This is a genomic window from Ferruginibacter sp., from assembly GCF_028288465.1.
Lineage (GTDB): Bacteria > Bacteroidota > Bacteroidia > Chitinophagales > Chitinophagaceae > Ferruginibacter.
The window spans coordinates 1-57,671 of sequence record NZ_JAQBNR010000030.1 but is presented as its reverse complement, the minus strand read 5'-3'; the positions used below and the strand labels follow the sequence as shown (position 1 = coordinate 57,671).

The 57,671-nt window shown below is 39.3% G+C and carries 52 protein-coding genes and 1 tRNA gene (1 of these 53 running past the window's edge); 24 read left to right on the top strand and 29 right to left on the bottom strand.

Annotated elements, in window-relative coordinates; translation table 11 throughout:
- The 14 genes from JWR61_RS14015 to JWR61_RS13950 form a co-directional block, all read right to left on the bottom strand.
- On the bottom strand, positions 1-3 hold part of the coding region annotated (locus tag JWR61_RS14015) for an SBBP repeat-containing protein (protein ID WP_301928392.1) (this coding region is incomplete at its 3' end). The annotated region extends 1,340 nt beyond the left edge of the window; 3 of 1,343 annotated nt are visible.
- A 499-nt stretch (positions 4-502) separates the two neighbouring features.
- Positions 503-1,099 carry a DUF1684 domain-containing protein gene (locus JWR61_RS14010; protein WP_301928391.1) on the bottom strand — a complete coding sequence of 199 codons (597 nt, stop codon included), beginning with the start codon at positions 1,097-1,099 and terminating at the stop codon, positions 503-505.
- Between the two features lie 72 nt (positions 1,100-1,171).
- Positions 1,172-2,386: a hypothetical protein gene (locus JWR61_RS14005; protein ID WP_301928390.1), complete on the bottom strand. Its 1,215-nt coding sequence runs from the start codon at positions 2,384-2,386 to the stop codon at positions 1,172-1,174.
- A 670-nt stretch (positions 2,387-3,056) separates the two neighbouring features.
- A complete protein-coding gene (locus tag JWR61_RS14000; RefSeq protein ID WP_301928389.1) occupies positions 3,057-3,764 on the bottom strand; it encodes a DUF3800 domain-containing protein in 708 nt (235 codons plus the stop codon).
- A gap of 70 nt (positions 3,765-3,834) precedes the next feature.
- Positions 3,835-4,536, bottom strand: a complete 702-nt coding sequence (locus JWR61_RS13995; protein ID WP_301928388.1) for a M48 family metallopeptidase — start codon at positions 4,534-4,536, stop codon at positions 3,835-3,837.
- Entirely contained in the window at positions 4,536-7,760 is a 3,225-nt protein-coding gene (locus JWR61_RS13990) for a type I restriction endonuclease subunit R (RefSeq protein ID WP_301928387.1), read from the bottom strand. The genes JWR61_RS13995 and JWR61_RS13990 overlap by 1 nt, the downstream gene beginning before the upstream one ends.
- 3 nt (positions 7,761-7,763) lie before the next feature.
- Positions 7,764-8,534, bottom strand: a complete 771-nt coding sequence (locus JWR61_RS13985) for a GGDEF domain-containing protein (protein WP_301928386.1) — start codon at positions 8,532-8,534, stop codon at positions 7,764-7,766.
- 65 nt (positions 8,535-8,599) lie between these two features.
- Positions 8,600-9,688, bottom strand: a complete 1,089-nt coding sequence (locus JWR61_RS13980) for a CBASS cGAMP-activated phospholipase (RefSeq protein ID WP_301928385.1) — start codon at positions 9,686-9,688, stop codon at positions 8,600-8,602.
- Positions 9,678-10,904 carry a restriction endonuclease subunit S gene (locus tag JWR61_RS13975; RefSeq protein WP_301928384.1) on the bottom strand — a complete coding sequence of 409 codons (1,227 nt, stop codon included), beginning with the start codon at positions 10,902-10,904 and terminating at the stop codon, positions 9,678-9,680. Before JWR61_RS13975 ends, JWR61_RS13980 begins: the two co-directional genes overlap by 11 nt.
- Positions 10,897-11,298 carry a hypothetical protein gene (locus JWR61_RS13970; RefSeq protein WP_301928383.1) on the bottom strand — a complete coding sequence of 134 codons (402 nt, stop codon included), beginning with the start codon at positions 11,296-11,298 and terminating at the stop codon, positions 10,897-10,899. The genes JWR61_RS13975 and JWR61_RS13970 overlap by 8 nt, the downstream gene beginning before the upstream one ends.
- Positions 11,299-11,323: 25 nt before the next feature.
- On the bottom strand, positions 11,324-12,553 hold the full coding sequence (locus JWR61_RS13965) for a nucleotidyltransferase (RefSeq protein WP_301928382.1): 1,230 nt from the start codon (positions 12,551-12,553) through the stop codon (positions 11,324-11,326).
- 1 nt (position 12,554) lies between these two features.
- Positions 12,555-14,087, bottom strand: a complete 1,533-nt coding sequence (locus JWR61_RS13960) for a type I restriction-modification system subunit M (protein ID WP_301928381.1) — start codon at positions 14,085-14,087, stop codon at positions 12,555-12,557.
- Between the two features lie 5 nt (positions 14,088-14,092).
- A complete protein-coding gene (locus JWR61_RS13955; protein WP_301928380.1) occupies positions 14,093-14,650 on the bottom strand; it encodes a restriction endonuclease subunit S in 558 nt (185 codons plus the stop codon).
- A gap of 192 nt (positions 14,651-14,842) precedes the next feature.
- Positions 14,843-15,316 (bottom strand): JAB domain-containing protein, encoded by a 474-nt coding sequence (locus tag JWR61_RS13950; protein WP_301928379.1) that lies wholly within the window; start codon positions 15,314-15,316, stop codon positions 14,843-14,845.
- 994 nt (positions 15,317-16,310) lie between these two features.
- On the opposite strand from JWR61_RS13950, the gene JWR61_RS13945 reads away from it, so the two are divergent.
- Positions 16,311-19,748 carry a PAS domain S-box protein gene (locus JWR61_RS13945; protein ID WP_301928378.1) on the top strand — a complete coding sequence of 1,146 codons (3,438 nt, stop codon included), beginning with the start codon at positions 16,311-16,313 and terminating at the stop codon, positions 19,746-19,748.
- A 282-nt stretch (positions 19,749-20,030) separates the two neighbouring features.
- On the opposite strand, the gene JWR61_RS13940 is transcribed toward JWR61_RS13945, so the two are convergent.
- The 3 genes from JWR61_RS13940 to JWR61_RS13930 form a co-directional block, all read right to left on the bottom strand.
- Entirely contained in the window at positions 20,031-20,252 is a 222-nt protein-coding gene (locus tag JWR61_RS13940) for a hypothetical protein (RefSeq protein WP_301928377.1), read from the bottom strand.
- A 353-nt stretch (positions 20,253-20,605) separates the two neighbouring features.
- A complete protein-coding gene (locus JWR61_RS13935) occupies positions 20,606-21,670 on the bottom strand; it encodes a DUF932 domain-containing protein (RefSeq protein WP_301928376.1) in 1,065 nt (354 codons plus the stop codon).
- Between the two features lie 131 nt (positions 21,671-21,801).
- The gene (locus JWR61_RS13930; protein ID WP_301928375.1) at positions 21,802-22,194 is read right to left on the bottom strand and encodes a single-stranded DNA-binding protein; all 393 of its coding nucleotides are present in this window, start codon (positions 22,192-22,194) and stop codon (positions 21,802-21,804) included.
- An 853-nt stretch (positions 22,195-23,047) separates the two neighbouring features.
- On the opposite strand from JWR61_RS13930, the gene JWR61_RS13925 reads away from it, so the two are divergent.
- From JWR61_RS13925 to JWR61_RS13835, 19 genes are all read left to right on the top strand, one after another.
- Positions 23,048-23,623, top strand: coding sequence for a Crp/Fnr family transcriptional regulator (locus JWR61_RS13925; RefSeq protein ID WP_301928374.1), 576 nt, complete (start codon positions 23,048-23,050; stop codon positions 23,621-23,623).
- A gap of 77 nt (positions 23,624-23,700) precedes the next feature.
- Positions 23,701-25,044, top strand: a complete 1,344-nt coding sequence (locus JWR61_RS13920) for a hypothetical protein (RefSeq protein ID WP_301928373.1) — start codon at positions 23,701-23,703, stop codon at positions 25,042-25,044.
- 11 nt (positions 25,045-25,055) lie between these two features.
- Positions 25,056-25,466, top strand: a complete 411-nt coding sequence (locus JWR61_RS13915; RefSeq protein ID WP_301928372.1) for a hypothetical protein — start codon at positions 25,056-25,058, stop codon at positions 25,464-25,466.
- A 77-nt stretch (positions 25,467-25,543) separates the two neighbouring features.
- Entirely contained in the window at positions 25,544-26,005 is a 462-nt protein-coding gene (locus JWR61_RS13910; protein ID WP_301928371.1) for a hypothetical protein, read from the top strand.
- Positions 26,006-26,065: 60 nt separating this feature from the next.
- Complete coding sequence (locus JWR61_RS13905; RefSeq protein ID WP_301928394.1) at positions 26,066-26,374, top strand: DUF4134 domain-containing protein; 309 nt, start codon at positions 26,066-26,068, stop codon at positions 26,372-26,374.
- Positions 26,375-26,386: 12 nt separating this feature from the next.
- A complete protein-coding gene (locus tag JWR61_RS13900) occupies positions 26,387-26,719 on the top strand; it encodes a DUF4133 domain-containing protein (protein WP_301928370.1) in 333 nt (110 codons plus the stop codon).
- Entirely contained in the window at positions 26,712-29,129 is a 2,418-nt protein-coding gene (locus JWR61_RS13895; protein WP_301928393.1) for a TraG family conjugative transposon ATPase, read from the top strand. Before JWR61_RS13900 ends, JWR61_RS13895 begins: the two co-directional genes overlap by 8 nt.
- A gap of 11 nt (positions 29,130-29,140) precedes the next feature.
- Entirely contained in the window at positions 29,141-29,509 is a 369-nt protein-coding gene (locus tag JWR61_RS13890) for a hypothetical protein (RefSeq protein ID WP_301928369.1), read from the top strand.
- A gap of 22 nt (positions 29,510-29,531) precedes the next feature.
- Entirely contained in the window at positions 29,532-30,206 is a 675-nt protein-coding gene (locus JWR61_RS13885; protein ID WP_301928368.1) for a conjugal transfer protein TraI, read from the top strand.
- Positions 30,207-30,234: 28 nt separating this feature from the next.
- Positions 30,235-30,876 (top strand): hypothetical protein, encoded by a 642-nt coding sequence (locus JWR61_RS13880; protein ID WP_301928367.1) that lies wholly within the window; start codon positions 30,235-30,237, stop codon positions 30,874-30,876.
- A complete protein-coding gene (locus JWR61_RS13875) occupies positions 30,873-31,499 on the top strand; it encodes a TerB family tellurite resistance protein (RefSeq protein WP_301928366.1) in 627 nt (208 codons plus the stop codon). Before JWR61_RS13880 ends, JWR61_RS13875 begins: the two co-directional genes overlap by 4 nt.
- 21 nt (positions 31,500-31,520) lie before the next feature.
- Entirely contained in the window at positions 31,521-32,702 is a 1,182-nt protein-coding gene (gene traJ / locus JWR61_RS13870) for a conjugative transposon protein TraJ (protein ID WP_301928365.1), read from the top strand.
- 6 nt (positions 32,703-32,708) lie between these two features.
- Positions 32,709-33,326 (top strand): conjugative transposon protein TraK, encoded by a 618-nt coding sequence (traK, locus tag JWR61_RS13865; protein ID WP_301928364.1) that lies wholly within the window; start codon positions 32,709-32,711, stop codon positions 33,324-33,326.
- Positions 33,323-33,745 carry a hypothetical protein gene (locus tag JWR61_RS13860; protein ID WP_301928363.1) on the top strand — a complete coding sequence of 141 codons (423 nt, stop codon included), beginning with the start codon at positions 33,323-33,325 and terminating at the stop codon, positions 33,743-33,745. The genes traK and JWR61_RS13860 overlap by 4 nt, the downstream gene beginning before the upstream one ends.
- A 1-nt stretch (position 33,746) precedes the next feature.
- Complete coding sequence (gene traM / locus JWR61_RS13855; protein WP_301928362.1) at positions 33,747-35,057, top strand: conjugative transposon protein TraM; 1,311 nt, start codon at positions 33,747-33,749, stop codon at positions 35,055-35,057.
- Between the two features lie 20 nt (positions 35,058-35,077).
- Positions 35,078-35,839 (top strand): conjugative transposon protein TraN, encoded by a 762-nt coding sequence (gene traN / locus JWR61_RS13850; protein ID WP_301928361.1) that lies wholly within the window; start codon positions 35,078-35,080, stop codon positions 35,837-35,839.
- Positions 35,840-35,844: 5 nt separating this feature from the next.
- Positions 35,845-36,945 (top strand): hypothetical protein, encoded by a 1,101-nt coding sequence (locus JWR61_RS13845; RefSeq protein ID WP_301928360.1) that lies wholly within the window; start codon positions 35,845-35,847, stop codon positions 36,943-36,945.
- A 45-nt stretch (positions 36,946-36,990) separates the two neighbouring features.
- Positions 36,991-37,290, top strand: a complete 300-nt coding sequence (locus JWR61_RS13840; protein ID WP_301928359.1) for a hypothetical protein — start codon at positions 36,991-36,993, stop codon at positions 37,288-37,290.
- Between the two features lie 164 nt (positions 37,291-37,454).
- Entirely contained in the window at positions 37,455-37,694 is a 240-nt protein-coding gene (locus tag JWR61_RS13835) for a hypothetical protein (RefSeq protein WP_301928358.1), read from the top strand.
- On the opposite strand, the gene JWR61_RS13830 is transcribed toward JWR61_RS13835, so the two are convergent.
- The 4 genes from JWR61_RS13830 to JWR61_RS13815 all read right to left on the bottom strand — a co-directional run bounded on the left by JWR61_RS13830 (position 37,689) and on the right by JWR61_RS13815 (position 41,098).
- Positions 37,689-38,741: a site-specific integrase gene (locus JWR61_RS13830; RefSeq protein WP_301928357.1), complete on the bottom strand. Its 1,053-nt coding sequence runs from the start codon at positions 38,739-38,741 to the stop codon at positions 37,689-37,691. The two genes, JWR61_RS13835 and JWR61_RS13830, sit on opposite strands and share 6 nt — an antisense overlap.
- 141 nt (positions 38,742-38,882) lie before the next feature.
- Positions 38,883-38,966, bottom strand: a tRNA-Leu gene (locus JWR61_RS13825).
- A 249-nt stretch (positions 38,967-39,215) separates the two neighbouring features.
- Positions 39,216-40,145 carry a DMT family transporter gene (locus tag JWR61_RS13820; RefSeq protein WP_301928356.1) on the bottom strand — a complete coding sequence of 310 codons (930 nt, stop codon included), beginning with the start codon at positions 40,143-40,145 and terminating at the stop codon, positions 39,216-39,218.
- Between the two features lie 140 nt (positions 40,146-40,285).
- Positions 40,286-41,098, bottom strand: coding sequence for a 2,3,4,5-tetrahydropyridine-2,6-dicarboxylate N-succinyltransferase (locus JWR61_RS13815; RefSeq protein ID WP_290336845.1), 813 nt, complete (start codon positions 41,096-41,098; stop codon positions 40,286-40,288).
- Between the two features lie 267 nt (positions 41,099-41,365).
- On the opposite strand from JWR61_RS13815, the gene JWR61_RS13810 reads away from it, so the two are divergent.
- A complete protein-coding gene (locus JWR61_RS13810) occupies positions 41,366-42,517 on the top strand; it encodes a glycosyltransferase family 1 protein (RefSeq protein ID WP_301928355.1) in 1,152 nt (383 codons plus the stop codon).
- Entirely contained in the window at positions 42,514-43,086 is a 573-nt protein-coding gene (locus JWR61_RS13805; protein WP_301928354.1) for an L-threonylcarbamoyladenylate synthase, read from the top strand. The genes JWR61_RS13810 and JWR61_RS13805 overlap by 4 nt, the downstream gene beginning before the upstream one ends.
- Position 43,087: 1 nt before the next feature.
- On the opposite strand, the gene JWR61_RS13800 is transcribed toward JWR61_RS13805, so the two are convergent.
- Positions 43,088-43,681 carry a porin family protein gene (locus JWR61_RS13800; protein WP_301928353.1) on the bottom strand — a complete coding sequence of 198 codons (594 nt, stop codon included), beginning with the start codon at positions 43,679-43,681 and terminating at the stop codon, positions 43,088-43,090.
- Positions 43,682-43,759: 78 nt separating this feature from the next.
- Entirely contained in the window at positions 43,760-44,710 is a 951-nt protein-coding gene (locus JWR61_RS13795) for a hypothetical protein (protein WP_301928352.1), read from the bottom strand.
- A 293-nt stretch (positions 44,711-45,003) separates the two neighbouring features.
- Here JWR61_RS13795 and JWR61_RS13790 point away from each other — a divergent pair, with 293 nt between their 5' ends.
- The gene (locus JWR61_RS13790; RefSeq protein ID WP_301928351.1) at positions 45,004-46,755 is read left to right on the top strand and encodes a DEAD/DEAH box helicase; all 1,752 of its coding nucleotides are present in this window, start codon (positions 45,004-45,006) and stop codon (positions 46,753-46,755) included.
- A 353-nt stretch (positions 46,756-47,108) separates the two neighbouring features.
- Positions 47,109-49,280 carry a T9SS type A sorting domain-containing protein gene (locus JWR61_RS13785; protein WP_301928350.1) on the top strand — a complete coding sequence of 724 codons (2,172 nt, stop codon included), beginning with the start codon at positions 47,109-47,111 and terminating at the stop codon, positions 49,278-49,280.
- Between the two features lie 72 nt (positions 49,281-49,352).
- Here JWR61_RS13785 and JWR61_RS13780 read toward each other — a convergent pair whose 3' ends face one another.
- The 6 genes from JWR61_RS13780 to JWR61_RS13755 form a co-directional block, all read right to left on the bottom strand.
- Entirely contained in the window at positions 49,353-50,144 is a 792-nt protein-coding gene (locus tag JWR61_RS13780) for a hypothetical protein (RefSeq protein ID WP_301928349.1), read from the bottom strand.
- 291 nt (positions 50,145-50,435) lie between these two features.
- Entirely contained in the window at positions 50,436-51,845 is a 1,410-nt protein-coding gene (locus JWR61_RS13775) for a hypothetical protein (RefSeq protein ID WP_301928348.1), read from the bottom strand.
- Between the two features lie 90 nt (positions 51,846-51,935).
- Positions 51,936-53,441, bottom strand: coding sequence for a hypothetical protein (locus JWR61_RS13770; RefSeq protein ID WP_301928347.1), 1,506 nt, complete (start codon positions 53,439-53,441; stop codon positions 51,936-51,938).
- Between the two features lie 128 nt (positions 53,442-53,569).
- On the bottom strand, positions 53,570-54,808 hold the full coding sequence (locus tag JWR61_RS13765) for a hypothetical protein (protein WP_301928346.1): 1,239 nt from the start codon (positions 54,806-54,808) through the stop codon (positions 53,570-53,572).
- A gap of 9 nt (positions 54,809-54,817) precedes the next feature.
- Positions 54,818-56,713, bottom strand: coding sequence for a hypothetical protein (locus JWR61_RS13760; protein WP_301928345.1), 1,896 nt, complete (start codon positions 56,711-56,713; stop codon positions 54,818-54,820).
- 9 nt (positions 56,714-56,722) lie between these two features.
- On the bottom strand, positions 56,723-57,671 hold a 949-nt coding region (locus tag JWR61_RS13755), incomplete at its 5' end, for a hypothetical protein (protein WP_301928344.1).

Here is a 57,671-nt window from a genome sequence, read left to right as displayed (position 1 = left end):
CATGGGTGTGAATGTAAGAAATATTCAAGATTGGTTTCACTTGTTCTCAGGAAATAACTCGCAGCTTCGCAAAGCAGGGCTTCAAAATTCTCTACAATATCTTCCGCCGGTTCACCAGCTCAGGCAAGTTGTCTAAATCAGCCGGGGATTTATCTTTTATCCGGATGATGTCTAAAAAAGTTTTATCGCTGCTATGATGTCATCATATTAAACTTTCTAAAACGTCCTTTTAAGTTTAAATGTTGTATGATATGGATTTCTTTGAACGATTTACCTGCCTGGCAACTGTGGTAGCAGAAAAGCCAGGTGCTGAGTAATGAATTGTATTCTTTTCTTTCAATATCCTTTAACTTCCCGGATGATCGATGGCACAACGTGTTTTGTAAGTATTGTAAGGTCTGTTTTCTTTTGCCCATTGAGATAGTTCACTTACTGCATTTGAAATGCTCCAAACTTCTTCAATACTACTTTATACGCTAAGTCTGCAACACTAAATTATTGTTTAATGAACCGGTTTCGTATATTTTTTTTCTCCTGCAAGTATCGAAACCTCCAATGCATTTTCTTTTGGCGGAATTGGACAGCTATAGCCGGCAACATAACAACAGTAGGGATTATAGGCTTTATTGAAATCTACTTCTAAGGTATTGTTTTTGATATCCTGGGTAGTAAGGTCGATATACTTGCCTCCTTCATAAGTTTCAACGCCATTGGTTGCATCAGTAAAAGGAATAAATAAATAATTGGCGTAGTCTTTTGTATTCATTAAGTCTTTTGACTGATAGACAAAAAGATGACAGATGCGATCATTAATTTTAAAAGTTATTCTGCCATACTTAAAATATTGCTGCATCATTTTGGTTGATGTTGGCATGCCGAAACCCTGCACATCATTTAGTTTTTCAAAGCTCGCTAATACTTTATAGGTTTCATCCGGAGCAAAGAATTGTAAATATTTCCGGTCTTCTCCTTTTACCACTTCGTGGGTATTGATGTAATTTGTTTGGAAAGCTTTTATAGTATCGATAAAAGCATGGCTATTGTTTTGGGCGATCGCAACATTGCCGAGTGTCAGTAGTGCAATTAATATTCTTTTCATTTGTCGTTTTTGTTTTAGTGCTGTTTATTGTTTTGATATGTTATAGTTGGGTTGAGTGTTGACATCAAGAATTCAGTTGGGATGACTAACCGTTCGTTCAGTAATGATGTTATCCTCCCGCCTTTCTACCAGGTACCAGGGCATTTGTAACAAGCCTGGTTTTAATCGTATCAGTACAGAATCTCCAATGAAGGTGTTGTGGTAAAACTCCCGGCTAATTTCCACTTTGCTTGATTCGGTTTGTGGTCCCCATGGACTAAGTTTAACAAAATATCCCCGGCCCCTGCCGGTTGTATACCAATGACGCAATACTTCAGCCTGGTATACTTTTGCCGCCTTTTCATCAAAGGCACAATTTATTAACCTTATACTGGCAAAACCATATATTAAACCGGCAACTAAAATAAAAATTGCCTGGCCTTGCAGGCTTCCGGCTGCAGCATTCCTCCCTCTCAAATACAAGGGTACAATAAGAACAGTAGCCGCAATCATTGCGGGAAGCCAGAGGGGAGCTAAATTCAGCAGGGTATATAATTTTGCAGATTTTAATAGCATACACACGGAGGATAAAACAATACCCGGCATAACATAGGGGTTGATGCTTCTGTGGCTTGCACCATATAACTTAATCAGGCCTTTGTTACTAAACAATACCACCACGCCAATCCAGGGAATTAGCAATAAAAAAATATTACTAAAAACCGAAGAAATTAACGCCGTGACGCCTGTTATAATCGCCATGGTATTGTACCCATATGCAAAGATTTTTGCCCGCTGATAGCTTTTTTCACGTTCTTCCGGCGAATTCCCCAAGGCAGGATCTTCTAACATTTGTTGCCGGGCTGTTGCGAGGTCTTCTGCATTCAGGTCTTTGAAATTGGTCGTTACCCACTTCTTTATATCCCCACTGTTAGCTAAATCAATATATTTCCCGATATAGATATGGGGATATTCTGTCGATGAGGATTCAATGACTATTGCGTTCGGTGAAACCCTGCGACCCCGTATCGCTTGCAACGGTAGCTCTCTAGTTGAAAATAATCCTGTGTATGCGATGCTGTCTTTTTTGATAACCAGTTTCCTTCTTATTATATTCAGCGCAATTAAACCAGCCAGTAATATTATAGCCGATACTATAGTCAATGAAAATACTACGCCAGCTGGTGAAGGGGCAGATCCGAGGTAAAGACCAAACACGAATATTGCAGCGGACAATATGCCGTAAAATATTTTAGTAAATCCAGACAGTGGATATTCCCATTCTTCTTCTTCATTCAGGTCTTCCATAGGCGACACTTCTTTGATTATTTGTTAGTTGTTTAGCCGCAAAAGAGATCAGCAAAGGTTTCAATTGGTATAAACTGCCTGATCAATTTTTCACATTCAACGCCGCGATAATCGCCCTGAAACTTTCCAATCCCGCTTCTAAATTCTCTACAATATCGAGTGCCAGCACATCCGGGTCAGGCAGGTTATCTAAATCGGCCAGGGACTTGTCTTAGCCAAGTGATGTCTAAAGACGTTTATCCCTTGCAATGATTTTATCGTAGCTAAACTTTCTTAAACGTACTTCGGGGTTAGATTTTTCGTGGTCTGGATTTTTTTTTCGCAGTTACTCGTCATGCAGATTATCATTTACTCATAATTTACATGCTTATTTTTTGCTTGCGGTGAGTTATAATTGATTTAATGCGACCATTATTATTTTAGGCATTAATTTTTCGGCACAAGGACCACACACAGTACCTCCACTTCTGTGGAACGCTTGCGCCAAAAGTTGGGTACGAATTCCGAACCATTATATTTAACGTCGCTGACTTTTATTTTTTTTGTAAGATAATTCATTTTGCTACAGGTTGTTGGCGTCACCGACCAAGGTGATCGAAGAGTTTTCATCAACCGCGGAAGAACAACTTCATGGACGAAGTGTTTACATCAACCCCAGAGGTAGAAAATTTCAGGGTGGCCATATCTTATATTTACTAGGCGATAAATTTATATGATGGCTTTTAAGAAGTTCAATAAAGGGTTCATGCTGTTTTTTATGATTGATGATATGCCGCTTTTTAAATTGTAAAAACCAGGCATGAACATCGGCTAACTGAAGAAACCTGCTTAGATGAGAGTGAGTAAAATGGACGGATTCAAAAAGGTTAGGAATAGCACCACCATATTGATAATCTGTCCCCTTTTCTCTATATTGTGAAAGCGTGGTGGAGTACCGTTCTGCGTTTTTATCATTTTCCCGATCCCCGATCAACATACCCAATGATTTTTTAGTTTTCATTAAAGCGCTTGCTCGTTCGCAAAGAAACATAAATGCATACTTTTCTGCATAGCTCTTATTATATAGCTTAGCCGTATTTATTTGAATGTCTATCAACAAAACTTCAGGCATCATTAGTACTTTTAACAACCTGGACAAGATCACAAGCCTGTCGGGAACATTAGTCATATGCTTAAAAAGTTTTTTCCCATGGAAAATATCAACCGCGTGAAATTCAGTTTTAGGACAAAGTAAGGTTAGCTTAAAAACATCATTTGAAATTTTGTTAACCTCTTCTTCAATCAATAGAAAATTTTCTTCCGCGATAGCAATGCCGCCCAAATGATAAAAGGGATAATCTGGCTGACACTTTACTTCGTCGAAAAAAATCAAATACATAATTTACGTTTATTTTTAGAAGCGGATTTGATCTTGGATAGCAACAAGGTGCATCCGATGAGATGGGCTCTTAAGCTAAAAAATACTCTAACCTATCCTTCCACTTTTTCCAATCGGGCATCACACGATTTTGTAAATCAAAGAAAGGTTTAGTGTGGTTGTGATGAACAAGGTGGGCTAACTCGTGAATTACCACATATTCAATACTACCTTTGGGCGCTTTAATTAGCTCAGTGTTAAGGATAATCTTTCCTGCAGGAGTGCAACTTCCCCAGCGATTTGACATCTTACGAATGTTCAATAGCGGCTGTTTGATTTTGTACTTTTTGAATTGAGGCAATATTTCATTTATCATCTCGGTAAAGACATTCGTTGCCTTCTGCTTATACCATTGCTGTAACTGCTTTTCCAAAGCATCTTTACTTGTGTCTGTTGCATGAATAAATAATTGCCCCCTGTATGCTTTAATAACGTTAATCTTATCCGGTACAATTTTCAATCTATATTGACGGCCTAAATACAAATGTGTCTCGCCATTAATAAACCTGCGTGGGGGAGTTCCAGGCTTATAGGTTTTAAATTGTTCTATTTGTTTTAGTATCCATGGAGCCTTTGATTTTATCTTCGCTAATACCTTTTTGCTGTCAGTACCTAATGGAGCCAGTACTTCGACGTTTAAATTGGGATGCACCTTTATAGCCAACGATTTTCTATCTAAAAAGGATAATGTAAAATCGATTTGCTTTGTGCCGAATTGGATTTGTTGCTTCATTAATCTTTGTATTTTGATTCTGCAACTTTAATGCTATCTGCTATCAATACATCCATGTGGTCAAAACCAAAATCAATATCAAATTTGCTTTTAAAATCAAATAACAAATCGTCAATTTCAATGGTGATTCTTCCTTTAATATCATCATTCTTAATCCAATCAATTACCTGCTTTCCATTTTCAAATAGATTGCTCTTAATAATAGCGTCAATCCCTAATGCAACTTCAACAGCTATATCAACTCGATTGGCTTTTGAAGACAAGCTTTCTTTAAACTCTTCACATGTCAAGTTATAGTAGGCAATAGCAGTTTCATTGTCTTTTAATGCCCCAGGAACATTGTCTCTTTTACCCGTAAAGAAAGTGCTTTCATAATCTTTAGCTTTAGCTAAATAATCCGCTTCTGAAATACGTAGATTGTGAAAATCCTTTATTGCTTGCTTTATAAGTTCTGACAACCTTTTGTAGAATACAGGATCGTCATTCATTTTAACACTGATTGCCTTAATGGTCCTGCTGGCTATATGGTCGGCTTTTGCTGCCTTTCCAGTTATTTTTTCTATCTCTGCTTCTCTTTCTTCTTTGTCAAAAATATTAACTAGTTCAGTAATCTTTAATACCTCTCCATCCGTGGTTATATGTTTATCGATCAGCTTTTGAACTTGTGCTTCATATTCCTTAAAATCTAACTCGTCAAAAAAACGGCGTTTAACAGACACCCTTAAGCCTAGAAAAAACTTTGCATCGGCTTTGTATTTGTCAACTTGTTTCGGTGTGGTATTGTTTGCAAATTCTACACTTGATAAGGCTAATTTTAATAACCTCACAAACGCAGAAAGCTTCTCGTAGAAAGTATGTCTTCTCTCTTCATCAGACAATAGTTCTTCATACGCCGGTTCATCGTATTTATTTTTGATTACTTTGAAGATATCCCACAATTCTGAATGGGCCTGCGGTAGTTTTTCCAATTCTTTGCTCACCACTGTAACAGTACCAATCAAATCATCGTCATCATAAGCGTCATCACCTGCGTACATTTTTAATGCTCCATCCAGATTTTCAAGGTTTCCATAATAATCAATTATCAAACCATAATCCTTGCCAGGTGCCAATCTATTTACTCTTGCAATTGCCTGTAACAGAGTATGCTCTTTTAAATTTCGGGTTAGATATAATACTCTGTTTACCGGCGCATCAAAACCTGTTAATAATTTATCTACCACAATTATTATTTCCGGCTCTTCTTGTTTTTTAAATCCATTAATAATAGATTTTTCATAATTATCTGGTGTGCCATATTTATCCATCATGGCTTTATAAAAAGCCCTTACTTTATCGTCGTTTTCTTCAAAAACATCTGTATCACCCTCTCTTGTATCAGGACCAGAAATTAATAATTCAACGGATATTTTTCCAATCTCTTTCAGTACGTCACGATATCTTACAGCACACAATTTATTGGGTGCAACTAACTGCCCTTTAAACCCAGTCTCCTGGATGTTCTCCACAAAGTGTTTTGAAATATCCCACGCTGTATTTTCAATAAAACTAAGTGATTGGACTATTTTATTCTTTGCAGAAAACTTACGTTTTAAACTGGCTTTACCGTATTCAGTCAAATCTTCTGCTACACGGTCAAAATAGTTATCTAAAGGCTTTTCATTTACTTCCATTACGTTGTGCCTTCCTTCGTATAATAGAGGAACTACAGCCTTATCTTCAACTGCATCTTTAATAGAATATACATCAATTAAGCCTCCGAACTTGGCAGCTGTATTTTTCTCTCTTTTCATCAACGGTGTGCCGGTAAAAGCAACAAAACAGGCATTTGGAAACACCCGTTGCATATAAACATTAAAATTGTTGTACTGGCTGCGATGTCCTTCATCTACCAACACAAAAATATTGTTGCTGGTAAATGGCTCAGCAATTTTAATGGCTGCTTCAAATTTATTAATGATTGTTGTTATGATGCCATCGTCTTTGTCCTTTAGTAATTCCACCAGGTGCTTACCTGTATTTGCCTGTTTAACCTGCTTACCACACTTTTTAAATGTATCCGTAATTTGGTCATCCAGATCAACACGGTCTGTTACCAATAAAAGTTTTGGATTCTTAATTTTGGGGTCCATTGCAATCAGCTGCGCCAGCATAACCATAGTTAACGACTTTCCACTTCCCTGGGTGTGCCAAATAACTCCACCACGCCTTGCTCCACCTGGCAAAATATTTTCAATTCGCTGTAGGGTGAATTTAACCGCAAAATATTGCTGATAACGGCAAATCTTCTTCTCTCCATTGTCAAATAAAATAAAGTGATAAATAATATCTAACAACCTTTCCTTCCTGCATAAATTGAACAATAATTTATCCTGCTCCGTAACAATAACTTCGCTGGTTTCTAACTTATTAAAATACTCCAATACAAAACGAAAACGTTCTTTAAAGAGAACTGATCTGTCAGTATCGGGTAATGGCGCATTTTTTAATCGCTTTAGTTTAATCACATAATTTTCGTCCTCTTCCTTTGTACGAAATTGTTCCTTCCACACCCCCCAGAACTCCTTACTGGTTGATGTTGTTCCATATTTTGCCTGATGCACACTAAGCCCCATTACAATATTGGAGTACTGAAATAATGAACGAATACCATCATCTTTTTGGTTTCTTAAACTCTGTTCTACAGCCTGATCTATGGGGGTTTTTAGGTTGGGGCTTTTGCATTCAATCACCACCATCGGAATACCGTTGATGAACAAGACAATATCCGGTCGATAAGTGTCTGACCTTCCGGAACGCAACACTTCAAATTCTTCCGTTACATGGTAAACATTATTTTCAGGATATTCCCAATCTATATATTTAAAAGAAAAGCTTTTCTTATCACCCAGTACATTTTGTTCCAGGCTCTTACCCAATGTTATTAACTCATAAAAAAATTTATTGGCCGCTGTAAAACCATCTTGTAGCGGCAAATCTCTTAAGGCCAATATCGCTGTATTGATGTTTGTTTCTGTAAATTGAAATTCTTTGTTCTTGTATTCAACCTTATTGATTTGTTGTAATTGTTTTCTAAGTATGCTCTCAAGTAGCACATTTGAACTTCTATTACTTCTTGCCTCTGACGCCTCTTGCGGTGTTAAATATCTATATCCCAATTTTATCAACATCTGCAAGGCAGGTATTTGGGAAATATGCTCTTCTTTAAATGACGGTAGTTCCATTTTTTACACTATATTTTTCACAGAATTTTTACCTTTAACCTTTTTTGCGCTTTTTAGGGCATCATGCGCTCTATCGGTTATTGTCTCATAATTGTCAGTTTCAATTTTGCATTCAGCCACTCCGCAGCAAACTGTTATATTGTAAACTTCGCCGTTAATTTCAAATGCAGTTTTTTCGATTAAGCTTCTTTTTCTTTCCGCAGCTTTCATTGCATTTTCCATACTTGTTTCATTTAGAACTATCAGGAACTCATCTCCTCTTTGAAAATATCTAAATGTTTCATCTGTAGCCCTTTTGTCGTTCCCCAATAATCGGCCAGCTTTTCCAAGAATCTCGTCCGCTGTATTATACCCAACCTTTTCATTAAGAGCTGCGAAATCATCGACATCTATCAGGACGATTGATAAAATTTGATTACCTCGTTTAGTTGCGGATATTTTTTCAGTTAAATATGGAGTAAGCGCTTTATGATTTTTTAATCCTGTTAGTTCATCCGTTTGAAAATCTCCCTGGATTTTTTTTAGTCTGATTTTATAGAAAGTTGAAATAACGGCTGTGGTAATAAAAACAACAGAAATGATTATTAAAATCGCTTTGTAGGTGCTGATATGTAGTATTGCTGAAAGAAAGGTATCAATGGTCGTCTCCTTAGGTACGAAAATAGATGCCGAAAAAAGTACAATTATAATAAGTAGCCACTTAAGGAAATCATACATAAGTTTGGAAAGAGCATCTTCTTTTAATTTTCGTATTGATTTTAGTAAATAATTCATGTTTAACTTTTAATATTATTTTTATTCAATGGGCGCTATAAAACATGTTTTGTTGATGTGATTTCTCATTTATGGCTAAAAAAATCTCTAATAATATTGTTTCCAGTAAGCTGAAATTCTCTTGTTGCTTTTTCTGCTAGTTTATCCAATTTGAATTTATTTATTTCGTCCATTTGAATATTACAACTTTCATCAAGATGGGTATCTACTCTTTGATAAATAAAATTGGGCTGCTCTTGTTTGTCTATACCATTTTGCAACAAACTAATCAGATTTTGGACTTGCTGCGACTGGCCTTGCATAAAAAGTTCAATTAATCTTTTTTTGCCTCCTGAAAGCATCCAATAAATAATGCCATAATGCCTTCTTCGGTCACTATCTCTTATAAGGTCATAATGCTTTAAGATATTTGCTAGCCATACATATTTTTTTAGTATGCCGGAATCGCAAAACTTTTGATGTCCTGTTCCAAGTGACAAAACACTTATATTTTCAAGTTTTTTATTAAAGGCTTTCTGAACTTCAACAATCGCAGTAAGTGCTGGATTATTGCAAAACACTCCACCATCTACTTTATTGTGAAAAGGCTTTTGCAAACCATTTAAGTCAACATAGTCGGCAGAATAGGGATTGAAATATGTTGGTGCAGCACTTGTCGCAAGAGCGGCCTGGTATGCAGGTATATGATAATCCCGTAAAAACTTATCGTGGTATTTTGACTTAAGTACCGATGGACATCCTTCTTGCAGATCGTATATTGTTACACAAGTGGGGATTTTGCAATCCAATAAACGTGGGTCTTCTCCATTATTCGCTGATGCAAACTTAGTACGGATTAATTTTTCAAGTTCTGATCTTGGATGTGTGGCTTTAAAGAAGGATGTTAATAAGCCCTTTTTATTGCCAAAAATTTTGCTTGCGTTATTATAGTACAATTCATAAATTTCCTTCGCAGGTATACCTAGTGATAGTGCGATTGCTATGATCCCCCCTGTAGATGTTCCACAAACAAAATCAAAATTTTGATAAATCTGCCATTTTTCATTTCCTTCAGCTTTCATTTTTGCTTCTATTTCTGCCAAAAACATCGCAGGAAAGACGCCTCTAATGCCGCCGCCATCAATAGATAATATCTTAAATTTCTTATCCCTCATATTTGACTCTTATTTTCGCTGTCAATAATTGCTGCATTAAGCCTTTCCTCTGATTTTTTAATTCAGAAAATTTTTTTTCATACAAAAGAATTTCTTCATCTACCTTATCCAAACATGCCGCGATTTTCTTTTGCTCGTCAATGCCGGGAACTCTAATTTGTAATTTAAGAAATTCACTTTGGCCTAGCGTTTTATTTCTGCCGGCACCACCAGGCGAGGCCAACCGTAATAAATCCTTCCCTTTTTTTGATTTGAAAAAATGAAGTAGATAATTTAAATCCAGTTCTCCTTCAATTGCCTTGTACATTGGAAATCGATGAGATGCAATCATTCCAACTTCCCTAACCGAAGTCTTTGCTATAGCATGTTCCCATGCAAAAACGATATTCAGGATAAAACAATCTGGTTCAATATAAAAAACAGATTTATTTCCTAAACTGGCTCCAGTTACAGCTTCTTTGTAAAAAATACCCTTTGTATGAGATCTTATCCCAATTTGGGTGTACAACTCCAAAGGGTTTGGTGTAAGAGGTCTTTTTATTCTTCGTAATAGTTTAGAAACTGGGAGTGATTTAATCTCATTACTTTTAAAATACTTCTGATTATTAAAAAGTAACTCAAATAATAGCCATTCCTTCCTTCTCTGTAATTCAGCTAGGATAGTTTTGCATAAATTAATTGCAATATCCCAAGTATTTAAAGCTTTTGCTATTAATTCTTGTTCTTTAAATGGAGGGCATGGGATTGTTAAAAATTGATACTCTGAAATCCAATATCTTTTATGGTCGGATGAAACAAAATTTATTTGCTGCATTGCGTAAAAGACAAATTTGAAATCAAAGTCTATATTTTTTTTTGCGATTAAAATCTTAGCCGCAGATGAACGTATTTGAAAGGGGAAATCAACATATTTACTATCAGTCGTAAAATCATCAAATAAGATAACTGGGATTCTTGTATACGTCTTATTATTATTTTCAGTATACCCTAAGATAAAAGACTTACCTGCTGTTAATACAGGAATATTATTTATTTCCGATTTCTCACTCTCGACATACTCCGATATGAAATCTGTTGGTTGAAAGTAATCTAAAAAATAGCCAAGTTCTTTGATATCCCAGTTTACATGGATCTTACCAATATCGGAGAATCTATTTATAGATAGCTCATCTTTCCCAATTGCTTTATTCTCCTTTTCTGAAATAGATTTAGTCATAATTTTTTTTTGTATTATTTGAGCCATGTACTCCGCCGCCAGTCCATTCCCCAGTTACCAGCCAGATCTCATAATGATATAGCCAATCATAAGTCCAAGGAATTATTGTTTGGGTGAGCAACATAGTATCCCTCCATTCATATTCCATTGGATAGTACAGACATAACCGTTGAAGCTTTTGATCATAGCAGTGTTCCAGCCTCATTTTGCCCGTGGCGAGTGCTAGAGGCTTCGGTTCCACTACATACATTTTTGGAGCTTCAGTTAAGTGATACACCAGTTTTATTTTATAGTCTGCCCCCAGGGGTGAAGGCGATATTGTATGCGTCCAGGATAGCTGCACATCGTGCAAAGTATTCACTTTAGTTCCCAAAAACATGCGCTGTATGCTCATAGCTTGGTTTATAATTGGTATTGGTTTACTCCTCTGTGCCATAAAATTTATGTGGATTAATTATATTCGATGCACCCGCAACGATGCCTAGCTTTGTATCAAATCTCGTTTTACTTTGCTCAGTTAATATTTGTCTTTTTTTACCCATATTGAGATATGCCCCCTTCGTGGTTTCTTCACCAAATGATTTTGCCAGACTTTCAACAACTTTCGGCATATCAGGTTGTGAAGTCGAATACAATAAATCATGTTTTACAGCAGCTAGCCAATTAAAAAATTTCTGTTGCTTTGCAGGTGTTTCAAGCCATTTATCCGCAAAATTTTCCTCAGGGTTGACTGGATTGCCAATGAATTTGTATTTTCTTCCCATATGATCAACCTTGTCCTGAATATACAGATGCATGTTTTCAATCACATTCGTTAGTGCATCCATTAAATTTGCTTCCTTCCGGTATGCATATCCTGCAAGGGTAGTTATGATGATAGAAATTGGCTTTTCAGGGTCACCCTTAAATTTAATATCTCTGTGGCGTTTCAGTATCTGTACTACACGTTGCAAGGGAAACTTATTTTTCTGGTACTTAGGTACAGGCTTGACAGCTTCGTTGAGTGAGAATAGCTTTACAGTACCAATTGTTGCCCGCTCCATAAACCATTTGGCATAACCAAAAGGGTTACTTTTCAACCAGTTTTCAGAATTCTTTTCGGTTTTGTAGTTAGGCAGCTTGTTATCAGTAATACTTAACGATAGATTCTCTGTATTGTCGCTCAGGGTATCTGAAAAAGCCTTTTCGAAAACAAGCTGATATCCATTTCTAATAATGGCAGGTAAGATGTCCATGTGGTACTGATCACCATTAGGTGAACCTTCACGGTATTTTAAAGTCCAGCACCGCCTGCCTTCCTTATCGAGGATTGACTCATATTTTTTATGTGCCTCCAGCTGATTGCCAACAATATCCTTTAAATCTTTCTGTGTCCACAATGGAGCTTTACCTGAAAGTTCACAAACCAAATCAATATCTAAATCATCAGTTTTATGAACTGGCTGTACAGCAGTACCAATAATCATTGAACCTTGGGGCTTGATTGTTGGGTTATATGGCTTCAGCAGGGAGTCATTTGCACAAAGCCAGTTACCAACAGCCTTATAACTTGCAACAGCCGCATCAAACTGTGTTTCAGAAATATCGAGATTTTCACCTAGTTCATCCAGTAATTCTGTAAAATGTATTTTTTTTTCATTTGTAAGCATATTATATAATTTTTAATTCTTTTAAATAATTTTCCATTTGGATTTCTACTGCGGACAATTGCTTTTTTAAATCTTCAATGTTTGCTTGCGTAGCTTTTATATCCACCACAGTCTCTTCCTCAAACGTATCCACATAACGAGGGATGTTTAGATTGTATTCGTTCGCAACTATATCAGTAACTGTTGCACGATAGCTGTACTTTTCTTCAAGGATTACTCCTTTTTCCTTTGTAAGGGGCTCAGCAGTTTTAAATGCCCTGTAACTGCTAACGATGTGGGCAATGTCTTTATCTTCCCTTAATCTGTTTTGATTTTTACCTGCTTCATATTCTCTGCTGGCATCAACAAATAGCACATCTTTATTTTCACCTTTAGCCCTATTAAAAATTAAGATGGCTGCAGGGATACCAGTTCCAAAAAACAGGTTAGCAGGCAAGCCTATTACAGCTTCTAAAAGATTTTCTTTTATTAATTGTTCTCTTATTTTCCCCTCAGTACTTCCACGGAATAAAACACCATGTGGCACTATTACGCCAACTCTGCCTATATCTTCATAAGTAGTTTCAATCATGTGCGTAATAAAGGCAAAATCACCTTTGCTTTTTGGAGGCACTCCACGATGAAAGCGATTGTATTGATCTGCCAGTGCATCCTCTGCCCCCCATTTATCTAAAGAAAAGGGAGGATTTGCTCCCACTACATGAAACTTCATTAACTGATCGCCTTCCAATAGTTTCGGGTTATTGATGGTATCTCCCCATTCAATAGTAGCATTATCAAATTCATGCAGAAACATGTTCATTCTTGCAAGCGCCCATGTACTTCCGTTATTTTCCTGACCATAGAGAGAAAAATTGTTACTGCCGACTTCTCTTCCCATTTTAATAAGTAAAGAACCTGACCCGCAGGTAGGGTCACACAAGCGATTGCCTGGCTCTGGAGCAAGGAGCTTTGCTAAAAGAGTAGACACCTCACTTGGGGTGTAAAAATCACCAGCCTTTTTACCAGCATCACTGGCAAATTTCGCAATCAAGAATTCGTAAGCATCGCCAATGATATCATTACCTTCCAGATGTGAAGGCTGAATATCCAATTCAGAAAAATCTACCAACAGATTTTTTAAGCGACGATTGCGGTCTTTCGTCTGCCCAAGATTTGCTTCGCTATTAAAATCTATGTTACGAAATACTCTTTCCAATTTGCTACGGTTAGCATCTTCCAATTTCTCCAATGCAATATTTATTAACTCACCCAGGTTGCTTTCATTACGTTGTTCAAACAAAGTATCAAAGGAACTTTCAGCAGGAAGTTGAAAACGTTCGCTGCGTAATGCCCTTTCAATGCGCACTTCATCATTTTTATATTTTTCTACGTATGCTGTTCTTTTATCCTTCCATACATCAGTAACATATTTCAGGAACAGCATGGTGAGTATATAATCTTTGTATTGGGTAGCATCAATAGTACCACGGAAAGTATCGCAGGCTTTCCATACTATTCTATTAATATCTGATTGGTCTAACTTCTTATCCATATTGATTATTTAATAAGTTTTGAAATGATTGCGGAATACAAGCTTTGCTTCTGGCTAATTAATTCTTTAGCCAGTTGTATTTCCTTTTGATGAAAGCTGGCCAATGAAGCAACCCTGATTTGTTGATCCATTGGTAAAACTGGTATTTGAAAAGCTGCTAACTCTGATTTTCGAATTGAAAAAATATTAGTGCCGCCACCCAATTGCATTAAAGCTGTTTTTGTTTGTGGGGCATTTAAGATTGCTGCCAAATATTCCGGGTGAATCTTTTTGGTATTTGGGCGAATTACAAAGAAACTGGATGAGGCCACCGTAGGTATATTTTTTTCAATATAACACCAGGCAAACAACCGATGGCCTTTTCCCACAAATAGCACATCGCCGTTTTGCAGGACATGGGGTCCAATCTTTTCCGTTAACTTTATAAAGTCAGCATCATTCGTAAAAAGCATCCCGTCTTCATTAAATTGCCGTAGCTGGAGGAAGGGAATATTTCCTTGCTCTTGAGCCTGACCTGGGAAGCCTATTTTGATATCTGATATGTTTTCTATTGCCTGTTGCATTATATTTGTAGAGTTCTGTAAAATGCAAACATACACTATATTTTGTAATTAAATTGTAGAGTTCTGTAAATTATGAGCTTTATTTTGGGTCAGATTGGTTAATTTATTAATATTCAGTTGATTAATCATGTAAAGTTTTTTGATATTTTTTCTTATTTATATTTTTTAAGACTGTTCTCAATAAAAAAGGGGCTATAAGAGCCCCTTATCCGCAAATGAATAATAAGCATCAGTGGTTACAATAATATGGTCTAACACTCTTATATCGTGGTAGCTTGCCGCGGTTTTAATCTTGAGTGTTAGCTGTTCATCCGCCCCGCTTGGTTTCAAATCACCGCTGGGATGGTTATGGGCAAGTACGATATTAACTGCCAACCCTTTGATGGCAGCAGCTAGTATCAATCGTGGATCAGCCACAGTTCCAGTAAGACCACCGGCAGACGCTTCATAAACGCCGGTTACCCGGTTTGCCTGGTTAATCAATAATACTTTGAATTCTTCCTGCATCTCCATTTTATTTTTATCCCACACTTTCAGCAAGGTTTCATAACAATCTTTAGAGGTCTTAATTAATGGCCTTTCAGCAGCTTTCACTTTGGTTTTGTAAACCAATTCTACTTCTGCTACTTTGCTCCAGGCTGGTTGAATCATTGCGTTCTTTTCCATAACAATCATTTTAAAATTTTAAAAATTAATTATGGAACCACTGCTGCCTTTTGGCGACCAAGGCAATGAAGCAACGGAATAAATAGCGCAGCGGTTTATGCCGGAATTTCATTGCCGCCCCGAGCCAACAAGGCGAACTTTGTGGATGAATTAATGAAGAAATCCTTCAATGTAATTTTGCTTAGTTCTTTTTTGTCAATATGAGTAATGCTAACAAGAATACAACTTAAATCAATTGTTGAAAATGACGCTGCCAGAAGGATTAAATAAGTTTGTTACAAAAACAAAAAAAATGTTGCACTTTGTTTTATTGCATCCGAAGCGTAAGGGTAAAGTAAATCATTTGATTTGAATTTGGCATCAACATGCTGCGTGTAGTGCAACGCTTTTCACTCAACCTTAGAATTCTGCAACCTGATAATAATTAGTGCAATTACTACATCAATACCGTCAAAATGTTACCTGTTAACTGTAATAAATTTTGCATCTTTGCAATACCAAATTAAATATCCAATCCTGTAAAAAAATTCCAATCCTCGAAAAGCCAGTAACTTGTTTCTGTGAAAAACCTTCCTACGAAGGTTTTTTCGTTTCGAGTCATATAGTCGTCGCTTTTATAAGCTAATACTCCCATTTGTAGTCAATGTACTAATTCTTTTAACGGTTATTACTAAATTATTAAAGCCAATAATCAATTACATTGCAAGTATTCTCAAGTTTTTATTGAGTACGGAAATCCAGGATCCAAAGCGAAAAAAAACAGGTATTATATTAGCCACCACACGAAATGATAACTGCTATCATTCAATATGACTTATCTATATATGGCAATGAGTGATCAGACATCTTCACTTTCTTCCTGATTATTATTTTCTACAAGCTGAATAACAAACAATACGTATTGCGTATTAAAGAAAATATGGCACAGGAAACCTTCTTCGAACCGAATATAGATATCCCCCCTTTCAAAAGTGAATCGCGGAAACAAAAAGACATGCTCCAATTTTTTGAAGGCATTACAACTCTCACAAAGGCCCTCTTCCCCGCCTGCAGTGCCTACATCAGTCTTACCAGCAACGATAAATTGAAGATCATTTCTTACCATGGTAACATTGATCCGCATTTATTTAATAAAGACCTGGCTGGTGAATACTGCCTGATGAATAACTGTTTCACTGAGGTAACGGATATCCGTGAGGATGATCGCTTTTCAAAAAATGCATTTACAGGATATGAACAGCAGGCTGTCTCTTTTGCAGGGATGCCACTGATAAACGCGGATGGGTTTTCTGTTGGGATACTAGCCGTGATCAGTCATCAGCCAATGCAATTGTCAAAAGACCGGGTAACCCACCTGCAGATACTCGCCGGCCAGGTGGTGGCTGAACTTAGTAACCAAAAAGAAATCAACCAGCTTGGTAATCAGCTTTCCACCGTTTTAAAAACCGTTGAATTCTTTGAGGAAACCAATAGACTCGCCGGCATCGGACGGTGGGAAATTGACCCGATTAATAATAATATTTTCTGGTCAGCAATCACCAGGACCATTCACGGGGTTTCAGATAATTTTTTGCCTGACCTGCCGACATGGATAAGCTTTTATAAGGAAGGAAAAAGTCGGGAAAAAATTATTAATTGTGTAAATGAAGCCATTCTACACAATATTTCATTTGATGAAGAATTACAGATTACAACCAAAACCGGGCTGGCTGTTTGGGTAAGGGCAAAGGGAGATCCAGTATTTGCTGACAGAAAGTGTGTACGGATATTTGGCACATTTCAGGACATTCAACAGCAAAAAGAGCAGGAGGAAATATTTAAAGCCAGCGAAATAAAATACCGCTCCATCATTGAAAATTCCCTCACTGCCAATTTATTAACTGATCCAGCCAAAGGCAGCATCATTGCTTGCAACACCGCTGCCGCTACTATGTTTGGTTATTCAACGGAAGAAATGAAACAACAGAGGAGGCAGGATGTTATTGATGTAGACGATCCAAATTCTGCCTTGCTTGCCGCCAAGCGAAACAGCGAAGGCAAAATACAGGGAGAGTTGACCGGTATTCGAAAAACTGGGGAACGTTTTCCAATCCTGTATTCTTCCGCAATTTTTACAGATACAGATGGGGAAACGAAGGCAAGTATGACCTGCATAGATATTTCAACATTGAAAAAAGTGGTAAATGAGCTGCGCCAAAGTAAGGAGGAGTTCAGTACCGCATTTGACTTCGCCTCAATTGGAATGGCTTTGGTCAGTCTGGAGGGAAAATGGCTGAGAGTGAATAAAAGCCTGTGCAATATGCTGGGGTATAGCAAAGACGAATTGCTCGGTATGGATTTTCAGCAGATCACTTATCCGGAAGATTTGACAAGTGACCTGAAGCAGTTGGAGCAGCTGGTAAACGGGACAATAGAAAGCTATAAGCTGGAGAAACGTTATTTTACAAAAGCTGGAAATATTATCTGGATCAACCTGAGTGTTTCACTCGTAACCAACGCAGAAAGATTGCCGCAGCATTTTATAAGTCAGATTGAAAACATTACGGAAAGGAAGACGGCTGAACTGGAACTGATAAAAGAAAAGGAAACCTTGGCCAATGTAATTGATGGCACCAATGCTGCAACCTGGGAATGGAATATACAAACAAGGGAGAACGTATACAGTGACCGGTGGGCGGAAATGCTTGGCTATACACTGGGTGAATTAAAACCCTTCAGTAAATATACCTGGATACGACTGACCCATCCTGACGACCGGAAAATATCAAATAGACAGCTGCATGCATGCATAAACAAAGAGACAGAATATTACGATTGCGAATACCGTATGAAACACAAAGAGGGGCATTGGGTATGGGTGCTGGACCGAGGCAAAATCACCAGCTTTACACCGGATGGAAAGCCCTTTAAAATGTTTGGAATTCATTTAGATATTACCTTACATAAAAATGTTTATGATGCACTGGAGCAAAAACAAGCGTTGATTGAAACTATCATTAATACCATTAACGTGGGAATTTTAGCCTGTGATAGCAATGGTGTAAAAATATTGTTTAATGCAGCTGCACGAGAAATTTGTTGTCTTCCTGACAGCCAGGGTTTATATGAGAATTGGGCAGCCTTCAATCAGATGTATCAGCCTGACGGTATTACCCCCATCCATCCGGACGAAAGTCCCTTATACAGGACCTTAATTGAAGGAGAATTAATTAATCTTGAATTAATGATAAAGGCGAAGGACAGACAGCCTCGCCTCCTGATTGCGAATGGTCGTCAGATTAAAGATAAATCGGGCAACGTAAATGGTGCAGTACTGGCCTTACATGACATTACCGACCGGAAAAAATCAGAACAGGCGCTTGCATTTAGTGAACGGCGATTTAAGGGAATCTTCAATTCGACGTTTTCGTTTATCGGGTTTCTTGCACCAGACGGCACATTGCTCGAAGCCAATGAAACGATTATCCGATTCTCAGGTGTAAAACCTGAATTGGTCATCAATAAAAAATTGTGGGACTGTTATTGGGGACAAATTTCTATGGAAGGCCAGCAAAAACTGCAGGGCAAAATAGAAAGGGCAGCAAAAGGGGAATTCCTGGAATACGAACTCGAAATCGAAAGTTCAAATGGCAAACCATTAACTATTTTATTTAACCTCAAACCCTTGTTTGATGATGACGGTAAAGTAATTGCAATTGTTTCTGAAGGTAGACCCATACAGGAAATTGTGGATGCACGAAAAGCACTGTTGGAGAAAAATGTTGAACTTGAACAATTCGCATTTATTGCTTCGCATGACCTGAAGGAGCCACTTCGCATGGTGCATTCGTTTATGGGCTTACTCCGCGATAATTATAAAGCGCAACTTGATGTAAAAGCTCAAAAATACATTGACTATGCTTTTGACGGTTCACAACGAATGACGGAAATGGTAAGCCAATTGCTCACCTATGCAAGAGTAGGGAGTGATGATGCGGGCAAGGAACTAATCGATACCAACGAGCTGCTACAAAACATACTGGCATTGCAACGTGCGGTAATGGAAGAGAAGGAGGCGCAGTTAAATATTGCCTTGCTTCCTCAGATTTATGGCTGGCGGACACCATTGACTTTGCTATTTCAGAACCTGATTGCTAACGCTGTAAAATATCAGCTCGCCGGAGTAAAGCCCATTATTAATATTACCACAAGGGAAACTACCCGCGCCTTTGAATTTGCCTTGCAGGATAATGGAATAGGAATTCCCACACAACATCAGGGTGAAATCTTTCAACTCTTCAAACGTTTGCATACAAGACAAGAATTTACCGGAACAGGCATGGGCCTGGCTACTTGCAAGAAAATTGTTGAACTGCATGGTGGTAAGATATGGGTAGAATCCAAAGAAGGAAAGGGCAGCACTTTTTATTTTACAATCGAAAAAAGTAAATAGTATTGCGTTGGTTGTTGTGAAGAATAAAATATCGATGTAACAACTTCCCCGGCAAAAGTTACTATTGGACCATTTACAAATAAATTATTTTTGAGTCTACCCCTTATATCGTATCAGCTTGCCGCACTCTTAAATTCGGCGATCAGATACTTTCCGGTGCTTGGTTTACAGTCTCCCTGTGATGGTTATGAGCGAGTACAATGCCAACAGCAACAATTTGCTGGCAGCAGCCATTATCCTTCTCGCGTCAGCCACTTTTCGGGTAAGGTATCCAATAGATGCTTAGTACACGTAGGTTACACAATTTGTCTGGTTCATCAATAACACTTTAAATTCTCCCTGCATCTCCATTTTATTTTCATCCCATATTTTCAGCAAAGTTTCATAACAACCTTTCGAGGTTTTTATTAATGGCCTTTTGGAGGCTTTTACTATGGTTTTATAAACCAATTTTACTTCTGCTACTTTGCTCCACGCTGGTTGATTAATTACGTTCTTTTCCATAACATTCATTTTAAAGATTTAAAAATTAATTATGGAACCTCTGGTGCCTTTTGGCGACAAAGGCAATGAAGCAACGGAATAAATAGCCCGCCTGAACGGCACAGGCAGCCGCAGCGGTTTATGCCGGAATTTCATTACCGCCACGGAGGCAAAAGGCGAACTTTGTGGGAGAATTAATGAAAAAAAAATCCTCTACTCTTTAGTAGATTAACTTCAATTTCAAAAAACTCAAATCAATATCATTACTAAATATTGCACTAGCCCAACACCCCACGCCCTCACGCGTGGGGCGTTTCCTGGCTTAGCAATCTGATTAAAGCAAGGGGCAAACAGAACGTTTGCCCCTTGCCATCTTAATTATAAAATTCCGCCAGTACACCCTTCGCAAAACTGTCACAAAGATTGAATGCCTTTTGTGTTCTCATTTGTCCCGTACCACCAAGCAATAAAGATTTCAATTTTGCTTCTTCGTTCTTGTAAGTACGCACATTTTGAAAATAGCCGGTTACCGCGTTGTATGCCCCAAACAAGTTGCCTTTTGTTGTGTCCATTTGCTGGCTCCCGTTCGTCATAGCATATTCAAAAGCTGCATCGGTCATATTTTTAAAACAGGTGGATAATTCATCATCTTTACCAGCCTGTATATTTTGCAACACTTCTTTGTTAGGCACCAATGCCATTTGGATCAGCTTCTTTACTTCGGAGTCTGTAATTTTTACCTTTGCCCATTGGTTAAAAATGCCTTCCAGTTGATTGCTTAATTGGTTTGTAATTCCCATTAGTTTATGCGCTTCCTCCAGCCTTTCTTTTGCACTGGCAGTATGCCTGATTTTAAAAGTGTTGCTCTGATTGCGAAGGGCTGCATTCAGAGTGTTGTTGCAAACTATTCTTACGGGTGTAAAGGCTGCGGTAATACTTCCAAAACCATCATGTGAAGTGGTTAAAAACAAATACTGTTCAATCAAATCATTATTACCTACTTTGATATAACCGGGCAATTTTGCTGTTATAAAAATTCTTTCGCCTTTACCCAATGCACCTGCGGTTTCATACTGGATGCCATCGCCACCAACAATGGAATCAAAAAAACTGAAGGCATCAATATTTTGAACTACTTCATAATCTTTACCAACAACGCCCAAAATATTTTCATTGTCGGTTCTAATAGTTGCAAAATAATTGGGGACTTCAATTTCAGGAATTTTTATGCCGGTGTCTTCATCTGCTGTTTGGCTTTCATTGTGAAACGTAAACAGTTTTCTTTTTTCCACGGTATAATCCAACCCTGCAAATTTCAATGCTTCTGCGCTGTTGGGATAACCTGCTACAATTTGTCCTAATCCATGCCAGGCTTTTTCCTTTACTGAAAAGAAACTGTGCTTGCCTGTTTGCTTGTTGAAATTTAAATTGTGTGCCATAATCATTTCCATTTTAATTTATTCTCCCCAGATGGTGACTGTGGTTTTAATAATAAATGTGTGATTGAATAAAATTTGCGATTGAATAAAAAAAATACCAGCCGCAACAACTGCAGGCTGGCACCTGAATTTTAAAATGGTAAATCATCTGTTGGCTCCGGATTGCCCTGTGTGTCTGCATCCTGTGCATTGTCTTCCTCGCTCTGAGCAGCCTTTCCCCTTTCGTGGATGTGAATATGATTCACATGGAACGTCAGTGTGGCTTTGGGTTGCCCATCCCTCCCCTTCCACGCCTGCACACCGATCATGCCCTGCAATTCCACCAGTGCGCCTTTGGTAAGCCACTGCGCTACGGTGGTGTTAATCCAATAGGAACACTTCACGTAGGTAGTAATTTTGGTTAACTCCGTGCTGCCCTTTGCACGGTAACTCTGGTTAATGGCGGCGGTAAAGTTGACAACCTGTTTGTTGTCTTTGATTGTTGTGATAACCGCATCCGCTGTAAGCCTTGCTGTAATTTCCATAACTATAAATTTTAATGGTTGATAAATGATGAACTCGGCATACGCCTCGTTCGTTCTCATCGTAGCAACCCGGCCCTGAAAAAGGCTTTTGTAAAAGCAAGGTTTTTGTAAAAAGAATACGACCCCACAGACATATCTCCGAAGGAGGCCAAACGGGGTGGAGATTGTTTTTACAAAACCGTGGCCAGTTCCGCCCCTGTATTTTGGCGGAGCGCAGACCTTGCTTTTGCAAAAGCCTGTCAGGAACTTTGCGAAGGATTAGGATGAATGAGTTTTTTTGTATTCTTTTTTATAGGTCTTTAATGATATTCAAGTGGCTGAAAGCTCCTGAGCGACGCAGGAGCCAGGTGCTTTCACAATATAGATTTGGTGTACAGTACTCCTGAATTGTTGCCTATCTTTCACAATAAGGCAGGTGTACTGTACTGCTTTGTAATTCGTTTTTATGTGCTGCAATAGTTGCTTTTAAAAAGCTTCAACCGTTTTGTTTTCCTGCCTTGCAGACAATGAATGCCGGCTTTATTTTTCCTCACTTTTTAATGCTGAGATTATCCGGTATTTCTTTGTGTGAGACATAAAGAAGACACTGTACTAAAAAATACACTCCATGCCTCTGTTTCAATAAGTGACCATTGATATTGCAAACAACCATTTAAGCAATCTGCATAAATGCTCATTGCAAGTGGCTTTATAAGTTTTAAGCAGTATCCTGTTTGATTTGCTCCTCTTGATAATTTGAAATTTATTTTTAATTTTATATAGCAATGTACCGTCAATTCCTCATGGGCTGCACACATTCCCTTACTACCCTGCCAGTTTTAGTTAACCGATTCAAAACAAAAAACTAAAATCCATGGAAGAGTTATTACACTACCTGAACAGCATCCACAAAATGTCACCGGAATTAGTTGCTTACCTACGCACGCATCTTAAAACCAAAGAACTGGCGAAAAAAGAGTTCCTGCTTAAGATTGGACATGTTAGTAGTAATATCTGTTTTATAAGCAAAGGGATTCTGCGGTGTTTTTATTCGTTTGGAGATAAAGATGTCTCGTCATGGTTTATGAAAGAAGGAGATGTAATTGTAAGTGTAGAAAGTTTTTTTACACAGTCCGTCAGCTATGAAGCGATACAGGCACTGGAAGATACCACAATCCATTATATTACTTATTCAGAACTCCAGTACGTCTTTCACAATTTTCCGGAATTTAATTTTACCGCACGCGTATTGCTGGAACGGTATTATACATTAAGCGAGCAAAGATTACACTCGCTCCGGCTCAGGAATGCAACCGACCGTTATATTTACCTGAGACGACACCACGCAGAACTCGAACAACGTGTTCCATCAAAATACATTGCTTCTTACCTGGGCATTACAGAAGTTCGATTGAGCGGCATTAAAAGGGCCGCCAATAAAATTTTATAAAAACGAAATTTATTAAAATATTTTAATTCTGATGGCCTTTTTGTAACTGTAACTTTATACCAATAAATAAATACAACATGAAAAAATATTTATTTATCGCAGCTATTTTATTTGTCTTTTTCTCCTGTAAAAAGGAAGGCAGTAAAGATGAATGTCAATCTGCTGATTTTGAAAAGCTACGGCTTCAGTTAAAAGATAGTCTTTCTCCAAGTGATTTTCAGCTACTGGATTTTAGTAAGGTGGTAAGTTCAGCATATGAGAACGAAAATTTTTCGATTGTGCGCATTGGCTTTAAAAATAACCCTTTTGCAGAAAATTTTATTTTGTTGAAACTGGATGCATCTCAACATATTTTATCAGGTAAGCAGATACATATTGAAAGAAGCACACCAATTCAGTCAGTGAAACAACATGCCATATTCAATGGTCATATTACAATTCGTTTGCTGGATCGGACAGCTATTATAAACTCTGCAATCACGAATGGATTTATTGATGCTTATGCAAAAAGCAAATCCCGTAAAAACGAAAAAGAAACTGTACAGGAAGTTCCCCTAATGCCGGACGTTGTGGTAGTATCGGCTTATCCAAAAACCGGAGGGTATACTTCTGATGATCTGTATAACCTGCAAAGTATGGTAAACGGAAGCGGAACATATGGTACCGGACCTACTGGAGGTAGCGGTTATTATTCTAATAGCAATGCCACAACCGGTTCAACCGGCATATTTACCGGGAGCGGAAGCGGAAGCAGCTCAACAAACCCTGTAATAATAGATTTTGAACCGGTAGAAAATAATCCTGCTATTGATATTATCAAATACATTAAATGTTTTAGCAGTATTCCGGATGCGGGAGCTGTGTGTACTGTGAGAATACTGGCAGATATCCCGGTAGATAAAGACCCCAATGTATTTTTCGATTGGGACAATGGTTCGCCTGGTCATACTTTCCTTCAACTTACAAAAACAAATGGTGGCCAGAGTATTCAACAAAATATTGGATTTTACCCCGACCAGGGATGGAAGACCTTTACGACACCAGCACCAGTAAAAGGTAAATTTGCAGATAATGCCGGACATGAGTTCAATGCCTCGCTAACCCAAACCTTAACGCCGGATAAATTTCTAAGTACACTTACCCGCATTGGTTACCTGTCAAAATTCGTGATGTACGATATCGATGATTATAACTGCACTGATTTTGCTTTGGAGGTTTTTAACAACAGTCGGGCAGGGCATGAACTTACGATTCCGATGTTTGATTTGCCTGGTGGGCAGGCACCTAAAGGAACGGCAACGCCCCAGGGTTTATATCAAAAACTTAAACAAATGAAAGATGGCGGCGATGTTGAAGCAAAAAATATAGTAATTCCCGGGGTGAAAGGATTTACCGGTATCAGTCATGGACCATGCAACTAAAATTATTTGTTATGAAATTAATTAAATTCATTACTCATCCAGTAACACTGATTATTTGCTTTTTATTTATCATTATTAGTGGCGAAGCTAGCGGCGGTTTTTATTTTATGTATATAATGATTGCATTGCCTCATGGAGCAATTCATTCCATCTTAGCTGTCCTTGCAATTATTACTTTATTATTTTCGGCAATTAAATATCATGGAGCTTATACTAATCTTGCCGAACCAATTTTAAATTTTGCCGGTATCGCTTTAATGCTGTTATCACTCTATTTGTTTTTTGCGAAAGATGTAGAACATTATAATTACCCGACATTTTACCAAATTGTTCCAATAAGTATGCTGGTAGTTTTTGGTATAGTTACCATTTGTTCTTTGGTGTTTAATGCGGGCAATCTAAAATTGCACCCGCCAACGTAAATTGATTTTGACTTTTGATTCCCTTGTATAGTCGACAGACTATCGTATTGTTTTTGTGAAATTGAAAATTGAGGTGTATGTTAAACAATATCAGCTGGGCAGACTATGCTGCTGCCACAGGTATAATCCTTGTGCTTTATTATGGAGTTGTATGGCTCATTTATTTTAAAAATGATCATGTTCGATCATTTCTGCGACCACAGAAAGAAAGTACGTCTATTCTGCAGAGAGATAAAGAAAATGTTGAAGGTTCACAAAGTGAAAGTAACCTTATCCCTTCTGCGCATAATAAAAATACGGTCATCAGGACTATCCCGGAAGTACTGATGGACATACAAGGTATCATTACTGACGGCGCTTTTAGAAAATTTCAAAAAGAAGAATTGTTTACAGCACTTAAAATCTATTTGCAGCAAAATGCAACTGGAGAAGACATACCGGAACGTGAAGTAATTAATCAAGCGATAATAGCGCAATGCGAAAGAGATTGCTCGCTTCGTCTCAATGAGGAGGATGTTCGTGTGCTGTGGATTAAATGAGACGGAGGAGCATATTTTTTAACCTAAAAAAAATATGTGATGAAAAATGTGAGCGTGATGATGAGGAGAAAACATGTTAAAATGGTGTTGTTAATTGGATTAGGACTTTGTACAGTATTAAACAATTATGCACAGGATGCGAATGCGGGCATTAATGAAGCTAACACCAAAGTGCGAAGTTATTTCGGCAGCGGCACCAACCTGATGTATGCCGTGGGTGCTATTGTGGGCCTGATCGGGGCGGTCAAAGTCTACCAGAAATGGAACAGCGGCGACCAGGATACAGGCAAGGTGGCCGCTGCCTGGTTTGGCAGTTGTGTTTTTTTGGTGGTGGTTGCCACCGTGATCAAATCATTCTTTGGAGTTTAAAAATGTAGCGTGATGAACAGTGTGTATGCAATCAATAAGACGATCAACAAACCAATTGAATTTAGGGGATTAAAGGCACAGTATATCTGGTGGCTGGGCGGAGGTCTTGTGGTACTACTGGTATTGTTTGCTATCCTGTACATCTGCGGAGTGAACATCTTTATTTGCCTGTCAGTCATTATCATATCGGGCGCCGCTTTATTTGTGTATGTCTATCAATTCAGCCGCCAATACGGCGAGTATGGAGTGATGAAAAAGATTGCGAAGAAGGCGGTGCCTGATGTGATTAAATGCCATTCACTGGTGCGAATCAAAAAACAATTATCCCGTGAAAAGCATGATTGAACATTTACCGATATATGGAGTGGAGCACAATAGCATTCTTTCAAAGATGGGAGATATAACTGTGGCTTTCAAAGTTGAACTACCGGAGCTGTTTACACTCAGTAATGAAGACTATGAAGCCTTTCATCATACCTGGATAAAAGCCATTAAAGTATTGCCGCCGCAATCCATATTGCACAAACAGGATTGGTTTACTGAAGCCACCTACAAGGCCGATTTCAGGAAAGCAGAAAATAGTTACCTAAGCAGGAGCAGTGAACGATTCTTTAATGAGCGGCCTTTTCTGGATCACCATTGCTATATTTTTCTTACTAAAAAACCTCTGGGTAGGAAAGCTGTCTCCTCTGTATTTTCAAGCCTGGTTAAGAGCCGCATTGTACCCGAAGAAACACTGGATGCAAAACACCTGCATGATTTTATGAGCCATGCAGGCCAGTTTGAAAAGATCTTGTCAGATAGTGGATTTATTTCGATGCAACGCCTCAATAATAATGAGCTGATTGACCTGATTACGCAATACCTGAATTTGCAGACAGGTCGCCAGGAGATTGCGGACATTGAGTTTAAACCGGAATGGAAAATCGGTGAAAAGCATTGCCTGTTATATACTTTGGCCGATGCAGAATTTTTACCGGCACTTTGCGGTTCCAGGATCAACTATGATAAATATTCCACTGATAAAACCAAGTTTAGTGTGGGCTTTGCTTCGCCTGTTGGTCAGCTGCTTTCCTGCAATCATATTTACAATCAATACGTGTTTATAGAAGATGTGCAGAAGACATTGCAAAAAATGGAAGCAAAGCGATTGAGGCTACAATCCTTATCAGCCTACAGCCGGGAAAATGCAATTGCAAAAGAAGCAACTGATCAATTTTTAAATGAAGCAATAGGTGAACAACGATTGCCGATAAAAGCACATTTTAATGTATTGGCCTGGACGGAAAGCAGGGAAGAAATAAAAAATATCAGAAATCTCTGCTCTGCTGCGCTTACCCAAATGGATGCAACCCCCAGGCAGGAAACAGAAGGATCGGCACAGATTTACTGGGCGGGCATTCCGGGTAATGCAGCAGATTTTCCTATGAATGATACGTTCGATACTTTCTCTCCTCAAGCTTGCTGCTTTTTTAATATGGAGACAAATTATCGTTCTTCTTTAAGCCCGGTTGGCATTCGCCTGGGTGACCGTTTAACCGGCAGACCTGTGCATGTTGATATATCCGATGAACCAATGGCGAGAGGTATTATTTCCAACCGGAATAAATTTATACTCGGACCATCAGGATCCGGCAAGTCTTTTTTCACCAATCATATGGAGAGGAGCTACTATGAACAAGGTACACATATTGTGCTGGTAGACGTTGGTCATTCTTATAAAGGACTTTGCGATATGGTAAGAGGCTACTACTTCACTTACTCGGAAACCAATCCAATCCAATTCAATCCATTTTATATTGGTGAAATGGAAACGCTGGATACTGAAAAAAAAGAGAGCATCAAAACACTGTTGCTAGCCCTTTGGAAGAAGGACAACGAAACCTTCAACCGTAGTGAATATGTTGCGCTGTCAAACGCCTTACAGTTGTATTTTGATAAGGTAAGTATAGACAAAGAATTGTTTCCATGTTTCAATAGTTTTTATGACTTTCTGAAAGATGAATTTGTTAGTGTATTAAAAGGCGATAAGGTAAAGGATAAAGATTTCGACATTTCAAATTTCCTGTATGTGCTGAGGCCCTATTACAAAGGTGGCGAATTTGATTACCTCTTAAATGCGAAGGAGAATCTTGACTTGTTGCAGCAAAGGTTTATTGTATTTGAACTGGACAATATCAAAGACCATCCGATTCTATTTCCAGTGGTAACTATCATCATCATGGAAGTTTTTATTTCAAAAATGAGAAAACTGAAAGGTATAAGGAAGACGATTTTGATTGAAGAAGCATGGAAGGCAATCGCAAAGGAAGGCATGGCTGAATATATTAAGTACCTATTCAAAACCGTAAGGAAATTTTTTGGAGAAGCCATCGTAGTTACACAGGATATTGAAGACATTATTTCATCACCCATCGTTAAGCAGGCTATAATTAACAATGCAGATTGTAAAATATTATTGGATCAGAGTAAATATCAAAACAAGTTTGATCAGATCCAGAACTTGCTTGGTTTGACGGATAAAGAAAAGGCATTGGTGCTTTCAATTAATAAGGCCAATGATCCTTCAAAAAAATACAAGGAAGTCTTTATCTCGCTGGGTGGTGTTTTATCAAAAGTGTATCGAACGGAAGTGTCGCCGCAGGAATACCTGGCCTACACTACGGAGGAAAAGGAGAAGATGAAAGTGCAGGAAGCTGCACTGAAATTTGGAAGTATTGAAAAAGGAATTGAAAGTATTATACAACAACATTAAAGCAAACCAATATGAAAAAGTTGACCATTTTTTACGTGATCATTTTTGCGGCATGTAATCATGCAACGGACGAGACCAATGGCCTTACCGGAAAATATACAGCCTATCATGAGCATGAGTTTGGTAAAACAAATGATACACTCGTTGTGAGTAAAGTAAATGGTGGAAAACATATTTACCAAATCAACAGAAATGCCGGCGTTGTCAGGACAGCAGATGGTAAAATCTTTCCGAAAAGATTGGTAAAGGAAACTTGCATGGCGAGGTATATTGATGAAAATAAAATGCTGGAAGATTTAAAGACTGGAAAGACCTACGTATGGAATAGTCAGCAACAAATGCTGATAACAGGCACTACCCAGTTTAAAAAAAGTAAATAAAGGCGGAGCTAAAAAGTGAATTATGAAATGTGTAGTAATGTTAATGATCGTGTTTTTTTTAAGTCTGGATCCTGTGACAGCAACACAGGCACAAATTCCTGTTCTGGATATTATCAAAGCCGGTATAACCAAAGTTATCAAAGCAGTAGACCTGCAGATTCAGCGCTTGCAGAATAAAACCGTCTGGTTGCAGAACGCCCAGAAAGTATTGGAAAACAAAATGTCCAAGTTAAAACTCACAGAGATCAGTAACTGGGCAAATAAACAGAAGGAATTGTATGCGAACTATTTTGATGAACTCTGGAAAGTGAAAGCCGTCATCGGCACTTATCAATCGGTTAAAAATATTATTCAACAACAGCTTCAACTGGTGAAGGAATTTGAAAGTGCGTTTAATCTGTCGAAGCAGGATAAAAATTTTACTCCCCAGGAAATTGATTACATGCAGCAAGTCTATTCCGCTATCCTTGATGAAAGCCTTAAAAATATGAACCAGCTGGAACTGGTGATCAACGCATTTGCCACGCAAATGAGTGATGCAAAAAGGTTGGAGATTATCCATTCGGCCAATGACCACATGGATCAGCAACTCACTGATCTGAGACAATTCAACCAGCAGAATATCAAGATCAGCTTGCAAAGAGCAAAAGAAAAAAATGAGCTGGATGCCGTAAAGCAATTATACGGATTACAATAATGTTTGGTGAAAATGAAAAGGAGGCGTTATGAAAAAATTATTGGTAATGGGATTGATCGTGTTATGTGTGGAAGAGGCTTCCGCACAAACCTGGGACGAATGGTTCCGGCAAAAGGCAACGCAAAAAAAATATTTGTTGCAACAAATCGCAGCCTTGAAAATCTACGCCGGTTATTTATCACAAGGCTATGCCATTGCAAAAAACGGGCTTGGTATCATCCAAAATATTAAGCAGGGAGATTATGGTTTGCACAGTAATTATTTTAGTTCCCTCTCAACTGTTAATCCCCGGGTTAAGCAATATGTAAAAATTGTCGACATGATTTTTATGGAAGCAAGCTTTGTCGAGCAAACTGCAAAAGCAATTAAGAGCTTTAATAACAGCAGCATGTTTAATCATACTGAACTGGACTTTATCAGGAACGTATTTCAAAATGTGTTGAAAGGCGGTGCCGCAAACCTCGATGATTTGCATAACATTTTAACCAACGGTCAGCTCAAGTTAAAAGATGATGAGCGAATTACAGCGATAGACAAGCTCTACGATGACATGCTGGATAAGAAAACTTTTCTTACTCAGTTTTGCAACAGTACGAGTATACTGATGGCGCAAAGAGTGCGCACAGCTGATGAAATAGCAATTGATAAAAAACTAAATGGCCTGCCATGAAAAAGCAAAGTTTCATAATCGGCTTCTTACTGATCATTTGCTCAGTCAAAATGACCGCCCAGTCTTTTGAAGTACAGCAATTATTACTGGACGTAGAAAAGCTGGATCAACTTAAAAAGATACTGGATAATATGTACCATGGATACCAGGTGGTAAGCAAGGGTTATAATACCATCAAAGATATTTCACAGGGCAACTTTAACCTGCACCAGGCTTTTTTAGATGGCCTTTTGCAAGTAAGCCCGGTGGTAAAAAAATATAAAAAGATTGCTGACATTATTAGTTCCCAAACTGAACTGGTAAAAGAATACAAGACTGCCCTGAGCCGCTTTACCCGTTCCGGTATGTTCAATCCGAATGAATTAAAATACATAGGCAATGTTTATCAAAACCTGCTGGGTAAAAGTTTGCAGCATTTAAATGAACTGGCTATGGTAATTACCGCAGGCAGTTTAAGAATGAGTGATGATGAAAGATTAAAGGCCATCGGCCGTATCAGCCGTGAGATGGATGACAAGCTGAATTTTCTGCGAGTGTTTAATAAGGAAAATAATATACTGGTCTTGCAGCGTGTAAAAGCAAGCAACGAAGTAAGGATTTCCCGGCAGCTGAATGGTTTATAGTGAACATGAAAAATGTGGCGTATGAAAAAATGTGGAATGAGGATCATCCTGGCAGTTACTGTCTTGATGCCTGAACTAATTTTCGCCCAGACTTCGGGCGTTGCCGGGGAAATAAAGAGCCTGCAGCAGGTGTTGGAACAACTTTATACGGATATGCTGCCGCTCTGCAGTAAGCTGATTGGTGTTGGCCGGGGTATCTCAGGCTTTGCTGCTACCTGGTATATTGCCAGCAGGGTATGGCGTCATATTGCCAATGCAGAGCCCATCAACTTTTATCCGCTCTTCCGGCCCTTTGTCATTGGTTTTGCCGTGGTCATTTTCCCTTCTGTAATCGCCATGATCAATGGTGTGATGAGCCCAACCGTTACCGGCACTGCTGCTATGGTTACCGATTCAAATATAGCCATTGAAGCATTGCTGAAACAAAAAGAAGATGCTATCAAGCAAACAACAGTTTGGCAAATGTATGTTGGGGAGAATGGGTCTGGTGACCGGGATAAATGGTATAAGTATACCCATGATGACGCTAATCCTGCAGATGAAGGCCTTTTTGCGAGCATCGGAAACGACATCAAGTTTGCTATGGCAAAAGCATCTTACAATTTTCGCAATGCTATCAAACAATGGATGAGCGAACTACTACAGATTTTATTTGAAGCCGCCGGATTATGTATTAATACGCTGCGCACTTTTTACCTGATCGTGCTGGCTATACTTGGGCCGCTGGCTTTTGGCATTGCTGTATTTGATGGCTTTCAGCATACAGTCACTATTTGGATTGCCCGCTACATCAATGTCTTTTTATGGCTTCCGGTGGCCAATATTTTTGGCAGCATTATCGGTAAGATCCAGGAGAATATGCTGAAGATTGATATCGCCCAGGTACAGAATTATGGCGATACTTTTTTCTCTCCTACTGATACGGCGTATCTCATTTTTATGATCATTGGTATAGTAGGATATTGCACGGTTCCCAGTGTCGCCAATCACATCGTTCATGCAGGTGGCAGCAATTCTTTGCTGTACCGCATTACAAGCATCGCAACGGGAAGTCCCCGTGCTGTCATGAATGTGGCTTCCTCCAGTACGAATGCGTTAACCAATTCTGTTGGATCAACCAGCGCTGCCTTAAGCAGCGGCAAATTGAGTGCAGGTGTGAATAATGGCAATGGTCATCTGTTTAATAAATTATCCGGTAAATAAAATATTATGTTCAGTCAAACAAAAAATATCGATACAGCTTTCCATTACATCAGGACTTTTACCATTGTGCTGATAGCAGGATGCTTTATACTTTGCGGATTAGTGCTTTATAAAAGTTATCAGCTTTCGCTACAGGTACAGCAGAGAATTTATGTGTTGACCGGCGATAAAGTATCAGAAGCGTATGCTTCCAATAGAAAAGACAATGTCCCCGTTGAAGCAAGAAGCCATGTCATCATGTTTCACAATTATTTTTTTACACTCGACCCGGATGAAAAAGTGATCAATGCCAATATTGGCAAAGCACTGTACCTGGCAGACGGCTCTGCAAAAATGCAGTATGACAACTTAAAAGAAACAGGTTATTATGCCAACATCATTGCTGGAAATATAAGTCAGCAGATCTCAATCGATTCAGTACTGGTGAATGAGCAAATCCAGCCATATCCTTTCCGGTGTTATGGTACTATCAAGATCATCCGGCCAAACAGCATTGTTACGAGGAACCTGGTTACGCAGGGATTTTTAAGAAATGTGTCCCGCTCGGATCACAACCCGCATGGCTTTTTGATTGAGCGCTGGGAAACATTGGAAAACAAAGACATTAAAACAGAACAACGATGAAACTATTGAATAAAAATATTGCTACGGACAAGCTGCACGAAACGGCGGCAACGAAAATAGCCGGTGTTATACGCCAGACACAAAACTGGTTTGCTGAAAAAATGAAGTCAGCAACCTCAAAATGGAAGCTGAAACAGCAATGGATATTCCTATGCATGGTCTGTATAATCTTTGGAGGTTTAAGCATTCTGGCTATGGCGAATGCATTTAGAAAAACAACGCAAAACACAGTCAGGCCTGAAGCAATAATATTTCCGAAGCATTTGCACAGGGATGAAAGATTAATCATTACGGATAAAGAATTTAGGCAGGTACAGGATTTTAAACAAACCCATCCGGAACTATTACAACAAATGCCTGAGTTAGCTGATAGCCTTTACCTGATTGAACAAATCTATTTCTCACAAAAAAACAAATGATATGAAAAGCAATGATCAAAACAAACCAATTCATTCAGCAAAGTTTCTGAGAAAACAAAAAATGATGTTGGTGTTACCCCTGTTGGTGCTGCCATTTATTACTCTGGCTTTCTGGGCTTTGGGTGGAGGAAAGGGTAACACAGATAAAAATGCGATTACAGCAACAACAGGTTTGAATACAAAATTGCCTGAATCTAGTTTGAAGGATGGTAAAAATGTTGACAAGCTTTCTTATTATGACAAGGCGGATAACGATTCTTTAAAAAGAAAAGAACTGTTGCGCAGCGATCCTTACTACCGGGATTCAATTGAAACCAAATCGGGGGCGAATATTGGTCAGGCATATTATTACAATAATGGCTCAGCTGCAAATGGTGCAATGAAGACCTCCCCTTACGACAAAACTGCGGATGCTAGTGAAGAAAAAATATACCGCAAGATCGCTGAACTCAATCAGCAGATCAATCAACCCGAGCTTCATGAAAGAAGCAATAAGATTTCCAATGCAGAATCTTCAACCAACACGGAACCAACGGAGCAATTTTCAAAAGAGGTGGACAGGTTACAGGAAATGATGCAGCAAATGAATGGCAATAAGGATGCTGATCCTGAAATGCAGCAGTTGAATGGTACGCTGGAAAAGATCCTGGATATACAGCATCCGGAAAGGATTAGGGAAAAGCTGGCTAAGCAATCAACACAGAATAAGGAAGTCGTGTTTGCCGTGGGTGGAGCTCCTGTAAAGGCAACTGTCGGCCTGTTGGATACGGCAAGGAAACAAAATCCATCCACGGTTTCCAATGGATTTTATGGCGTGACTGGCGATAATATTACGTCTGAACAAAACGCTATTGAAGCGGTCGTGCATGAAACCCAAACATTGGTGAATGGTTCGGTGGTAAAACTGCGATTGCTGAATGATATCTATATCAATGGCCAGTTGATATCAAAAGACCATTTTGTTTTTGGAGAAGCTTCCCTCAATAACGAAAGGCTGGAAATTTCCATTCGTTCTATCCGCAGTGAGCAAAATCTTTTCCCCGTAAAATTGGAAGTCTATGACCTGGATGGCCTGCCCGGTATCTATATTCCTGGCGCTATTACTAGAGATGTAGTAAAGCAATCAGCTGGCAATGCACTCCAATCTTCTATATCACTTGGCAGCCTTGATCCATCATTAGGCGCACAGGCAGCAACAGCAGGAATTGAGACCGCAAAAAATCTGCTAAGTAAAAAGGTCAGGCTGATTAAAGTGCAGGTGAAAGCAGGTTATAAAATTCTTCTAAAAGACAGTAATCAAGGTAATCATTAATTCATTCAAAAAAAAGCAACATGAAAAAGCTAGCAACATTGCTCATCGCATGCACAATTCTTAGTTTAAGCAGGGCACAAACCATCCAGGTGACAATGGATAAAACGACCAGCCTGATTTTTCCATTCAGCATCCTCCATATTGACCGGGGCAGCAGGGATGTACTGGTGCAACCCGTAAAAGAAGCAGGTAATATCTTACTGATAAAGGCTGCCACCGCAGAATTTATTCCAACCAATATCAGCGTTGTTACTTCAGATGGCAGTGTGTATTCTCTTCCGGTTGTTTTTACAGCAGAACCAGCTGTAACTGTTTATCAACTGCCTGCTCAAAAAAGCAGTTCCGTTGAAACGTATGCCGGTGGCATTTTGGACAATCCAATAACAATCCACGGCATTAAAGATTCCAGATGGGATATGCTTGCCAGGGTGAATGGGATCTATTTGAAAGATGATGTGATGTACTACCAGCTTGTCCTGACCAATGTAAGCCCTGTTGACTACGATATTGACCTGCTGCGCTTTTATATACGTGACAAGCATAATGGCAGGCGAACTGCAGTACAGGAAAATGAATTGAAACCACTCTACCTGGCAGGAAATACAACACAGGTAAAAGCCAATGGCCATTCTGCTATCGTTGCTGCCCTGCAAAAGTTTACAATACCCGATGGAAAATACCTTGCCGTGGAACTGATGGAAAAAAACGGGGGTCGGAATTTAAAAATGAAAGTCTGGAATAGGAAAATCATGAAGGCCATGATTTTGCCAGATTTAAAATGAGAACGATGGATAAGGAACATGTGATATGGGACGAATTATTTAAAGAGGCCCAGTCAGCAATTTCTCTGGGCAGAAACTGCATAGCCTTCAATACCATCCCCTACTTTCTTGATAAGTGCTATGTCTATTTTTTTAAAACCAAAGATGAAGCGAATGAATTTGCTGATAACAATATCAGTGAATTCGATAACTACTTAGTATTCGATGTAGACTCCATCCAGGAATTCATGCTTCAGATTCCATATAGCAGATTGGAGGAAAACAGTTTAACCAATTTTTTAAATAAAAACTTGTCAACCATGAACGAAAAAAATTATGATTACCTGAAAGACCAGTTAAAGTATACTGGCTTTGGTGAAGGCCTTCAAAAAGAATTGAAAGAAAAAATTGAAAAACAAACACCAGAGTTTACGCTTTTCCACCAGCAGGATTTTGGCAAAGACAATACGGTCGCCAGCCTGTTGTTTAGAAGGTCAAATGAAAGTGATATGTATTTTTTTAACCGCTACGATCTGCTATTGAAAAAAGACAATAGTCCGGATAAATTGAAACAAAGCTTTTTCATTAACAACAAGGAAAGCAATATTACTTTGAAGGAAGCCTATAACCTGATGAATGGCCGTGCTGTACAAAAAGAGTTAGCAACAAAAGAAGGGCAAAAATACAATGCCTGGTTACAGCTGGATTTTAAAACCGTTGACAAAAATGGCAACTATGAAATGAAAAGGTTTCATGAAAACTATGGATACAATCTGGAACAGGCGCTGGCCAAATTACCGCTTAAAGAATTAAATATTGAGGCTGATAAAACCAGGCTGACAGAATCCTTGCAAAGAGGCAACCGGCAGGCAGCTACCATACTGCAGGAGGGCAAAGAACAAAAAGTGTTTATTGAAGCAGCTCCGCAATTTAAAACGCTGAATATTTATGACACCAATATGCAAAGAATCAATACCCAAAACCTGCTGGAAAAGAAGGAGGAGAAACAAGAATTGAAATCATCAAAAAAAGCAGCTCAAAAATCCAGTAATAGCTTGAAGGATGAAGAAAAGAAGCCAAAGCAAACAAAGGTTAAAAATGCTAAAAAGGGTTTAAGCATTTCCTAACCTCGAAACGTGTAAGTCTTAGTGTGGATGATAAAATGTGTGGTTATGAAAGACAATACAGATACAAAAAAAGAACAGGACCCGATAATCAATTTCATTGAATCGGTTAAACAGGATTCCCGGATTAATTCAACGCATATTAGTTTGTATGTTTCTCTTGTACATCAGTGGATGGCAAAAGGTAAAACAAATCCGCTTTCTGTTTACAGGCAGGATATTATGAGTCTTTGTAAAATTTCAGGCACAGCTACCTATCATAAAAGTATTCGCGAATTGCATGAGTACGGGTACATAAAATATGTACCCTCTTTCAATCATTTTTTGGGGAGTTTGGTTTACATATAAGCGCAGGCATTAAATTCTGAATAAAATATTTGCTTATGGAATTAATAACATGCAGATTAAATAAATTGGATACAGCAAGCTTTAAAAGTTAAAATCATGAGCCGAATATTTAGGGCTGCTTTTTTTTTTAATAAATTGTTTATAACAAAAAAGTGAGAGTGACTATGATGAAGTATGATGATATAACCGTGATGAAAGCAATATCTATTTGCTTTAAACCATACCTTAAATCTGAAGAAGCCATGATCTATTGTAATCTAGGTCGGACGCAATTAACGAAAAAATGTGAAGCGTTTGGAGTATTTAAAAATGCAAACGGCTATTACAAAAGGGCTGATCTTGATTTAATGCTGTCAGCATCCAGTTTAAAAACGGATGTTTTAGTAAAAGGAATAAAATTATAAAGACGGCAATTTATTGATTGCTTCTTGCGCATTTGTGTTACGATAGCGCTGATAAGTTTTATGTACATATTTTGTGGTAGTATGACCTAGCATTCCAGCAACGGTTGCAACGTCTGTACCATTGTCTTGTAACAACACCGAAAAACTGTGTCTGGCACAATGCCATGTAATGTGTTTGCCAAGGCCGGCATCATCGCACCACTTAGCCAATAATTTGTTGGCACCATCTGCAGTTGGCAATTTAAATACCAGGCCCGCTTTTCTTTCTCCTAATATTTCCAATGCAATTGGGTGTAGTGGAAGATCAAGCAGCTCACCTGTTTTCTTTTGTATTATATTAACAATCCCATTTTCCTTTACGTTTTCCCATTTCAAAGGTTTCACATCAGCCCACCTGAAACCAGTATACAAGGAGAAAACAAAAGCTTTTTTTACCTCATAATTTAAGCAGGGGGTATTCATTAACTTTCTATATTCATCGGCCTCTAAAATATCTTTTATTTTAAAGTTGGATTTTGTTTTTGAAGCGAGTCCCATTGCAGGGTTAGTCTTGAAATAACCATCCTTGCGGGCTCCTTCTAAAACTTGTTTGAACCTGCTGAAATAATTCGCCGGGGTTTCACCATTAAAAGTGTCCAGCAGGTATTTTCTAAATCTTTCGCAAAGGGTCTCGTTTATTTCGACAGCAGAAATGTAATTTCTACCTATATATTTTTTGAAAGAATTGAGGCTCTGACTAAGGTGCCTGTTTCCTTTACGTGAATTTAGTTTTACAAACTCTTGATAGTAATCCAGGAAGTTGACTTTTATTTTATGCTGAGGGATATAGCCACTACCGAGTGCCTGCCGGTCCAACACCATTTGAGACCTTTTCATTTCTAAAATTAAGAGGGCTTCTTTGTTATGAAGCTTTTGAATCTGGTCCTTGGGCTTTACGTATGTAAATATACCTGTCGATACTCTCTGCCCAGCTCCTTTGCCCCATTCAAGTGCATAATGGATCTTTTCTTTATCGCGTGATAAACGCTTTGCAAAATTGATGTTCATACTTTTTTTGCGGTAAGTGCGCGCCAATGTGCGCGCCATATTCGTGCCAAAAAAAAAAATTATAAGCGGGAAAAAGCGACAAAAAAACACACTCAAAAACTACAAACCCTTACAAATCAGTGATTTATAAGGGTTTAACAGTGCCCAGAACAGGATTCGAACCTGCACATCCTTGCGAACGCTGCCACCTGAAGGCAGTGCGTCTACCAATTTCGCCATCTGGGCATAATCATTCAGGGCTGCAAATATATAGAACAATATGTTATCTGCCCAAAAGCTTATTATAAAATATCAAGTTTTTTCTTATCCGCGACCACCCTGATTTTCTAAATCCTTTACCTATAAAAATCAAAGCATTCAAGGCAAATCTTTCAAATTAACGGTGGCGTTGTATGTTTCAATCGCTGCACGCAGGCAAAATTTTAAAAAGATATACAGGGTATATATTTGTTTAAGCCAGAGCCCTTTCTAAGATCAAACAACTATATCACGCCCCTTCCACCCTGTTAATAAAACCCCTGCAATCACCAGCATGGTAGCAATTACCTGTTCAAAAAAAATGCGTTCTCCTAAAATAAAATGGGCCTGTACAATCGTACTAACCGGACCAATGCTAGATATGATGGCCACATTATTGGACCCGATTTTTTTCATGGCATTGGACACTAAAAAACCGGGTATCACGGTAGCGATGATTGCCAGTAAAAATCCATATCCCCAGAATGAATTTCCTGCCGGCATATTGTTGTAATTTCCCGCTATCAAAAAATGCAAAAAAATACCGGCTGTTGAAGCCAGCATAGCATAAGACGTAAACCTGGTAGCCCCAACCAGCGGAATAATTTTGCCACTCCCTACCAGGTAAACAGCAAAAGTGATGGCACAACAAAATATCAATATGCTGCCCAATAAAAAATGAGCATTGTCATAATCAACCCCCAGCTCGCCTGCATAAGCAATGGCAATACCAGCATAAGTAAGCGCCAGTGCTATTTTTTGAATGCCGGATATTTTTTGTTTAAAAATGGCCGCGTTGATGAGCAATACAAAACTTGGATACAGAAACAAGATCAGCCGCTCGAGGCCAGCGCTGATATATTGCAATCCAATAAAATCAAATAAACTACTCAGGTAATAGCCGAATATTCCCAGCCCGATAATACTCAGCCATTGTTTAGGTGTAATAGTTACATTTTCTTTTTTATTACCCGACAAAATAGCCACACCGATAAAAAACGGAAGTGCAAAAACCATCCGTAACATAAGCAAAGTCAATGCATCGGTATGCGTATCTGCAAAAGCTTTTTTAACAATGATGGCTTTGGTAGAAAACAGGATGGAGCCTGCGAAAGCAAGCATAAATCCGGTGACAGGGATGGAGGAGCTATCATTTTTAGGTGTCATAATTAAACAACTCAGCCCCGTAAAGGGGCTGGTGTATTTTCATTTTTAAACTTCCATCATTTAAAATCCTGTTTGGTAAAATGCCTGGAATAACTGCTGTTACAAACCCGGAATATTGTCGGGCAATGCCTTTTAAAACGCTAAACTGACACATTAAAATCTCGTAGTGCATCATTTAAACTTGTCTTTAAATCAGTGGAAGGTTTACGCTGTCCGATGATCAATGCACAACCAACACCATACTCGCCTGCAGGAAATTTTTTGTTGTAGGTACCGGGTATTACCACGCTCCTTGCTGGTACGATGCCTTTCATTTCTTTTGGCTCACTGCCGCTTACATCAATGATTTTAGTGGATTGTGTCAGCACAACGTTGGCACCGAGCACGGCTTCTTTTTCCACCCGAACACCTTCCACTACAATACAACGGCTGCCAATAAAACAACCATCTTCAATAATTACCGGGCTTGCCTGCAATGGCTCCAGTACGCCGCCAATACCCACGCCTCCACTCAAGTGTACGCCTTTGCCTATTTGTGCGCAACTGCCTACCGTTGCCCAGGTATCTACCATCGTACCTTCATCTACATAGGCGCCAATGTTTACATAGCTTGGCATCAGTACTACATTTTTAGCCAGGTAAGCACCATATCTTGCAACTGCATGCGGTACTGCTCTTACGCCAAGTGCTGCATACCCGCTCTTTAGTTTCATCTTATCATAAAATTCAAATGGCGGTAAATTAAAAGTCTGCATTTGCTGAATGCCAAAATACATCAGTATGGCCTGCTTTACCCATTCGTTCACCTGCCACCCGTTTTCTGTTGGCGAAGCAGTTCTTAACCTGCCCTTGTCTACTTCTTCAATGATGGTTCTTACTGCGTCGGCGTATTTTTCTTCCTTAAGCAGTTCCCTGTTTGCCCAGGCCGCCAGTATACATTCTTTTTGTTCCATTGTAATGTGTTGCTTTTTTCGGTTATATGATTGTTCTTCCGGTTGTTGAAAGCAGTTGTACTAATGTAGTCTGCTATATGAAATTTGCCGGGCTGCGCAAGATACAAAAAGATTAAAAGGGAAGGGCGTTGAATTTGAAACTAATTATACAAGGCTTATAACTGTCGATAACCGATAGTCAATAGTGAGACACTCACTACAGACTACTCACTACTTATCGAAGGGTTTATTTATCTTGCGCTTCCATTCACAAGGCAGTATATAATTATGAATATAGGTTATGACGGCAAAAGAGCATATCAAAATAAAACAGGCCTGGGTAATTATATCCGTTCGCTGATTGCAATTTTGACACAGCATTACCCGCAACACCAGTACACTTTATTTGCACCAAAAAAAACGGATCTGTTTGATGTGGCTGCTTTCAAAAATGTGAGCGCCATTTTTCCGGAAAGCTTTCCAGGAAAACAGTTTCCGGGCTGGTGGCGGAGGCGGGGCATGGTGAAAACAATCGCCGGATCATCCATTGATATTTATCATGGCGTAAGCAATGAATTGCCGCTGCATATTGAACGCACCGGTGTAAAAACGGCCGTTACCATTCATGATATCATTTTCGAGCGCTTTCCGGAAACATACAATTTTGATGAACGCTATGTACACCGTCATAAAATAAAACAGGCCTGCAAAGCGGCCGATGCAGTTATCGCTATCAGCGAACAAACAAAGGCTGATTTGATTAATTTCTATAAGGTGCCGCAGGAAAAAATAGCTATCTGTTACCAGAGTTGTAACCCTATTTTTCAGCAAACCATTACAGATGCACAAAAAGCAATTGTAAAAAAAAGATACCAGTTACCAGGCGAGTATTTTTTATTTGTCAGTTCCATTGCACCACGAAAAAACCTGGCTGTGATCTGCAAAGCCATGATATTGATGAAAGACAAAATGGATATTCCTTTGGTAGTAATTGGTAATGGCAAAAAAGAAAAAGAAGAAGTAAAAAAACTGATGCACGAAAACGGCATGGCCAATCGCCTGATTTTGCTCAACGAATTACCTCCTTCCAAAGCGTTGGAATTTACAACAGCAGCTGACTTTCCGGCAATTTACCAGCAGGCATTGGCATTGATATACCCCTCTATTTTTGAGGGCTTTGGTGCACCATTGCTGGAGGCTTTGTGGAGCGGCTTACCGGTGATCAGCAGCAATACCAGCAGTTTGCCCGAAGTGGGTGGTGACGCTGCTTTATATTTTTCACCAGGTGATACAGAGCAGTTGGCCCACTACATGCTGCAGGTTGCAAGCGACAGTGAACTCGCTGGCACCTTACGCAGCAAAGGTTTTGAACAGGCACAATTATTTACAACAGAAAAATACGCTGACAGTATTATGAAAGTGTATAAGCAAATACTATGATAGATTTTTCATCCGATATCAGCAATTGCATCACCGTGATGCAAAATGGCGGCATCATTTTATATCCTACTGATACTATCTGGGGCATTGGATGTGATGCCACTAATGAAGAAGCGGTAGCTAAAATTTTTGCGCTTAAGAAAAGAGCAGAAGAAAAAAGTATGATCATTTTGCTGGCAGAAGATAAAGATATCATTCAGTATATAACGCAACCGGATCTGGCTGTAATTGATTACCTGCAAACTGTAACCAAACCTACTACGGTAATTTATGAAGGTGCCACCGGGCTGGCAGAGAATGTAATCAGCAGCGATGGCAGTGTCGCGATACGCATCACCCGTGACCCGTTTTGCAGGCACCTGATTAAGAGATTTAAAAAACCGGTTGTATCTACTTCTGCCAACGTTAGCGGCTTTCCGTCACCTGCTACTTTTGCTGTTATCAGTGACGAAATAAAAAACGGTGTTGACTATATAGTGCAACACCGCCAGGATGATTTGTCAGCTGCCGTACCTTCGGCCATTATCAAATGGAATAAAGATGCTACAGTAACTGTTTTAAGAAGTTAGACTAAAAAAAGGTAAGGCCTATACCCGCCTGAATACTCTGGCTTCGCCATTTGTCTTTGTTGTCGATATCATTAATGTTGGACAGACCAACCGCGTATCTTCCATAGACTCTGAAATTACCAAAATGTAACTGTACACCAGCCAGCATGCTGAGATCGCCTTTTTTAAAAGCATCTTTGCCATTCTGTACCAGTTTTTCGTTCTGGTTAATTAAAACGCCAAACTGCGGCCCGGCCTGTATTGCAAAGAATTTGCTCAGTTTATAATCCAGTAAAACAGGAATGCTTAAATAACTCAATTTGATATTGGAGATTTTGCTGGGATTTATATTACTGTAAATTTTACTTAACTGGCTGCTTGTATCGGTATTGATTTGGTTAAACAATACTTCAGGCTGCAGCGAAAATTTCTTGCCCAATCCTATTTCAGCAAAGCCGCCAACATGGTATCCATAATTAAATTGTTCGCTGAAGGATTTACCGGAAATTTTGTTGATGTTGGTACCAACCTTAACACCCAAATGAACACTTTGAGCGTTCGCTGCTGCAGTAAAAATGAGCGCAGCCATTGCGAGGGATAAGAGTTTTATTTTCATGGTTTTTTAGTTTTAATTTATGTATCCAACGATATGCCAATCCAAATGTTACTGAGATAATTATTTGTTAATGAATGTTTACTGAAAGGAATACCGAAAAGTTACCGTAAAATAATCCGTCCACCGGTTGTCTGTTGTTTTGGGCAAATAATAGTCAATGTACATTTCCGGTTCAACAGAAAATTTACCGGTTCCATAACTTGTGTTCAAACCAAAGCCAAGTGACTCCGGCTGAAATTTAGTGTTCTCTAATTTTGGCAATCTGCCTTTTTTATTTAAAAAACTGAGCAGGTTGGGTGCATTGGTTGTATGGTGTAACACCTGCCTGCTTTTACCCAAATTTAACAGCAGTGAAGGGGTCAGCGTAATGCCATCCGATTTACTAAAAATTTCGTCCCATTCAAATTCATGCGAAACAGCAGGCACTAAAGTAAAGGATGTAAGTTTACTGTTTATGGAATCATAGAGCAGTCTTACCCTTTTAACTTCCCCATATTCACCACCGGAAAAATCAAGGGCTAAGCCTGGCCTCAGCCATGTTTTTTTGTACAGGTAAGCGGCATACAAATCATTGTGTACGGGTGAAGCATAAGATGAAAAAATATCGCTAACAAAAGTATGGGTGTACGCGATGGTAAAATCCACTTTAGTATTTTCCGGCAATTCGTACCCGGCGGCGGCTGAATATTCATTCACGCCAAATCCATGTTTACTGTCATTTAATAAATTGACCGTGCCGGCAACATACAGCCCGCTTTTATGATGATAGGTAAGCGACGGCGAAAAAATGATTGTATTAACAGGAGTAAGCTTTGAATTAAGTACATTGTTGTTTACATTGAATATCCTGTTGCCAATGCCCAGGTTTACCGAAATAAACCTGCCAGCAGACTTTGCGTCGCCCAAAATATCCATCAGATCCTGTAAAATTGCAGTCGAGTCTTTATTGTCTATAGCCGGAGGTTTTGTTTGAGCGAAGTTTTTAGCAAAACAGCACAGAAAACTAATAAGCAGTAATATTTTTTGCATTGACTGACAGGTGTTTTTGTTAACGGGTATTTCGACTTATGAAAAACCGGTTGGTTTAAAACGGTGTATGTGGACTGATAATGTTATTTTACGGCTATAGCAACGCAAGACCATTGATTTAATTGCACTTCGTTAGCTTAAAAACATTACCTTTGCAAAATTATTTATAACGAGTATTGCATGAAATGCCCGAAAGGCTGTTGAGATTAAAAATTACTTTAACGTTTAAACACTGAATTAAGTAGCGAAACAACAGGCGAATAGCATATCATGTAAACCAAAAAAAAATTTACATGAATGCATTTGAAGCCTTAGGCTTAAACGAACAATTAGTACAGGCAATTTCAGACCTCGGTTTTGACACTCCTACTCCCATCCAGGAGCAAGCGATCCCCATTTTATTATCAGGTACCACCGATTTTGTAGGACTGGCACAAACAGGAACCGGTAAAACAGCGGCTTTTGGTCTTCCGTTGTTGCACCTGATCAACATTTCAGAAAGACATCCGCAGGCATTGATAGTATGCCCAACAAGGGAATTGTGTTTACAGATAACCAATGACCTGGCTACTTTTACAAAACATACCAAAGGACTTTTTACTGAAGCTGTTTATGGTGGTGCTTCTATCACCATGCAGATAAGAAATTTAAAAAGAGGTGTACACATTGTTGTAGCAACCCCCGGCAGACTGATTGACCTGATTGAAAGAAAAGCGATTGATCTGCAAAAAGTAAAATATGTGGTGTTGGATGAAGCAGATGAAATGCTGAACATGGGCTTTAGAGATGATATTGATTTTGTTTTAAAAAATACCATCAACCGCGAAAGCATCTGGCTGTTCAGTGCTACCATGCCACCTGAAGTAAGGGCCATTGCCAAAAACTTTATGACCACACCAAAAGAGATTACGGTTGGCAAAAAGAACAGTGGTAATGTAAATATTGATCACCAGTTTTTTGTTGTAGCTGCCCATCAGCGGTACGAAACATTAAAACGTTACATCGATTTTAACCCCGGTATGTACGGCATTATTTTTACCCGTACCAAACTGGATGCACAGGACATAGCCGAAAAATTGGTCCGGGAAGGTTATGAAATTGAAGCGCTGCACGGTGACCTTACACAACAACAGCGGGATAAAGTAATGGGCCGTTTTCGCCAGAAACATTTACAGTTATTGATTGCAACGGATGTAGCTGCAAGAGGCATTGATGTGGATGGTATCACGCATGTGATCAACTATGAGTTACCGGATGATATGGAAGTGTACACGCACAGAAGCGGACGTACTGCCAGAGCCGGTAAAACAGGTATCTGTATTTCCATTTGCCACAGCAGGGAAAGTTATAAAATCAAGCAACTGGAACGCATGGTGAATGCCATCTTTCATAAGCTGGATGTACCAAGTGGAAAAGATGTTTGCCGCAAACAGTTTTTTCATTTCATGGACAAGTTAATGCAGGCTGATATTTCTAACGGGGATTATGAAACCTACATGGCTGACCTGCAGGAAAAATTTGCAGACATCAGCAAGGAAGAAGTGTTACAAAGAGTAGCAGCACTGGAGTTCAACCACTTTTTAAAGTATTATGAAAATGCACCTGACCTAAATTCCAACATCAGAAATTCCGATATCAGGGGTGGCGACAGAAGAGAGACAGGCAACAGGGAAAGCGGCAACAGGGATGGCAGCAGAAGAAAAAGGGGTAACTTTCAACATGATAGTGGCTACACAAGATTATTTGTAAACCTGGGTACCAAAGATGGTTTTTACAAAGCCAGTTTTTTACAGTTTATTTTAGATGAAAGCAATTTAAATAAGGAAGTACTGGGCCGCATTGATATGAAAGAAATGAACAGCTGGGTTGAAGTAGATAAAGCGGCGGCAAGCCAGATGATAAAAAGCATAGATGGAAAGAAACACAATGGCAGACAAGTAAGAATGAATGAAGCAGATGGCGGTTTTAAAAGACCCCCGGCATTTGAAGGTAAAAGCGATCGCACGGAAGGAAGAAAAAGAATTCCGTTAAAGGAGAAAAGATAATACCTACCAAACATATTACAGGGCTGCTCAAACCAAGAGCAGCCTTTTTTATTATCAATCGATAAAGAGTTTAAAAATAGCTGCCGCTAAAGATCAGCCAGGAATGCTATCAAAGGAATAAATGGCTGCAAAAAAAAATACCGATTTAGCTTTATACTTTTGGTGTTGCTTTTTTAAGATGCAAACTGGCAGAAATAATTCCCTGTTTTACTACCCCGTGATGCTAATTTTTTTTGAAAAAAAATTTTAACCAGGCTCCAAAATATATAAATCTCTTTATTCATTAAACGATTTTATAATAATTTATCCGCTACTTTTGTGACCTCTCTTAAACACTAAAATCTTTGTTTGCTATGGAAAAACTTTACTCCATTGTGTGCCCTTTGTACACCAAAAAATTGATTGCATTTTCATTATTTTTTGTCCTGGTGTCTCTTACCACGCTGGCACAAATCCGGCCATTTGGCTTTGTGTATTCCGAAAATCTGAAGGGTGGTACTGCGCTATTTGGTAACACTTTAATGAATGCGGTTAACCCCAACCCTACTGTTGATTTAACAGCCATGAATGGCAACAGCCTGGATGGCAACAGTATTTATGACAATGGTACCAGCGATATGCAATATGCAGATATCGATGGTAATTCAGGTGACGGAGCTGGTACAAGAAATTCTTCGTCGGCAGATTTAATTTTACCCGGCGGTACAAATACTGTTAAGCTGGCAAGGCTATATTGGGGTGGAAGGGCCGCTACTGCTGACTTCGATATGAATGCAGCAGCCAATCAAACCATTAAAGTAAGAAAAGGAACCAGTGGAAGTTACCAGCAATTCGCCGCAGCCCAAATTGACAGGGTGTATCAGAACACGGGCACCTCGACAGAATTTTGCCGGTACCAGGCTTATGTGGATATTACCGCCCTTATTCAGTCGCAGGGCGCCGGCACCTATACGGTGGGCGATGGTGCATTTTCTACTGGCATCATCGATGACTTTGGCAATTATGGCGCCTGGAGTATTGTAGTAGTGTACGAAAATCCTGCTTCAAACTTCAACAGCGTTCGTGTATACGATGCATTCGAACAAGTATATGCTGGTGGCAGTGTTACCGAAAATACCGTTACATTAACAGGGTTAAATATTCCGTCAGGTAGCCTGGCTGCTGCTGATGCCCGTCTTGGGTTAATGGGCTGGGAAGGCGATTCAAGATACACGGGCGATTTTTTTAAGATCAATGGTATTGTTTTCAGCAATGCGCTTAACCCGGCAGATAATCCCTGGAATGGTACCATCACTAATAATGGTGCACACGTTACTACCAAAAACCCCAACTACACGGACCAGTTTGGAATTGATATTGACGAATCCGACGTAGGTATTGGTTATGGCATTCAGCCAAATGATCGAAGTATCACGCTGGAATTAGGCACCACAAGTGACCAGTTTTTTTGTGGTATCATAACATTTGTAGTTAAAACAAAAGACCAGCCTGCCATACATCTTACCAATACGGTAATTGATGCCAACAATAGCGGTACAGCAGAACCTGGTGAAGTTTTGACCTACAAACTAAAGGGTAACAATATCAGCAGCTTCAATGCACTGGCTGTTATTTTAAAAGATTCTTTACCGTCAACCGTAACCTATGTCAGCAATTCGCTGATGGTAAATTATGGCACCGGTATCACTGCTGGCCTTAAAACGGATGCAGCCGATAGCGATATTGCTGAGTATGATGCGGCCAGCAATACCATTACCTTCCGTGTTGGCACCGGGGCCGATTCCTTTTCCGGAGGCTCGGTTGCTCCGGCGGATTCTTTTGAAGTACAATTCCAGGTGATTGTAAACAACCCCGGCTCAGGAACACCTCCGGCAATTGTAAACGTTGGCAGGCTCACTTCTAATGTGTCAGGCGAATTTTATTCAGACGATGCTACCGCTATTATAAATCCGGCTTCCGTGTTGCCGGTTACTTTAACTTTCTTTACTGCGGAGCTATCGCCAAATAAACAGGTAAAACTAACCTGGAATACTTCGATGGAATTAAACAGTCAGTCATTTACAGTTGAAAGAAGTACCAATGGTGCAAGCTTTAAAGCTGTGGCAACCAAACCCGCTGCAGGTAATTCTTCCACCCCGCTCACTTATTTTACAACGGATGACGTTAGCGCTGTTACAGCACCATTTGCGTACTACCGGTTGTTGCAAACAGATATCAATGGCAGATTGGCTGCATCTAAAGTGGTCGCTGTAAGATTATCTAAAACAAGTGGGGCTTTTAACGTATCACCAAATCCTTTCCGTAACACAGCCCATATCAGTATTGACTGGGATAAAAATGAAACGACCGTTGTAAAAGTATTTAGTGTTACCGGCACCACGGTTGTCGTAAAAAGTATCGCAATGAAAAAAGGCACTAACTATTTTGTGCTGGATGAATTAGCTGCATTACCATCCGGTAACTACATTGTTGAATTTACGACAGCGTCCGGAAAACTAAACAGGCAGATCATCAAACAAAAATAATTGTACGTCCATCATAAAAAAAACTGCCACTCAAAAGAGCGGCAGTTTTTTTATAAATCCTATCCGGTGATATTACTTCCCAAATCTTCTTCCAACAATCAATTTAAATACCTGCTGGTTGCTACCCGGTGTAAGTCCGAATAAAAAACCAGTCTGCATTTCCCATTTCGAACTGCTGTATAAATCAAAAACGGGACCCAGCAAATGCTCTTCTGTTGTAAGCGGAAATATTTTTTTAAATGTGCCGAGCGTAGCGTAGTATTCTATACCGAGTCCAAATTTTTGGTGTACATTATACACTGTTTTAAATTGTGGACCAACACCAAAAAATTTATCGGGACCTGTAAGATTAAATGCTACGTTGGGGTTCAATGAAAAATACCAGTTGCCAAAACTCTTATCGATGATGGGCCGCAACTCTCCATCCATCACATAAGGGCTGTTTGCATCCGGCCTTATGTAACCAAGTTCCAGCGAAATACTGGCACCTACCTTCCATCCCCAGCTTTCAGGTATAGTAAACCTGGGCCTGATGTGATTGCCTAAAAAAACATATTTACCGTTGGGTGCGATGCCGGTAAAAGTATACAAGCCCATCTCCCAGCCGTTTCCCAGGCCACGGGTTATCTCCAGTGTTTCGAATATCCATCTGGCAGAAGAAGGATCAGGCAACCCCTTCATTCCATTGAAAGTATAGTTCTGGTGCAGCTCAACAAACGTTACCTGCTTTGGAGTGATGCCCGATGCGTACACCTGAATTTCATTATCTGCCTGGGCCAGTAACAACGCAGGTAGCATTAAAAATGCAACGGGTAGTATGTACATTAATATTTTAATGAGCCCGCTGCTGACGCGTTTTTTCATTCTCTCTTTTTTCATACTTGCTATTCCTTTGTCATTAAATATTGACACTTACTTTTTCGGCGCAGCTTTTTAAACTGACGTAAGTTAGCAGGAATAATTATTTTTTTGCAAAAGGAAATTAGGTAATCAACTAAAGAAGGTTAATACTGCCTGATTAACCAGCCCTTAACAAGAGGAATTATAAGTTTACGGGTCTTCGGTTGCATGCGATCCATACCTGTTTTTCACTGCAATTCCAGGCAAAATTTTTTATGAAGATTGTGAGCATAATATTTGTTTTCGGTGAAAGGTCTATTTAGCTAATCCATATTTTGTGTAGATACCCGACCCAGGATACTGTGCATCCAGCAGGTTTAATATTCTGGCGCCTTTAATGCAATACCAGAAGGCGTTATAGGTTTTAGGTCCGCTTTCAATTTTTGAACAGTGTACCTGCCAGTTATTGATCATGGTTAGCTGTCCCGAAGATTTCACTTCATTAAATTTGGCATTGCCTGCTATGCCATTGACCACCAGTAATTTCCAGCTGTAAGTACCACCATTTCCAAAAATGAATTCTTCATTGGACTGGTTCATGTGCATGCCGGCGTATTCTCCAGTATACACATTGTACAATTGTTGAATGCCCGTAAAATCACTCGTCCATTTCCCTTTAAAATCAGCGGCAGCGACTGCGAACTTGTTATAACCTGTCATCTTTGCGAGGGGAATCATCAGGTCAGATTCACTGTCCCATTGTATTTTTTCAGGGTCAAATTTATATTGTTGGATGAACGTGTTTTTATCGGGAGAAATAAATTCCAGCCAGCCGCTCTGGCCCTGGCGAAAGAAAACAAGAAAAACATTTTTGCCGGTGGCACTTTCTGTGGCACAGCCCATACCCAGGTAAGGCCTGTTAAACGTAGCGATATAAGCGGTTTTGTAATTTTTAAGATGACTGTATCGTGGCGCTACCAGAATATTCCATGCTGCATTGGTCAGCGGTCCGGGGTCGGCAGGAAAAATAGTACCTTCTTTTGGATAATGCAGCAACACTTTTATATTTCCTTTGGTAACTTCTACCCAGTCGCTTTGAACAGTACTCGTCCAGCCATCATCAAAGTTGGTGGTAGTAAACGCATAGCCTCCAACGTTAGCATTTGTATTTGCAGGCACTGAACTTCTATTAGCAGTGCTGTTATCCGGTGCCACATCAGCGGGCACTTTCTGTAGTTCCGTTTTATTCAATTCAATTGAACCGAGCAGTGCAGCAATATCATTTGTGTAACGCTGTTTGTTTGTAACAGCCATAATAGCAATTGACTTTCCATATCCCGTAAAAGTGGTAAGCAATGCCATGGCAGGCGCTTTATTAAAAACAAATTTACCGGCGCCGCTTTTTATTTTCCAGCCGTCCGCTTCCACAGCGCTGTCGCCTTGTGGAGCTTCTTCTATTTTATAAGGAAGAGCTGCCAGCTCCGTCCAGGAATCATTGAAATCTGTTTCGATGGCGCCTTTGCTTTCCGTACTTCTGTAGATACCTATCTGGCACCAGCTGGTGTCTTTTTTATTGGTAGTGGTATAAATAACCAGGTTGTCTTTGGCTTCTTTCTTCCAGCCTTTCGGCACTGTATAAGTTGTAGCATCAAAGGTTTCTTTAAGCTGCGCTGCGGCAGTATTGGCAACTAACTGAAGACAAATAATTGATATAAAGCATTTCATCTTTTTATTTTTAAATAGTGTGCTTGTAAAGAAATTTAGTCTCTCAAAAGTGTGAGCAGGATGCGCATTTTTTACTGCAATGATGCCGCCTTAATTGGCTTTGCCAAACGCATCATATCCACCATACGATTTGTCCTGCAACCATAATACCCTTGCATCCTTTGAACAAGAGAAATAAGCATTGAAGCTTTTGGGTTTACCCTCCATCTCAGAAAAATCAATCTGCCAGGGATTCACCACGGTATATTTTCCATTTGCTTTTGCACTTTGAAATTTAATACTGCCTACAAAGCCACTGGCAACACCAATGTCCCATTTATAGGTATTGTTGGCACCAAATTCAAATTTTTGTGCAGACGCATGTGTGTCTGCACCGGCACTTGCGCCCGTGTAGGCATTGACATACTGCGTCATGCCTGAAAAATTATTTGTCCATGTACCACCCAGGTCAGCAGCCCCAATGGCAAACCGGTTATACCCCGCCATTCTTTCTACTTTATCCCAGGTTTCTTCACTATTGTAGGTACCAAATTCTTTTTCAAAAGTTGGTCTGTCAGGTGCAATAAACTCAAGATGGGTACCGCTGCCATTGCTGTAATGCTTTTTAAAAAAAACTACATACATTTTTTTGCCGGTTGACGCTTCTGTTAAATCCGCATCTGCAAATTCTATCGACTGCCAGCTGAAATGCGGTTTAAAATTCATATTGGCTGCAGCACTGTAGCGTGGAGCTACCAAAATATTCCAGGCATTTTTTTCCCCTGCCATCAGGTCGGAATTATAGGCATCAGCCTGCGGATGTTTATAATGCAACAGTATCCTGATGTTGCCTTTTGTTATTTCTACCCAATCTTCTTTTTCGACGCTTACCCAACCGTCATCCCAATTGGTAGTAGTGAAGGCAAAAGCACTTTTTTTGCCGCCCGTATTATTCGATAGGGCATTACTTACCTGAGTTACTTTACCCCTTGGCGCAACGGGTGGCTTTTTTAAATCAAGCGATGATAGAAAATTTTGTATGGCATCAATGTATTGCTGACTATTGGTGGTGGCAACAATGCTGACACAACGATCGTAGCCGCTCATAGTAGTCAGCAAAGCCATGGCATTGGCTTTGTTGTAAATAAATTTTCCTCCGCCTGATTTAATTTTCCAGCCATCGGCTTCGTGTACACTATCTGTCTGGGGCGGGTCTTTTGCCTCGTATGACCTTACAACAAATTCATTCCACTCACTGTCAAAATCCGTTTCTATACTACCTTTACTTACAGTACTTTTTACAATACTGATTACACACCAGCCACCTGTTTTAGCATCGGTGCTACTGTAACTTGTCAGGTACTCTTTCACGTCTTTTTTCCATCCTTTTAACGGCGTGTATTTAACAATGTCAAACGAATCCTGCTGCGCAACTACCTTATTTATGGCTGTGAAAAAAAAGACAAATAGTACACTAAGTAATTGTATGACCCCTTTGAAGGATATACAATAGCCGACGTCTTTACATGCAACGGTTGTGCTTGCTGCCTCTTTTAATGGCTTGCCTCTAAACGGACGATGATTAAAACGCGGTGTTTTTACTGTTGCTGGTAACATACAAATGATTTTCCCAAATGTAGCTACCGGTAGCATGCTTCACCATCCTGTAAAAAGGGGAATTTTGATCTTTTACAATTTTTACTTTGCTGATAACATGAGTACCAAACACTGTACTGCACAGGCTTTTAACGGGGCTTTAAAATAGCCTGCAGCGGAGCCAATGCACCTGGCTGCTTAACCAGGCTGGCTACTTTTAACATATGCGGGTAAGTGCCTTTTTGCAACTCCACCACGATCAGTTGTGCCGCGTCGGTACCGGCTGCACTATTATAATATGCAGGGTTCAATGACACTACTTCATATTGGGTTTCATCGCCCGAAACCGGTTTATCCAAATCGTCAAAATATGCACGAATGCCATTTGCCGTGTATGAATAAGAATAAAATAATCTTAAACCACGCTTTAGCCATTCCGCATTTTTGTTTAAATATTGTAACACCGTTTCTCTGGAAGCAACAATATTATACTTGTCCTTTTCCATCCTTTTTTTAACTTTCGCCTGGTCCTCTTCAAACCATTTTCTTCGCTTCGCTTCTTTTTCAGGCGTATAGGTTTTATCCGTTGCTTTATACACCCTCATTTCATCTTCAAATTGTTTTATGTTGTTGTTATACATCTCCTCATCTTTTTTTGGATCACTTATTTCATGAACATCTATTTCCTTCAGCATTTGCTCCAGGTACTCCTTGCGTGTAACTGGAATAAAGACCGGCTGGTCGCTGTTGCGGAGCAGTATGTACTCATTTTTCGACTTGTAGATGGTATCGCTTACGTCAGACATCGCTACCTGTTCATAATAATCAATCCTTCCTTCGCTATGGCTTTTGGCGAAAGTTCTGAATATCGGTTTTCCATTTACTGTAAAAACGCCTCCATCTGCACAAAGGCCTGTTGCCAACACATTATTGAAATACACATAAATAAATGAACCGCATTCATCTTCGGTATATACTTCAGTTTTTTTATCGTAACAGTAGTAAGCATAAAATCTCATTACCCCTTTGTAGTACCCCTTGATTCCTGTAGACTTATAAAACTCCTGGGATTTTCTATCATAAACATATTCGAGAAAATAATCGTTGCTGTAAGCCAGTTTTGCACCTTTGAAACCTGTAAGCAGGTTCTTTACCCAACTCTCGGCCTTGACGAGAGTTGGCTTAATCCGGGTAATATTCCAAGAGGCAGGTTTTGTTTCACTGGAGGAAATATTTACATAATAGTCAGAAAATCTAACAGAAGTGGATGGCTTATTGGCAGCCTGCGTTTTGCAATCTTGTGAAAAACCTGCCTGGGCTGTTACCAGGGAAAACATAGCAAATAGTATCCTGAGTTTCAGCAACGGGCTGAGTAAATTTTTGTTCATACAGTAATTTTATGGCTGTTTTGTAATCTTAACGTTGCTGATGTATACATTCAAATTGTCTGCATCATTGGTGGTGTTGTTCCAGAAAACAGCATTGAACCTGGTACCCGGCATCAACCCGCAGGTACTGCATTTACCACCATAAGCCGTTTTTAAATTGGTGCTGACCGCTACTGTTTTATTATTGATGAGCACTGAAATCAAATTATTTTTAACCGTTATAGCAACATGTATTTTTGTTTTTTTATCCGTGAATTCACGCAAGGCATATTCATACAACACGTCTTCGGAGTAATTGCTTTTTTTTGCGGGCTGAGATGAATTCAGCCGCAACCTTGCAATACCGCGGTAATTGTTATTGTTATAATCCGCCTCATTACCAGCAGCAATTTCCAGCGTTACCGTGGTGCCATCTCCGCCCGTTTGTTCAACGCCATCTTCCCTTGCGGCACGGCTATTCAGCGACAGTGTTGCAGCACCTCCGTTGCGGGAAGCAAAGCCGCCATCGGTCACCATATCATACTCCAGTGTAAAATTTTCCGGCAATGGCTTTTTTAATAAAGATGGATTTACAGGCGTACCATAGCCCAGCCTTAACCATTTACCCGGCTGGTCTTTTATTGCACTAACTACGGCATGTTTACCGTATCTTTTAAAATACCAATTGGCAGGATCTCCTCCTTCGTTACCAAGTGAAAAATCATCAAAGAAAAATGCACCCGGATATGGAGATGAAGTATTGGCTACAGGATTGATTGCGGCGGCATTTTTCTTTCTGTACCCATCCAGCCTTGCTTTTAATTGTTCTTCGTTGGCAGGTTTGTATGCAATGCCTTTTACTTTTTCCGGATCAAAGAAATAGTTATAGATGTAATCATAATTTAAATTCTGGGTAATGGCTGTATACATTTCATACAACTGGTTACCGTTTTCTTTTGTGTTGTAACGAAACCACACAGCAATCCATTGCGGCTGTGCTGTTTTGCATTGCTCCATAACGTTTGCCGGGACTTTGTATAAAGGAAAATATTCCTTCCTGCTTTTTTCAATTTCTGTTATAGCAAAAGGATCCATATCTCCAAAAAAATCGCCAATGATGGTGGGTTGCATGTTATGCAATACTGCAGGTTCATTCAGGCGGTCTTTATATTTTTCTTTCCATTTGTGTATGGCATTGCGGTAACGCTCCATTTCTTTCTGCTGGTATGCGTAGGCATCTTCCCTGCTTTTTGTATCAGACCACTTGCTGTCGATTTCATCTTTTTTATTTTGAAACTCTTTATCCAGTGAGGCTTCTGAAGCATTAAGGTATTCGCCTTTGGTTATTTCCACAAAAGGCAGTTTGTTGTTGGGGGCCAGAAAAACACTGTGTACTTCATTGATACGGGTAATGTATTTGTACACATTGGGATGAATTTTTGGGTCGGCATCTTTGTTTTTTTCCCAGTCAAAATAACCATCTGGTGGCCAGGTAAAATAATAGTCACCACCGCCATTCAAAAATTTCACGGCATAACTTGCCGGGATATTATTAACAGAAATTCCGAAAGGCGTATTCTCTTCATCAATGGGTTTAAAATGGCCTTTTGCATCCAGGTATTCTTTTGCAAAACTTACATTCCACACCATAAAATATACACCATAGCGCAGGTTGAGATTCTGCCGGGTAACAGTTCCCAGTCCACCCACGGGGGTATAACTTTTTTTCATCCACTCTACTATTTTATCATCAATTTCAATGCGTTTTTTTTGTACCGGGTCATTCGTCTGTTTTATTTTATTATCGAAATGATTATTGTCCCACCAGCCAATCACGCTGTCTTCTATGCGTTGCTCGCTCGTAAGCTGGCAAAACGATTCTTTACAAAATAAAATAACCAATAGCGTGAGAACCGCTTTTTTCATACAATGATTTTAGTCTTTTGAAATTTTAATATTGCTGATAAAATATTTATTGTTTGCTTCGGTATTACCACTGTAAAAAGATAATACATTAAATAAATGTGCTGCCGGAATCCCTTTTTCATATTCGGCAATCTTCGTCTTGTCAATAAACACCTGCAGCTTCTCCTCCATTTTTTTGATGATAACCGTAATGCGGTTATTTATTTTACTATTGGAAAAACCGGGTGCAGTATACCCTTTGCTTTCATTAGCATAACCAGCCGGGAAAGGAAATTTTGTCTCAAGTTCAGCCGCTCTATCTTTTACACCGACACCGGGACGCAGCCACAGCCTGATGAATGATTCCGCATTACCGGGAGATGTTTCTTTAGATAACCACATCGTTAATCCCTTTCCTCCCCAGGCGAAATCATGCGTAACTATTATATCATAACTGAAGGTAAAATTTTGCGGCAACGGGTATTGAATGTTTTTGGGTGATACCTTCCCTCCACGCAGTTCCAGCCATTGATTATTATCACCGGCTATTTGCTTTACTTCGGCCCTTTTGCCATTGACTAAATCACTATTCCAGTTTGTAACAGGTTTATCGACGGCGTTGCCTGAAAAATCATCGAAATAAAATACATTTTTATCAATTGTGACTGCTTTTGCGGCGGTAAATAATTCTTCTTTTACAAAGGACGCCTTGTACGTTGGAGAACGCAATGGTTTGTATGGTTCGGTTATCAACCTGGAGCCATAGAAATATTGATATACATAATCGAAATTAAAATTATGGAGGATGCTCTCCATCAGGTGTACATTAAAAGCACTGTTTGGCATACCTAACGACCACCGGATGACGATCCATTGCGGCTGATCAGTTTTACAAAGTTCCATAGTGGCTTTATTCACTTTCTGTATTGGAAATTTAGTGGCTCCTTCTGCACTATCAAAAAAATCGATGGTGCCTGGT

Excerpts from the sequence above, each read along its gene's own strand:
- JWR61_RS13905 (WP_301928394.1), top strand. The coding sequence starts at position 26,066 with ATGAGGAGAAAACATGTTAAAATGGTGTTGTTAATTGGATTAGGACTT.
- JWR61_RS13945 (WP_301928378.1), top strand. The coding sequence starts at position 16,311 with ATGCTCCAATTTTTTGAAGGCATTACAACTCTCACAAAGGCCCTCTTC.
- JWR61_RS13920 (WP_301928373.1), top strand. The coding sequence starts at position 23,701 with ATGAAAAAATATTTATTTATCGCAGCTATTTTATTTGTCTTTTTCTCC.
- JWR61_RS13835 (WP_301928358.1), top strand. The coding sequence starts at position 37,455 with ATGATGAAGTATGATGATATAACCGTGATGAAAGCAATATCTATTTGC.
- JWR61_RS13815 (WP_290336845.1), bottom strand. The coding sequence starts at position 41,098 with ATGGAACAAAAAGAATGTATACTGGCGGCCTGGGCAAACAGGGAACTG.
- JWR61_RS13950 (WP_301928379.1), bottom strand. The coding sequence starts at position 15,316 with ATGGAAAAGAACGCAATGATTCAACCAGCCTGGAGCAAAGTAGCAGAA.
- JWR61_RS13770 (WP_301928347.1), bottom strand. The coding sequence starts at position 53,441 with ATGTTACCAGCAACAGTAAAAACACCGCGTTTTAATCATCGTCCGTTT.
- JWR61_RS13910 (WP_301928371.1), top strand. The coding sequence starts at position 25,544 with ATGTTAAACAATATCAGCTGGGCAGACTATGCTGCTGCCACAGGTATA.
- traN (WP_301928361.1), top strand. The coding sequence starts at position 35,078 with ATGAAAAAGCTAGCAACATTGCTCATCGCATGCACAATTCTTAGTTTA.
- JWR61_RS13980 (WP_301928385.1), bottom strand. The coding sequence starts at position 9,688 with ATGAGGGATAAGAAATTTAAGATATTATCTATTGATGGCGGCGGCATT.
- JWR61_RS13820 (WP_301928356.1), bottom strand. The coding sequence starts at position 40,145 with ATGACACCTAAAAATGATAGCTCCTCCATCCCTGTCACCGGATTTATG.
- JWR61_RS13805 (WP_301928354.1), top strand. The coding sequence starts at position 42,514 with ATGATAGATTTTTCATCCGATATCAGCAATTGCATCACCGTGATGCAA.
- JWR61_RS13895 (WP_301928393.1), top strand. The coding sequence starts at position 26,712 with ATGATTGAACATTTACCGATATATGGAGTGGAGCACAATAGCATTCTT.
- JWR61_RS13935 (WP_301928376.1), bottom strand. The coding sequence starts at position 21,670 with ATGGCACACAATTTAAATTTCAACAAGCAAACAGGCAAGCACAGTTTC.
- JWR61_RS13900 (WP_301928370.1), top strand. The coding sequence starts at position 26,387 with ATGAACAGTGTGTATGCAATCAATAAGACGATCAACAAACCAATTGAA.
- JWR61_RS13880 (WP_301928367.1), top strand. The coding sequence starts at position 30,235 with ATGAAAAAATTATTGGTAATGGGATTGATCGTGTTATGTGTGGAAGAG.
- JWR61_RS13940 (WP_301928377.1), bottom strand. The coding sequence starts at position 20,252 with ATGGAAAAGAACGTAATTAATCAACCAGCGTGGAGCAAAGTAGCAGAA.
- JWR61_RS13915 (WP_301928372.1), top strand. The coding sequence starts at position 25,056 with ATGAAATTAATTAAATTCATTACTCATCCAGTAACACTGATTATTTGC.
- JWR61_RS13990 (WP_301928387.1), bottom strand. The coding sequence starts at position 7,760 with ATGGAACTACCGTCATTTAAAGAAGAGCATATTTCCCAAATACCTGCC.
- JWR61_RS13975 (WP_301928384.1), bottom strand. The coding sequence starts at position 10,904 with ATGACTAAATCTATTTCAGAAAAGGAGAATAAAGCAATTGGGAAAGAT.
- JWR61_RS13810 (WP_301928355.1), top strand. The coding sequence starts at position 41,366 with ATGAATATAGGTTATGACGGCAAAAGAGCATATCAAAATAAAACAGGC.
- JWR61_RS13860 (WP_301928363.1), top strand. The coding sequence starts at position 33,323 with ATGAAACTATTGAATAAAAATATTGCTACGGACAAGCTGCACGAAACG.
- JWR61_RS14010 (WP_301928391.1), bottom strand. The coding sequence starts at position 1,099 with ATGAAAAGAATATTAATTGCACTACTGACACTCGGCAATGTTGCGATC.
- JWR61_RS13830 (WP_301928357.1), bottom strand. The coding sequence starts at position 38,741 with ATGAACATCAATTTTGCAAAGCGTTTATCACGCGATAAAGAAAAGATC.
- JWR61_RS13890 (WP_301928369.1), top strand. The coding sequence starts at position 29,141 with ATGAAAAAGTTGACCATTTTTTACGTGATCATTTTTGCGGCATGTAAT.
- JWR61_RS13965 (WP_301928382.1), bottom strand. The coding sequence starts at position 12,553 with ATGCTTACAAATGAAAAAAAAATACATTTTACAGAATTACTGGATGAA.
- JWR61_RS13970 (WP_301928383.1), bottom strand. The coding sequence starts at position 11,298 with ATGAGCATACAGCGCATGTTTTTGGGAACTAAAGTGAATACTTTGCAC.
- JWR61_RS13845 (WP_301928360.1), top strand. The coding sequence starts at position 35,845 with ATGGATAAGGAACATGTGATATGGGACGAATTATTTAAAGAGGCCCAG.
- JWR61_RS13930 (WP_301928375.1), bottom strand. The coding sequence starts at position 22,194 with ATGGAAATTACAGCAAGGCTTACAGCGGATGCGGTTATCACAACAATC.
- JWR61_RS13885 (WP_301928368.1), top strand. The coding sequence starts at position 29,532 with ATGAAATGTGTAGTAATGTTAATGATCGTGTTTTTTTTAAGTCTGGAT.
- JWR61_RS13995 (WP_301928388.1), bottom strand. The coding sequence starts at position 4,536 with ATGAAGCAACAAATCCAATTCGGCACAAAGCAAATCGATTTTACATTA.
- JWR61_RS13800 (WP_301928353.1), bottom strand. The coding sequence starts at position 43,681 with ATGAAAATAAAACTCTTATCCCTCGCAATGGCTGCGCTCATTTTTACT.
- JWR61_RS13875 (WP_301928366.1), top strand. The coding sequence starts at position 30,873 with ATGAAAAAGCAAAGTTTCATAATCGGCTTCTTACTGATCATTTGCTCA.
- JWR61_RS13765 (WP_301928346.1), bottom strand. The coding sequence starts at position 54,808 with ATGAACAAAAATTTACTCAGCCCGTTGCTGAAACTCAGGATACTATTT.
- JWR61_RS13960 (WP_301928381.1), bottom strand. The coding sequence starts at position 14,087 with ATGGATAAGAAGTTAGACCAATCAGATATTAATAGAATAGTATGGAAA.
- traM (WP_301928362.1), top strand. The coding sequence starts at position 33,747 with ATGAAAAGCAATGATCAAAACAAACCAATTCATTCAGCAAAGTTTCTG.
- JWR61_RS13775 (WP_301928348.1), bottom strand. The coding sequence starts at position 51,845 with ATGAAATGCTTTATATCAATTATTTGTCTTCAGTTAGTTGCCAATACT.
- JWR61_RS13985 (WP_301928386.1), bottom strand. The coding sequence starts at position 8,534 with ATGAATTATTTACTAAAATCAATACGAAAATTAAAAGAAGATGCTCTT.
- JWR61_RS13790 (WP_301928351.1), top strand. The coding sequence starts at position 45,004 with ATGAATGCATTTGAAGCCTTAGGCTTAAACGAACAATTAGTACAGGCA.
- traJ (WP_301928365.1), top strand. The coding sequence starts at position 31,521 with ATGAAAAAATGTGGAATGAGGATCATCCTGGCAGTTACTGTCTTGATG.
- JWR61_RS13795 (WP_301928352.1), bottom strand. The coding sequence starts at position 44,710 with ATGCAAAAAATATTACTGCTTATTAGTTTTCTGTGCTGTTTTGCTAAA.
- JWR61_RS13925 (WP_301928374.1), top strand. The coding sequence starts at position 23,048 with ATGGAAGAGTTATTACACTACCTGAACAGCATCCACAAAATGTCACCG.
- JWR61_RS13785 (WP_301928350.1), top strand. The coding sequence starts at position 47,109 with ATGGAAAAACTTTACTCCATTGTGTGCCCTTTGTACACCAAAAAATTG.
- JWR61_RS13780 (WP_301928349.1), bottom strand. The coding sequence starts at position 50,144 with ATGAAAAAACGCGTCAGCAGCGGGCTCATTAAAATATTAATGTACATA.
- traK (WP_301928364.1), top strand. The coding sequence starts at position 32,709 with ATGTTCAGTCAAACAAAAAATATCGATACAGCTTTCCATTACATCAGG.
- JWR61_RS14005 (WP_301928390.1), bottom strand. The coding sequence starts at position 2,386 with ATGGAAGACCTGAATGAAGAAGAAGAATGGGAATATCCACTGTCTGGA.
- JWR61_RS13955 (WP_301928380.1), bottom strand. The coding sequence starts at position 14,650 with ATGCAACAGGCAATAGAAAACATATCAGATATCAAAATAGGCTTCCCA.
- JWR61_RS14000 (WP_301928389.1), bottom strand. The coding sequence starts at position 3,764 with ATGTATTTGATTTTTTTCGACGAAGTAAAGTGTCAGCCAGATTATCCC.
- JWR61_RS13840 (WP_301928359.1), top strand. The coding sequence starts at position 36,991 with ATGAAAGACAATACAGATACAAAAAAAGAACAGGACCCGATAATCAAT.
- JWR61_RS13760 (WP_301928345.1), bottom strand. The coding sequence starts at position 56,713 with ATGAAAAAAGCGGTTCTCACGCTATTGGTTATTTTATTTTGTAAAGAA.